This is a genomic window from Arthrobacter sp. SDTb3-6 (genome assembly GCF_013376095.1).
In the GTDB taxonomy this organism is placed as follows: domain Bacteria; phylum Actinomycetota; class Actinomycetes; order Actinomycetales; family Micrococcaceae; genus Specibacter.
Genome location: NZ_JAAMFN010000015.1, coordinates 1 through 57671 on the forward strand (window position 1 = coordinate 1; position 57671 = coordinate 57671).

Here is a 57671-nt window from a genome sequence, read left to right on the forward strand (position 1 = left end):
GGGGGCCCGCCGGCCGTGCGTTAAGCTGGCAGCTGGCAACCAATTGCAAAGGAACCCGGAGTGACTGACACCAGCAATCCAGGCGGCGGTGAGGGGCCCGCCGCGGCCCGCCCCCGCAACGGGAAACAGGCCACCACCATTTACGACATCGCGGAGCTGGCCGGCGTCAACCCCTCCACCGTCTCACGTGCGCTGAGCACACCCGGGCGGGTGAGCGCCAAGACCCAAAAAAGGATCGAAGACGCCGCGGCGGAGCTGAACTACCAGGTCAATGTGTTTGCCCGCGCACTGCCGACGGGCCGCACCCGAACCATCGGCCTAATTGTTTCCGACATCACCAACCCCGCCTTTTTTGACGTCATCCGGGGCGCCGGGACCGCCGCCTCGGACCATGACTACACCTTGATGCTGGCCGAATCCGCCGAGTCCGCCGAGCTGGAATTGACCGCCGCGCGGCGCCTGCTTGCCACGGTGGACGGGCTCATCCTGGCCAGCCCCCGCCTGGCCGACTCCGAAATCCAGCAGCTGGCCGCGCAAAAGCCCGTGGTGGTGGTCAACCGCAACGTCGAGGACGTGGCGTCGGTGGTTGCCGACACCGATGCGGGCGTGGCCGACGCCATCCGGCACCTGGCCACGCTGGGCCACCGGCACATCGCCTACGTTGCCGGCCCCGACCGGTCCTGGATGTCCAAACGGCGTTGGGAAAGCATCAAGGCCCGCAGCGACTGGTCCGGCATCGAGGCGACGGTCGTTGCCTCCGGCGTGCCCACGGTCGACGGCGGCCGGCGCTCGGCCGCCGCGGTCCGGGAAGGGTCCGCCACGGCCGTGTTTTGCTACAACGACCTCATGGCGATCGGCCTGATGCGGGAGCTGCAGGCGGCCGGGGTCAGGATTCCCGAAGAGTTGAGCATCCTGGGCTTTGACAACATCTTTGGCTCCGATTTCACCACGCCGCCGCTCTCCACCATCAAGTCCCCGCTGCACGAGTACGGTGCCGGCGCGCTCCGATACGTGCTGGATGCGCTGGACAAGGGAGCCTCGGACCGGGCGATGCCTTCGCTGAAGACCGAGCTGGTGCTCCGCGGATCGACCGGCCCGGCGCCTGCCTGACCCGGCCGCTGCCCGGCCCGGGCCGTTGGGACACCAAAAAGCCCGAGGGGAATGACAGGATGCCACGCTTTACCGCCGGCCTGATGTCCGTCACCTTCCGGTCCCTTCCCCTCCACGACGTCGCCACCCTGGCGGCCCGGGCCGGGCTGGGGAAGGTCTCCTGGAGCGGCGACGTCCACGTCCAGCCGGGCAACTTTCGCCAGGCCGCCCTGGCCGCGGCACTTTGCGCCGGTGCCGGCCTGGACGTGGAAAGCTACGGCTCCTACTGGCGCGCGGACGGTGCGCCTTTCGGGGACATCGCCGCCACGGCGGCACGCCTGGGCGCGCCGCGGATCCGCGTCTGGGCCGGCGCCTCGGGATCCGCGGGGAGCAGCGCGGACCACCGTGCCCGGATTGCCGGCAACATTGCCCGGGCGGCCGACCTTGCCGCGGGGGAGGGGATCACGCTCCACCTCGAATTCCATCCCAACACCCTCACCGACACTGCCGAATCCACGGTGCGCCTCCTGGCCGACATTGCGGCGGCGCGGGACAACCCTTCGCTGCCCGTCCGCAGCTACTGGCAGCCACGGCCCGGCATCGACGGGCCGCTTGCCCTGGCCGAGCTGCGGCAGCTGGGCGGCACGGTTGGGGCCCTCCACGTCTTTTCCTGGGACGCCCGGGCCAACCGCCTGCCGCTGAAAGTCCACGCAGGAGCCTGGCGGGAGCGCCTGGAGACCCTGGCGCAAGGCAGTGCGGGAAGCATTGACCTGATGCTGGAATTTGTGGCCGGCGACAGCCCGGACCAGCTGCTCCGCGACGCCAGTGAACTGCATTCCTGGATCGAGGGGCTCCGGGCACGCCCGGAGTGACGCCGCACGGTGGGAAGGGGCCGGGCCCCCAGGTGGCCCCGACGCCCCCATCGATAGGGCCAATCGATAGGGCCGGTTGTAACGGCTGGCTGCGCCGTTTGAACCCCACGGCAATGTTTGGCAACCGGTTGACAAAATGCCGTGGGGACGTGGATTATTGATGTATGTCACACTCCCCCTCTTCCACCGCCACAGCCGCCGCAGGCACGTCCGCCGCCAGGCCTTCCCCGGCAGCCGATCCGGACCGGCTGCTCCCCGCCGACCCGGGAACGCGCAGCATTGCCCGCGGGCTCCTCGCCCGGGTCGAGGAGCTGCCCATCATCTCCCCGCACGGCCACGTTGACGCAGCCATGCTGGAACTGGACACCCCGTTCCCGGACCCGGCAACGCTGCTGGTCAGCCCGGACCACTACGTCACACGGCTGATCCATGCCAGCGGCGTGCCGCTCGAACGCCTGCGCATGGGCGGCACCACGTCCGTGGAACCCCGGGAAACCTGGCGCGAATTCGCCAAGGCCTGGCCCCTGTTTGACGGCACGGCCTCCGGTTACTGGATGCGCGACTCCTTCGAGCACGTCTTCGGCCTGTCCCGGCCGGTCAACGAGGAAAACGCGGACGCGCTCTTTGATGAACTGGACGCCAAGCTCAAGAGCCCGGCCTTCCGCCCGCGCCAGCTGTTCAAGGACTTCAGGATCGAGGTCCTGGCCACCACCGACGACCCCCTGGACGACCTCGCCGCGCACGCGGCCATCGCCAAGGACCCCACGTTCCCAGGCCGGGTGCTGCCAACATTCCGCCCCGACGCCTACATCAAGTTTGCCGCCGCCGGCTGGGCCGAGCGCGTGGAGAAGCTGATCGACGTCGCCGGCGACGGCCTGAGCGGCTACGAAGGCTACATCCGCGCCCTGGAAAACCGCCGCCAGTACTTTGTGGAGCACGGCGCCGTCTCCGCGGACCACGGCGTCCGCACTGCGCAGACGCTGCGCCTGGATTCCGCCACCGCGGCAGGGCTCTTCACGAAGGGCCTGCGCGGCAGTGCCACGCCCGCCGACGCGGACGCGTTCGAGGCCCACATGACCTACCAGATGGCCCGCATGTCCGTCGAGGACGGCCTGGTCATGACCATCCACCCCGGCGTGTTCCGCAACCACCACACCGAATCCTTCAAAAAGTTCGGCCCCGACACCGGCCATGACATCCCGTTTGCGGTCAGCTACACGGAGGCCCTGCGCCCCCTGTTGGAGGACTTCGGCACCGCCCCGGGCTTCCACCTGATCCCGTTCACGATCGACGAGACCGTCTTTTCCCGCGAAATTGCACCGCTGGCCGGCTTTTACCCGTCCGTGTTCATCGGCGCCCCGTGGTGGTTCCTGGACGCACCGGACGCCATGCTGCGCTTCCGATCGGCAGTGACCGAGACGGCCGGGTTCTCCCGCTCCTCGGGGTTCATCGACGACACCCGCGCCTTCTGTTCCATCCCCGCCCGGCACAACACCTCGCGCCGCATCGAGGCGGCCTTCCTGGCCCGCCTCGTCGCGGAAAGCCGTGTCAGCGAGGACCGTGCCCATGAAATCATCGTCGACATCGTTGACGCCGCACCCCGGAGGGCCTTCAAGCTGTGACTGAGCCGTTGAACCGAAGCACCGTGAAGGCCGCGCCGGCCGCGCCCGTGCGCATTGTCCACCTGGGCCTGGGCGCCTTCCACCGCGCCCACCAGGCCTGGTACACCCAGCATGCCGGCGACGGCGCGCAGTGGGGCATCGCCGCCTTCACCGGCCGCCGCCCCGACGCCGCCACAGCACTGGCCGCCCAGGACGGGCTGTACACGCTCATCGAACGCGGCGGGGCCGGCGACACCTTTGAGCTGATGACCAGCATCGTGCAGGCGCACGACGGCGCGGACGTCGCCACGCTGTGCCGGCTTGTCGCGGCCCCCTCCACCGCACTGGTCACGCTGACCATCACGGAGGCCGCCTACCACCTGGCTGCCGACGGCGCCCTGGACACGGCCAACACGGCCGTCCAGGACGACATCGAGGTGCTGCGGACCCAGGCGGCCCGCACCGCGTCCGACGCCGGCCACCTGCCCGCCGCCGCAACCGCGCCCGGGCGCCTGGTCCAGGCACTCGCGGCTCGGCGCAGCGCCGGGACCGGGCCCATCGCCGTCGTCTCCTGCGACAACCTCGCCAACAATGCCCGGGCGGCCCGGGCGGCCATCGGCGGGCTGGCCGACGCCGCAGACCCAGGCCTGGGTGCCTGGATCGGTGAAAACGTCAGTTTTGTGGGCACCTCGATCGACAGGATCACCCCGCGCACCACGGATGCCGAAGTCGCCCTCGTGGCAACCGAATGCGGCTGGGCCGACGCCTCGCCCGTGGTGACCGAGCCCTTCGCCGACTGGGTGCTGAGCGGGGACTTCCCCGCCGGGCATCCGGACTGGGCCAGTGCCGGCGCCGTCTTTGTGGACGAAATCGAGGACTTTGAAAACCGGAAGCTGTGGCTGCTCAACGGCGCCCACTCGCTCATGGCCTACGCCGGCCAGCTGCGCGGGCATGCCACGGTGGCGCAGGCCCTGGCGGACCCCGCCTGCGCCGCCTGGATCACCGAATTCTGGGATGAGGCCGGACGCAACCTGCCCGCCGAGGGGCTGGGCATTCCGGCCTACCGGGCCGCACTGCTGGAACGCTTCAGCAACGCCCGCATTGCCCACCACCTGGCCCAGATCGCCATGGACGGCTCCAGCAAGCTGCGCATGCGCGCCGTCCCCGTCCTGAAGGCCGAACTGGCCGCCGGACGCTCCGGCGCGGGGGCGGCCCGGATGATTGCCGCCTGGGTGTCGTACCTGCGCGATGCCCACCGGACCGGCACCACGGTCACGGATGCAGCCAGTGCCGCGCTGGCGGCCGCCCTGGAGCTGCCCGCCGGCGAGGACCTGCAGGCCCTCCTGGGCATCCTGGACGCACAGCTGGCAGCTGACGAAACCGCCGTGGCGGCCGTGGCTGCCCAGGTCGCAGGCATAGCGGCAGCGGCCCCCGTGGCCTAGCACCCCTCGACTGGCGATCGTGGCGCTTTCCCGGTGGGGGAGCGCCATGATGCTGCCGGACGGCCGGCGGGCCAAAACAAGACAAAACAAGACAAAACAAGAAAATTCGCCGAAATTAAAGAAAATTGTGGCAAGCGGTTGCCAAATGTTGTCGGAGCTGGTTAACTGGTTCGTAATACAGCTCACATGCCGGTTTGACAAGCGGCGGCCCACTTTCCGCCGAGGGGAAGTCCCCGCAGCGGTCCACCGAAGGGCCACGGGGGGCCGGCACCGTGAACGTGCCACCGAAGCGCATATTCGGTGGGAATGGGTAAAGGAGCCCAAAAATGACCATGACTGCAAAAACACCAACCGGCGGGGCATCCGCCACCGCCGCAAAGGGCATGGGCCCACTGTCAAGGCGGAGCATCATCGGCTACGGAGCCGGTGACGCCGCCAACAACCTGGCCTTCACCACGGCCACCATGTTCCTGCTGCTGTACTACACCGACGTGGCCGGCATCAGTGCCGCCGCCGCCGGAACCCTGCTCCTTGTGGTCCGCATCTTCGACGCCTTCTCCGACGTCCTCGCAGGACGTTTCGTGGACAAGACCTACCACAAGAAGCTTGGCAAGTTCCGCCCCTTCATCATGTTCGGCTCGATCCCGCTGCTGCTGCTCAGCGTCGCTGCGTTCTCGATCCCGCAGATCGGCCAGTCCGGCATGCTGCTCTGGGCCTATGTCAGCTACGCGCTTCTGGGCCTGGCCTACAGCTTCGTCAACATCCCTTACGGCTCCCTTGCCGGTGCCATGACCCAGCACGCGGGGGAACGCGCCAAGCTGGCCAGCGCCCGCACCATCGGGGCCGTGGCCGTCGGATCCTTCCTGGGCATCTTCATCGCCCCGCTGATGAAGGACGGCGCCAAGCTGCAGCCGCTGTTCACCACCATGACGCTCATCTTCGCCGTCATCGGCACCGCGCTCTACATGTTCACGGTGTTCAGCACCAAGGAGCGCGTGGTCCGCGAGGTCTCCAAGGTCTCCATGCGGCAGAGCTTTTCCACCCTCAAGGGCAACAAGCCCCTGCTGCTGCTGTGCATCAGCTCGTTCCTGTTCCTGACCGGCCAGCTCGCTGTCGGCACCGTGCAGATCTACTACTTCCGTGACGTGCTGCACTCCCTGGAGCTGTACGCCGTCATGTCGATCGTCAACATCTTCCTCACCTTCGGACTGGCGGCCCTGCTGCCCCGCCTGGTGGGCGTGTTCGGCAAGAAGAACATCTACCTGGCTGCCGGCGTCCTGATGGGACTCGGCGGGCTGATCGTCTTCCTCGCGCCGGCGAACACGGTGTGGCTCGCCTTCACCGGAGTCCTCGTCACCCAGATGGGCACCTTGCTGGTGAGCATGCTGGTGTGGGCCCTCGAAGCGGACACCGTGGAATACGGTGAGTGGAAGACCGGCGTCCGCACGGAAGGAATCACCTACGCATTGTTCTCCTTCACGCGCAAGACCGGACAGGCCGTCGGCGGGGCGCTGGCCGCCTTTGCCCTGGCCTGGGGCGGCTACACCGCCGGTGCGGGCCAGCAGAGCGCCCATGCCCTGTTGGGCATCCGCGCCGGTGCCGGACTGCTGCCCATGGTCTTCGCCATCCTGGCCATCCTCGTCATGGTCATCTACCCGCTGACGGACGCCAGGCACAAGGAAATCGTCCATGAGATCAGCCTCCGCCGCGCTGTCCGCATCTCCGAGGCCCGCAACGCTGCAGACGGCAGCCCGGCCGACGGCGGCACTGCCGGCGGCAACGCCGCCGAAACCGCCGAGAACTAAGCCGCAGCTGCCGCTCCCGGCACGCCGCCCGAACTGCCAACCCCAAGCAAAGCCCATCCCGGAAGGAACTCTTCGTGAAAATTGTTTCCGCAGAAGTATTTGTCACCAGCCCGAGCCGCAACTTCGTGACCCTGAAGGTCACGACGGATGAGGGCGTCACGGGCATCGGCGACGCCACCCTGAACGGGCGCGAACTGGCCGTGGCGGCCTACCTGAAGGAGCACGTGGCGCAGCTGCTCGTCGGCCGCGACCCGCACCGCATCGAGGACACCTGGCAGTTCCTTTACCGCAGCTCGTACTGGCGCCGCGGCCCGGTCACCATGGCCGCCATCGCCGCCGTCGACATGGCCTTGTGGGACATCAAGGGCAAGATCGCCGGGCTGCCGGTGTACCAGCTGCTCGGCGGTGCCTCACGCAACGGCCTGCGCGCGTACGGCCACGCCTCCGGCACCGACATCCCGCAGCTCTTCGACTCCATCCGCGAGCACCTTGAGCTGGGCTACAAGTCCGTGCGCGTCCAGACGGCGATCCCCGGCATCAAGGCAGTCTATGGCGTTGCCGCCCAGGCCCAGGCCTCGGGCGAACGCTACGACTACGAGCCGGCCGGCCGCGGCACCTATCCGCAGGAAGAGGACTGGGACACCCGCGCCTACCTGCGCCACCTGCCCACGGTCTTTGAGGCCGTCCGCAACGAGTTCGGCCCGGAACTGCCCCTGCTGCACGACGGCCACCACCGCATGACCCCCATCCAGGCGGCCAAGCTCGGCAAGGCACTGGAGCCGTACGACCTGTTCTGGCTCGAGGACTGCACCCCGGCCGAGAACCAGGAAGCGCTGCGCCTGGTCCGCTCACACACCACCACCCCGCTGGCCATCGGTGAAATCTTCAACACGGTCTACGACTTCCAGACCATCATCAAGGAACAGCTGATCGACTACGTACGTGCCGCCGCCACGCACTTTGGCGGCATCTCGCCGCTGAAGAAGGTCATGGACTTTGCCGCGCAGTACCAGATCAAGTCCGGTTTCCACGGCCCCACCGACATCTCCCCGATCGGCTTTGCCGCACAGCTGCACGTGGGCCTGGCCATCCACAACTACGGCATCCAGGAATACATGCAGCACTCGGATGCGACGAACCAGGTGTTCGAGCAGTCCATGACGTTCAAGGACGGCTACCTGCACCCCGGCGACAAGCCCGGCATCGGCGTGGAGCTCAACGAGGAAGCGGCGGCGGCCTTCCCGTACCAGCAGGCCTACCTGCCCTACAACCGCCTGATCGACGGCACGGTGCACGACTGGTGACGGACACAGCAACCACGGCAGCCGCCGGGCAACCAGCCGCTGCCGTCGGCGCGGTGCCGCACATTGTGGTCATGGGGGTCTCCGGCTGCGGCAAGACGACGATCGGCGCCCTGGTGGCACGCGGGCTCGGCCTGCCGTTCACGGACGGGGACTCCCTGCACCCGGTGGGGAACATCGCCAAGATGGCCGCAGGAACGCCGCTCGACGACGCCGACCGCGCACCCTGGCTGGAAACGGTCGGCCGGGAGCTGGCCGCCTCGCCCAACGGCCTCGTCGTGGCCTGCTCGGCACTCAAGCGCCAATACCGCGACGCCATCCGGGACCAGGCGCCCGGCACGGTCTTCCTGCACCTGGACGGCAGCCGCGAGGTGCTGGGATCCCGGCTCGAGGGCCGTTCCGGGCACTTCATGCCGGCGGCGCTTCTCGATTCGCAGCTGGCCACACTGGAGCCGCTGGATGACGACGAGACCGCCGTCGTGATGGACATTTCGGCGCCGGTCCCCGCCCTGGTGGGGGACGCCGTCGAACGCCTCCGGCACACCATCCCGGGCCACACGGCCTAGGCCACGGAACAAACGCAAGCATCAGGAGAAGCAATGACGTACGCAGTGGACTTGCGGGCCGCCCCGTTCAACCTCGACGACGCCGGCGTGGCCTGGGTGGAGTCGACCATTGGGTCGATGACGCTGGAGGAAAAGATCGGCCAGCTGTTCATCAACCACAACAACAGCTACGCCCCGGAATACCTCGAGGAGGTGCTTCAGACCTTCCACGTGGGCGGCATGCGGTACCGTCCGGGCCCGTCCGCCGCAGTCCAGGCGCACATCCGCCACGCACAGTCCAAGACGAAAATTCCCCTGCTGATTGCCTCCAACCCGGAAATGGGCGGCGCCGGCAGCTGCGACGACGGCACCTTCGTCTCCACGCACCTGCAGGCCGGCTCCCACCCGGACAAGTCCATTGCCCGGCAGATGGGCCAGGTGGCAGGGGTGGAAACCGCGGCGCTGGGCTGCAACTGGGCGTTCGCACCCATCGTGGACATCCACTACAACTGGCGCAACACCGTCATCTCCACCCGCTCCTTCGGCAACACGCCCGAGGTGGTGGTGGAACGCGCCAAGGAATACTTTGACGGCATCAGCGAATCGCCCACTGCCTGCGCCATGAAGCACTTCCCGGGCGACGGCATCGACGAGCGCGACCAGCACGTGGTGACCTCCTGGAACACCCTCGGCTGGGAGGAATGGAACAAGAGCTACGGGCAGGTGTACCGGGACATGATTGCGCACGGCGTGCAGTCGGTCATGGCCGGGCACATCGGGGCGCCGGAACTGACCCGCCACTTCCGCCCCGGCACGGCGGACGCGGAGCTGCGCCCGGCAACGCTGGCTCCCGAACTGCTGGGGGACCTGCTGCGCGGGGAACTCGGCTTCAACGGCGTGATCCTCACCGACGCCTCCCAAATGATCGGCATGACCCAGGCCATGAAGCGCCGGGACCTGGTGCCGGCCGCCATCGCGGCCGGCTGCGACATGTTCCTGTTCTTCCGCAACCCTGCGGAGGATTTTGGCTACATGCTGGACGGCTACCGCAACGGCACCATCACCGAGGACCGCCTGCAGGACGCGCTGCGCCGCATCCTGGCACTCAAGGCGTCCCTGGGCCTGCACCTGGCGGACCGGGACGCCCTGGTCCCGCCGGTGGAGGCCCTGGCCGTGATCGGATGCCCCGGACACCTGGCCATTGCCGCCGGGATTGCGGACAAGACCGTCACGCTGGTCAAGGACACGGCCCGGAACCTGCCCATCGCCCCGGCCACGCACAAGAGGATCCGCCTCTACGGCGTGTCCGGTGGATCGGACTTCACCATGGCGGACCCGCTGGGCTACCTGGACGTGGTGGCCGCGGAACTGGAGCGGGCCGGCTTTGAGGTCCACGTCTTCAAGACCGCCGAACAGCGCAAGGCGGCAGGGGAGGAGGGCGTGAACTTCATGTCCGTCATCTCCGAAGAGGCCGCCGGGGACTACGCGGAGAAGTACGACGCCGCGTTCGTGTTCGCCAACGTCAAGGGATTCGCCCAGGAAGCAGCCATCCGGATCAAGTGGTCAACCCCCATGGCCGCGGAAATCCCGTGGTACACCACCGAGGTGCCCACGGTGTTCGTCTCGCTGAACCAGCCCAACCACCTCATCGACGTGCCCATGGTCAAGACGGCCATCCACGCCCATGCCGGGACCCGCGAAGCCATCCGGGCCACGATTGAAAAGATCCAGGGGCTCTCGGAATTCCAGGGCACGTTCAACGGGAACGTGTTCTGCGATTCCTTCGACACCCGCCTCTGATACAGCACCGGTTGGCCCGGCCGGGCCCCGGCAGCCCCGGCGCGGGCACGGGGGCCCGGTTTTGGTATATAAGGGAGTATGGACATGCCGTTGCAGAACACTCAAGGCCAGGCGGGCCCCCGTGCCGCCACCCGCGTCATCGTCATGGGTGTCTCCGGTTCCGGAAAAAGCACCATTGGCGCCCTCGTGGCCGATGCCATGGACATCCCCTTCCTGGACGGCGACTCGCTGCACCCCCTGGCCAACATCCACAAAATGGCTGCCGGGACACCGCTGAACGACGAGGACCGCCTGCCCTGGCTGGAAATCGTCGGCAACGAGCTGGCCAACACCAAGGCAGCGGGGATTGTCATCGCGTGCTCGGCGCTCAAGCGCAGCTACCGCGACATCATCCGCACCAAGGCCCCGGACACCATCTTCCTGCACCTGGACGGCTCCCTCGAAGTGCTCAGCTCACGGCTGGAGGGACGCTCCGGGCACTTCATGCCGCCGGCACTCCTGGAATCCCAGCTGGCCACCCTGGAACCGCTGGGCGCGGACGAACGCGGTGTGGTCATCGACATCGCCGCGGGCATCAACGAACTTCTGGCAGAGGCGGTGGCCGGCATTAGGCGCGTGGCCGGAAAGTAGTCCCTCATGACGGACGACGCCGACGGCCGGCACCGCGCCGACGAGGAGCTGAGCGTCGGCCAGCTCGCCGAACGCGGCGGCGTCACCGTCTCGGCCCTGCATTTCTATGAGCGGCAGGGCCTGATTTCGAGCACGCGCACGCCGGGCAACCAGCGGCGCTACCGTCGCTCCGTGTTGCGGCGCGTCGCCGTGATCCGGGCCGCCCAGCGCGCAGGGATCCCGCTGGCCCTCGTGGCCGACTCCTTTTCCGAACTCCCCTCCGACGGCGTGCCCACCCAGGCCGACTGGCAGCGGCTGTCGGAACATTGGCGCGGCGAACTGGACACGCGCATCGCCGCCCTGGAGAAGCTGCGCGGCAGCCTGGGCGGCTGCATCGGCTGCGGCTGCCTGTCGCTGGCCGAGTGCGGCTTCGTGAACCCCAACGACCAGGTGGCCGGCACCCGGCCCGGCGCCCGTGCCTTTGACCGCATCGACCCGACTGGGCAGCAGTTGATGCGGTTTCGGCCGGTGTGAAAGCGCTTTCCCCTGCAACCATTGCGACCCAGATGGGGGCCTGCGGATTTGACCTCAACCTTTGTTGAGGTTCTAGTGTTGCTGGTGGCCCGCCGCGGCGGCGGGTGTGCCTTGGAAGGGACATCTCACATGAGAGTGCATGCGGCCACGGACCCCACCTGGGCCTTGACGGCCGATTTCAAGGCTGCGTTCGGCGGCCATCCGGCCGGCGTGGCCGTCATCACCGCGGACTCCGGCACCGGGCCGGTCGGCGTGACGGCCTCCTCCGTGGCCTCCGTCTCCGCGCAGCCTCCCATCCTCGCGTTCTCGCTCGCGTCGCGGTCCGGCTCTGCCGCCGCCCTTGCCGATGCCGATTCGATCGTGGTGCACCTGCTCACGGCAGCCGACCTGTCCCTGGCCCGCACCTTCGCCAGCCCCACCTCGGAGCGTTTTGCCGGCTCGACGGCGTGGACCCGGCTGCCGACGGGCGAACCGCTGCTCGGGCACGCAGGCTTCGCCCTGCGCTGTGAGATCCTCAGCCGCACGCCGGCAGGCGCCTCATTGCTCGTGGCAGCCTCCGTCGTGGGGATCATCGCCCCGGATGCCCCGTCCCAGGGTGCACCGCTCGTCTACCATGAGCGCGCCTACCACGCCCTTGACGGCAGCACCGTCCTGCCCGGCGCCTGACCCGGCACGATGCCGCCCCGTAGCTCGGGTGCGCGGTGGCGTGAAGGCCGCTCATGTAGACTAAAAATCCTATGGAAAGTAAATCTAGGGGCCGGCACAACGGTTCGCAGGGTATCCGCCGATGCCCCGCCGCGAACGTTGCACAAGCCGGCAAACCCCGCACCAGAGCCCGCCATGACGCCACCTCCACGCCGGCCGGCCCCAGCGCCGACCACCCTCCGCCGGCGGCCAACCCCCACAGCTGCAACGCTGAAACCGGGGGCATCTAAATGGAGTGGATCCTCCTGGCAGCAGGGCTGCTGCTCATACTCGGCACCGGATTCTTCGTGGCCGTTGAATTTTCCCTCGTGGCACTTGACCAGACCACGGTCCAGCGCGCCGTCGACAACGGCGATGCGGCCGCCGCGCCGCTGCTGCGCTGCCTGAAGTCCCTCTCCACCCAGCTTTCGAGCTGCCAGCTCGGCATCACCCTCACGACCCTGCTGACAGGCTTCCTGATTGAGCCCTCGCTGGGGGCGTTGCTGGACGTGCCGCTGGCAGCCGTGGGAGTTCCGGCGGCAGCGGCGGCGCCCGCAGCCCTCGCCGTCGCCATGGTGATTGCCACACTTCTGTCGATGCTCATCGGCGAACTGGTGCCCAAGAACATGGCGATCGCCAAGTCCTTCGAGATCGGCAAGGCCGTGGCCCGCCCGCAGCTCGTGTTCACCGCCGTCTTCAAGCCCGCCGTGCTGCTGCTCAACGGCGTGGCCAACAAGGTGCTGCACGTGTTCGGCATGGAAGCCAAGGAGGAGATTTCCGGCGCCAGGTCACCTGCCGAGCTGGCCTCCCTGGTGCGCCGCTCGGCCGCCATGGGCACGCTGGATGAAGGCACCGCCCGCTTTGTGGCCCGCACGCTCAGCTTTGGCGAACGGACGGCCGCCGATGTCATGACCCCGCGCATGCGCGTTGAAACCATCGAATCCGAGCAGTCCGTGGCGGACATCATCGCTGCCGCCCGGCGCACCGGCTTCTCACGCTTCCCCGTCATTGGCGACTCCCCGGACAACATCCTGGGCGTGGTCCACCTGAAAAAGGCGGTCTCCATCCCCTTCCGCAAGCGCCCCGACATCGAGGCCGGCGCCATCATGACCGAGGTCCTGCGCGTGCCCGAAACTGTCCACCTGGATGCCCTGATCCTGGAACTGCGCGAAGGCAACCTGCAGATGGCGGTGGTCCAGGACGAATACGGCGGCACCGCCGGCGTCACGACCCTCGAGGACCTGGTGGAGGAGATCGTCGGGGAGGTCTCCGACGAACACGACCGCACCAAGCCCGGCATCCTGCAGGGGGCGGACGGCAACTGGTTTTTCCCGGGCCTCATGCGCCCCGACGAGGTGTCCGAACGCATCGGTGCCCTCAACGTGCCGGACGAGGCAGGCTATGAAACCGTCGGCGGTTTCATGATGGCCGAACTCGGGCGCATCGCCGTGGTGGGTGACACCGTCCCGGTCGAAGGCGGCACCCTCGTGGTGGACCGGCTCGAGCGCCACCGCATTGACCGGATCTGCTTCATCCCGGCGCCGGCCCCCGCAACGGGGGAACCCGGCGTCGTGCCCCACGGGAAACCGGCGGGCGGTGGTGGACAATGAGCGGCTGGGCCGGACTGGTGTGGCTTGTGGTGCTGCTGCTGGGCAACGCCTTCTTCGTCGCCGCCGAATTCGCCATCATGTCGGCACGCCGCAGCCAGGTGGAACCGCTCGCCGAGACCGGGTCCAAGCGGGCCAAGATCACGCTGGGCGCCATGGAGAACGTCTCGCTCATGCTGGCCTGTTCGCAGCTGGGCATCACCGTTTGCTCGCTGCTGATCCTCAACGTGGCGGAGCCGTCCATCCACCACATGTTGTCGGCTCCGCTGCATGCCATCGGCGTCGCGGACAGCATCTCCGCGCCGGTGGCCTTTGTGGTGGCCCTGCTGCTCGTGACCTTCCTGCACGTGACGTTTGGCGAGATGGTGCCCAAGAACATGAGCGTCTCCGCCGCGGACAAGGCGGCACTGCTGCTCGCCCCGCCGCTGGTGCTCATCGGCAAGGGCGTGCGGCCGGTGATCGTGGCCCTGAACTGGAGTGCCAACCACATTGTGCGCCTGTTCCGGATTGAGCCCCAGGACGAGGTTTCCTCCTCCTTCACCCTGGAGGAGGTCCAGTCCATCGTGGCCGAGTCCACGCGCAGCGGCCTGGTGGATGACCAGACCGGGCTGATCAACGGTGCGTTGGAGTTCTCCACGCAACGCGCGGGGGACATCATGGTGCCGCTGGGGCAGGTGGTGACCCTGCCGCCGTCGGCCACCCCCGTGGACTTTGAGCACAAGGTCGGCAAGACCGGTTTCTCCCGCTTTGTCTTCGCGGACGAGGCCGGGACCCTGCTGGGGTACCTGCACCTGAAGGACGTGCTGCCCATTCCGGTGGAGCGCTACGAGCTGCCGATCGGGGAGGCGCGGGTGCGCTCCCTCGTCAACCTGTCCGCGGACGAGGAGATCGAGGATGCGCTGGCCATCATGCAGCGCACCGGATCCCACGTGGCACGCGTCATTTCCGCGGAGGGGCGGACGGTGGGGGTGTTGTTCCTGGAGGACGTCATCGAACAGCTCGTGGGCGAGATCCGCGACGCCACGCAGACACAGGTCCAGGAGCGCCGGAAGGCTTGATGCGAACGATTCCCAATTAGGCTATGCTGTGGGAAGACTTATTGGTAATTATTCTCATTAGCTTTCCTTGGAGGACCTTCGCATGCACCTGCGCCGCACAGCACTGACCCTGGGACTGGCCGTGGCCGCCTCCCTGGCCCTGGGCGCCTGTGGCGGAGGTACCACGGCAGCCACAGGCACCCAGGGCTCCCAAGGCGGGGGCAGGATCGCCGTCGTGGCCTCCACCGACGTGTACGGGAGCATCGCCGAGGCGATCGGCGGCGACGACGTGGCGGTGCACTCAATCATCAACAGTGCCGCCGCGGACCCGCACTCCTACGAGGCCACCGCGCAGGACAAGCTGGCGGTCTCCAAGGCTGCCGTCGGGATTGAAAACGGCGGCGGTTACGACGACTTCTTCGGCCGGCTCGCCAGCGGCGTCCTGGACCCGGCCAAGGTGGTCAACGTCAGTGAGCTTTCCGGCCTGGACAAGGGTGCGGACTTCAACGAACACGTATGGTACTCGCTGCCCACCATGGCCAAGCTGGCCGATGAACTCGCCGAACGGTTCAGCTCGCTGGACACCGTCCGTGCCGCCACATTCAAGGCCAACGCCTCGGCCTTCAAGGGGCGGCTGGACGGGCTGGAGGGCAAGCTGGCGGCCTTGAAGTCGGCACACCCCGGCGCCACGGCCGCCATCACCGAACCGGTGCCGGTGTACCTGCTCCAGGCCGCCGGGCTGGCCAACAAGACCCCGGCAGCATTCAGCACGGCCATTGAAAACGGCTCCGACGTCCCCACCACGGTGCTGCGCGATACAGTGGCGCTCATGGCTTCCGGAACCGTGGACCTGCTGGCCTACAACGAACAAACGGAAGGCCCGCAGACCCTGGAAGTGAAAAAGGCGGCGCAGGCCGCCGGCGTCCCCGTGGTGGACTTCTCCGAGACACTGCCGGCCGGCGACTCCTACCTGGAGTGGATGGCCGCCAACACCGCGCACCTCACCGGGGCCCTGGACCATGCGAAGGCAACGGCCCCGTGAGTGCGCCCGGCCACGAGCTGCCGGCCGCCCTGCCGTCCGGGCGGCCCGCCGTCCGCCTGCGCGATGCCCGGCTGGCCTTCGGCGACCGGGTGCTGTGGGACGGCCTGGACCTGGACGTCGCCCCCGGTGAATTCCTGGCCGTGCTGGGCGCGAACGGCAGCGGCAAGACGAGCTTTCTGAAGGTCCTGCTGGGCCTTTCCCCCCTCAGCTCCGGGTCCCTGGCGGTCGACGGCGAACCCGCCCGCCGCGGCCACCGCGGCATTGGCTACGTCCCCCAGCAAAAGCACTTCGCACCGGACACTCCGCTGCGTGCCCGGGACCTGGTGGGCCTGGGCGTGGACGGACACCGGTGGGGGATCCGGTTGCGCGGGCGGGCCTACCGGCGCCGCGTGGACGAACTGTTGGGGCAGGTGGGGGCCACACCGTACGCCCGCGTCCCCGTGGGGCTGCTTTCCGGCGGCGAGCAGCAGCGGCTGCGCATCGCCCAGGCCCTGGCCCCCAATCCGAGGGTCCTGCTGTGCGACGAGCCGCTGCTCTCCCTGGACCTCAACCACCAAAAGGCCGTCAGCGCACTGGTGGGCCACCAGGCCAAGGCCAACGGGACCGCCGTCGTCTTTGTCACCCATGAGATCAACCCGATCCTGGAACACGTGGACCGGGTGCTGTATCTGGCCGGCGGCCGTTTCACCATCGGCACCCCGGAGCAGGTCATGACCACCAAAGTCCTCTCGACGCTGTATGGCACCCATGTCGAGGTGCTCCACAGCAACGGCCGGATTGTGGTGGTGGGCATGCCCGAGGCGGTCATTGACGGGCACATGCCGGAAGGGGGAGCGGCATGAGCTGGGCCGACTTCACCAACGCGGTGTTCAACTTCACCGACTATGCCGAACTCATCCCGTTGTTCCGGGACTCGCTGCTGGCCGGGGCCATCCTGGGCCTGGTGGGCGGGCTCATCGGCACCTTCGTCATGATGCGCGACCTCGCCTTTGCCGTCCACGGCATCGCCGAGCTGTCCTTTGCCGGGGCCGCCTTCGCGCTGCTGGTCGGTGCCGACGTCATCGCCGGCTCGCTGGTGGGTTCCGTGCTGGCCGCACTGCTGCTGGGCGCCATGGGCGTGCGCGCGCGGGGCAGGAACTCCGTGATCGGGGTCATCATGCCGTTCGGGCTGGGGCTGGGCATCTTGTTCCTGTCCCTGTACCAGGGCCGGGCGGCCAACAAGTTCGGCCTGCTGACCGGGCAGATCGTCTCGGTGGACTCCACCCAGCTCTCCGCCCTGGCCGTCACGGCGCTGGTGGTCATCGCCGGGCTGGTGGTCATCTGGCGGCCCCTGACCTTTGCCAGCGCGGATCCGGACATTGCCGCCGCCCGGGGGGTCCCGGTGCGCACCCTGTCGGTGGCCTTCATGTTCCTGCTGGGCATCTCGGTGGCGCTGTCCATCCAGGTGGTGGGCGCGCTGCTGGTGCTGGCCCTGCTCATCACGCCGGCCGCCGCGGCGCTGCAGGTGACGGCGGCGCCGCGCATGGTGGTGCTGCTCAGCGTTGCCTTTGCCATCGTTGCCACGGTGGGGGGAATCCTGCTGGCGCTGGGCGGACGGATTCCGATTTCGCCCTACGTGACCACATTGTCGTTCGTGATCTACCTGGTGTGCCGCGTGGCCGGGGCGGTGCGCAGGCGCCGGGGCTGGACGGCACGGGCCACGCTCCCGGCGCGCGCCTAGAGGCCCCGCCGCCGCGCTGCGGAAGTGGCGCCACGGGACGCTGGTCCGGCCCGGGGCCAGGGGCTAGCGTGGGGGCATGGACTGGAATGTTCCGGCCGCGGGCTGGACCGGCTGGTTGGACTCCGCGGACTACGGGCTGGCGCGGTTTGTGCTCCAGCGCGGCATTGCGGCCATTTTCGTCATTGCCTTTGTTTCCGGCGCACTCCAGTTCCCGGCGTTGCTGGGCGAACACGGGTTGCTACCCGTCCCGCGCTACCTCTCACGCGTGGTGCGCACGCCCGGGCCCACACTGTTCCGGTGGCGGTATTCGGACCGGCTGCTGCGCGCCGTGGCCTGGACCGGGGCCGTGCTGGGACTGTGCGTGGTGGCCGGGCTGCCGCAGCGCGGGCCCGCCTGGGTGCCGATGCTGGTGTTTGCGGCGATGTGGCTGCTGTATATGTCGATCGTCAACGTGGGCCAGGTCTTTTACGGCTTTGGCTGGGAAATCCTGCTCCTGGAGGCCGGCTTCCTGGCCGCGTTTCTCGGCTCGGAGCAGACCGCGACGCCGGCCGTCACCTTGTTTGCCTTCCGCTGGCTCGTGTTCCGGCTGGAGTTTGGCGCGGGCCTGATCAAGATGCGCGGCGACCCCGTCTGGCGGGACCTGACGGCCCTGTACTACCACCACGAGACCCAGCCCATGCCGAACCCGCTGAGCTGGTGGTTCCACCACCTGCCCAAGCCGCTGCACCGGGCCGAGGTGCTGGGAAACCACTTCGCCCAGCTGGTGGTGCCGTTCTTTGTGTTTGCCCCGCAGCCCGTGGCCACGGTGGCCGCCGCGGTCATCATTGCCACCCAGTGCTGGCTGGTCCTCTCCGGCAACTTCGCCTGGCTCAACGTCATCACGATTGTGGCCGCCTTCTCGGCCGTCGCCACGCCGGCCACGGCGCAGGGCGGGCCGGGAATGCCCGCCTGGTTCGCCGTCGTCGTGCTCGCCATGGGGCTCCTGATGCTGGTGCTCAGCTGGCAGCCGCTGCGGAACCTGTTCTCCCGGAACCAGGTGATGAACGGCAGCTTCAACCGGTGGCGGCTGGCCAATGCCTACGGCGCGTTCGGCTCCATCACCCGCCAGCGGTATGAGGTGGTGGTGGAGGGCACGGCCGGGGACCCGGTGGCCGGGCCGTGGCAGGAGTACGGGTTCCGGGGCAAGCCGGGGGAGCCGGGGCGGATGCCGCGGCAGTTCGCGCCCTACCACCTGCGGCTCGACTGGCTGATGTGGTTCCTGGCACTGGGATCGCCCGGGCTGAACTGGTTTGTGCCGTTCCTGAACAAGCTGCTCGACGCCGACCCCGCCACCTTGAAGCTCCTGCGCCGTGACCCGTTTGGCGGGCAGCGGCCGGCCTGGGTGCGGGCCCGCGTGTTCAGCTACCGCTACAGCACCTGGCGGGAGTGGCGCGGCACCGGCGACTGGTGGGTGCGTGAGCCGCTCGGGGACTTTGTGCCGCCCATGGCCCGCGGCTAGGAAGGGTCAGCCCGCGGCACACTCCGGGCACAGCCCGTAAATCTCCACGGTGTGCTGGACCTGGGTGAAGCCGTTTTCCCTGGCAATCCGGGCGGCCCAGCTTTCCACGGCCGGGGCTTCCACCTCAACGGTCTTCCCGCAGTTGCGGCACAGCAGGTGGTGGTGGTGGCTGGTGGCCGAGCAACGCCGGTAGACGGCCTCGCCCTCGCCGTTGCGCAGGGTGTCGACCAGGCCTTCCTCGGCCATGGACGCCAGGATCCGGTACGTGGTGGCCAGCGAGACCCGGACGTCCTTGTCCGCCAGCAGGCGGTGCAGTTCCTGGGTGCTGACAAAGTCGTCCAGGCCGTCCAGGGCGGCGCTGATGGCCAGGCGCTGCTTGGTGACACGCTGTTCCTTGACCGGCGTTTCAGGGACAGGCGCCCCGGAATCAGGCCCTCCAGACATGCGTACAACCTGCTTTCACGTGGCTTCATTCCAATTAACCAGCCTAGCGCACGGGCCAACTGCGGGCGGTGGCGGGAAGTACGGATCACGCCGTGCCTGCCGCGGGGGCCCGGGCGGGCATAGGCTGGCACCATGTTGCTGACCAAATACTCCCACGCCTGTGTCCGGATCGAAAAGGAAGACGGGGCGCTCGTGATTGATCCCGGCACCCTCTCCGAAACCGGCGAGGTGCTGGCCGGTGCGGACGCCATCCTCATCACGCACGAACACGCCGACCACTTCGACCAGGAGGCCGTGCTGGCCGCGCTCGCAGCCACACCTTCCCTGCCCGTCCACGCCCCGGCCGTGGTGGCCGATGCCCTGCGCGCCGCCGCCCCGGGGACTGCCGGGCAGGTCCACACCACCGCGGCGGGCGGCACCTTCACCACCGCCGGCTTCTCCGTCCGCTGCCTGGGCGGCCAGCACGCCCTGATCCACCCGTCCATCCCCGTGGTCGCCAATGTGGGCTACCTGGTGGACGACGCCGTCTACCACCCGGGCGATTCCCTGATTGTTCCCCCGGGCGTCCAGGTCCAAACGCTGCTGGTGCCCGTCCACGCCCCGTGGTCGAAGGTCGCCGAGGTGGTGGACTTTGTCGTGTCCGTGCGGGCGCCCAAGGCCTTCCAGATCCACGACGCCCTGCTCAACGAGTCGGGGCTGGCCTTCACGGAGTCGCACATTGCCCGGTTGGGCGCGCAGCACGGGACCGATTTCCGGCACCTGGCAGCCGGCGACTCCGTGGAGGTCTAGGCTGCCTGCCTGCCTGCGTGGCGGCGTGCCATAGTGTCCGGGGCAGGTGAAATTTTACCCGCCCTCGCCAGCATGGCACGCCGCCGGCCGCGCCTTGTTAGCCCGTCCACACCCCGGTCTCGAAAAAGCGCTGGAGCGAGGCCAGGTGCGGCCCCGGGTCGAGGCCCTTGCCGGCCAGCCACGCCGGGTTGTTGTAGCTGCCCGTGTACCGTTCGCCGCCGTCGCACATGAGTGTGACAATGCTGCCCTGCTCCCCGGCGGCCACAATCCCGGCCACCAGCTGCCACACGCCCCACAGGTTGGTGCCGGTGGAGGGGCCCGCATGGAGCCCGGCAAGGTCGCCGAAATGCTGCATGGCTGCCACCGAGGCGGCGTCGGGGACTTCAAACATGGCGTCGATGACGCCGGGCACGAAGCTTGGCTCCACGCGCGGGCGGCCGATCCCTTCGATGCGGGAGGACCTGCCCGTCACCACGGACAGCTCGCCGGACTGCCACGCCGGGTAAAACGCCGAACCCTCCGGGTCCACCACGGCCAGCTGCGTGGCATGCCCGTGGTAGCGGATGTACCGGCCGATCGTGGCCGAGGTGCCGCCCGTGCCCGCCCCGACCGCCACCCACTGCGGCTCCGGGAAGCGTTCGTGGGAGAGCTGGCTGAAAATCGACTCGGCAATGTTGTTGTTGCCGCGCCAGTCCGTGGCCCGCTCGGCATAGGTGAACTGGTCCATGTAGTGGCCGCCGCATGCCGCGGCCACCTCCGCGGCCGCCGAATAGACCTGGTCCGCCTGGTCCACAAAGTGGCAGCGCCCGCCAAAGCTTTCGATCAAGGCGATCTTTTCCGGGCTGGTGCCCCGCGTCATGACCGCCGTGAAATCCAGCCCGAGCAGCTGCGCAAAGTAGGCCTCGGACACCGCCGTGCTGCCGGAGCTGGCCTCCACCACCGTGGTGCCCTCATGGATCCAGCCGTTGACCAGCGCGAACAAAAACAGGGAGCGGGCCAGGCGGTGCTTGAGGCTGCCCGTGCGGTGGCAGGATTCGTCCTTCACATACAGGTCCACGCCCCACCCCGGCGGCAGCTCGACCTTGTACAGGTGCGTATCCGCGCTGCGGTTGTTTTCCGCCTGCACCTTTGCCATCGCCTGGTGCGTCCAGGACCATTGCTCCGCTTGCCGTGTTGTCATCCAGCCAGCTTAACGTGCACGCGGTTCGGTGGTTTGCGCCCGGCCCGGGGCTAGATTTGAGGTAAAACCACCACAAAGGAGCTGCACATGACCGTCTTGATGGACGTTGCCGAACTTCAGGAACGCCGGGCGGCCGGCCTGCGGACCGTCCTGCTCGACGTCCGCTGGGCGCTGGGCGACCCGGACGGCCGCGCGCACTATGCGGCCGGCCACATCCCCGGTGCCGTCTTCGTGGACCTGGAAACCGAGCTGGCCGGGCACGGGGAGCCGCGCGACGGCCGCCACCCCCTGCCCGCCGAGCCCGACTTCGCCGAAACCGTCCGCCGCTGGGGCCTCCGCACCGGGGACACCGTGGTGGCCTACGACGACGCCGGGGCAGCCGCCGCTGCCCGCGCCTGGTGGCTCCTGGGTTACGCAGGCATCGACAATGTCCACCTGCTCGACGGCGGGCTGGCGGCCTGGCGCGCCGCCCGCCTTCCGCTCGCCCAGGGCGAGGAGACGGCGGAGCCGGGGGACGCCGTCGTACATTACGGGGCAAGGGCCACGGTGGACACGGAAGGGGCCGCCCGGTGGCCGGGCATCCTCCTGGACGCCCGGGCGGGGGAGCGGTACCGGGGCGAGACGGAGCCGGTCGACCCGCGGGCCGGGCACATTCCGGGGGCAGTCAGCGCACCCACGGCCGGAAACCTGGCGCAGGATGCCACGTTCCTGCCGGCGGAGGAACTGCGGGCGAGGTTTGCGGCGCTGGGCGTGCGGGAGGGTTCGGAGGTGGCCGTGTATTGCGGTTCCGGAGTGACGGCGGCCCACGAAATTGCGGCCCTGGAAATTGCCGGGTTCCCTGCTGCCCTGTATCCCGGGTCGTGGTCGGCGTGGTCCAACCGCCCGGAACGGCCCGTGGAGACCGGTGCCGGTGGCGATAGGGTTGAACCATGACGCAAGCAAAAGCATACGCAGCAACGTCCGCCACCTCCGGACTGAACCCCAGCACCATTGAGCGCCGGGAGCCGGGGGCGCACGACGTGGAAATCGCCATCGACTTTTGCGGGCTGTGCCACTCCGACGTGCACACCGTCCGCTCCGAATGGCGGCCGGCCCGCTACCCGCTGGTCCCGGGCCACGAAATCGTCGGCAGGGTCACGCGGGTGGGCGCCGACGTGGTGGGCTTTGCCGTGGGGGACCTGGCGGGCGTGGGCTGCATGGTGGACTCCTGCCGCGAATGCGACTCGTGCCTTGAAGGCTTTGAGCAGTACTGCGAAAAAGGCAACACCGGCACCTACGGCGTGGTGGACCGCCGCAACGGCGGCGGCGTGACGCAGGGCGGCTACTCGTCGTCGATCGTGGTGGATGAGAACTACGTGCTGAACGTGCCCGCCGGGCTGGACCCGGCCGGCGTCGCGCCCCTGCTGTGCGCCGGCATCACCACCTACTCCCCGCTGCGCTACCTGGACGTGCAGGACGGCGACGCGGTCGGCGTGGTGGGCCTCGGCGGGCTGGGGCACATGGCCGTCAAGATCGCCAAGGCGCTCGGGGCCTCGGTCACTGTCTTCACCACCTCACCGGGCAAGGCAGCCGCGGCGTTTGAGCTCGGTGCCGACACCGTGGTGGTGTCCTCCGATCCGGCACAGATGGCCGCTGCGAAGGGAACGCTGAACGCGATCATCGACACCGTGGCGGCCGTCCACGACCTCAACCCGTACCTGCAGACCCTGGCGCGCGACGGCGCCCTCATCCAGCTGGGGCTGCCGCCGGCACAAATGCCGCCCGTGGATCCGGGCCTGCTGATCCGCAAGCGCCTGGCCTACGGCGGTTCCCTGATCGGCGGGATTGCCGAAACCCAGGAAATGCTGGACTTCTGCGCCGAACACGGGATTGTTTCCGACATTGAAATGGTTGCCGCACCGGAGCTGGACGCCGCCTACGACCGCATGGTGGCCGGGGACGTCAAGTACCGCTTTGTCCTGGACAACTCGACCCTTTAGGAGCATTTCTTGAGCACGCTGTTTACGAAAATCATCAACGGCGACATCCCCGGGAGGTTCGTCTGGAAGGACGAGACCTGCGTGTCCTTCCTGACGATCGGGCCCCTGACGGACGGCCACGTCCTGGTGGTGCCGCGCGAGGAAGTCGACAAGTGGACCGACGCGTCGCCGGAACTGGTGGGGCACCTGATGGGCGTTTCCCAGACCATCGGGCAGGCGCAGCTTGCGGCGTTTGGTGCACCGCGGGCCGGGCTGATTGTTGCCGGCTTTGAGGTGGAGCACCTGCACGTGCACGTCTTCCCCGCCTACGGGCTGGACAATTTCAACTTCAAGGCAGTGGACAACAACCCGGACCCTGCCGTCCTTGAGGCCAATGCTGAAAAGCTCCGCGGTGCGCTGCGCGACGCCGGGCACGGGCAGTTCGTCCCCGAGGACTGACGCGCACGCCGTGGCGGGGCCCAGCAGGGAGGCCGTGACGGGCGTGGCGTCGATGTGCCAGGCCGGCGCCGCAGCCCTGGCCGGCGCCCTGGCACTCGAGACCCCGCGCAGTGATGGCGGCTGGACCCTGGTGGCCATCGACGGGGTGGACGGGAGCGGGAAAACGACCTTCGCCGCGGCCTATGCCACCGCCCTGGAGGTGCTTGGGCGCCCGGTGGTTGTCATCCACGCTGACGACTTCCTCAACCTCCGGGCCGTGCGCCACCGCCGAGGGCGTGATTCGCCGGAAGGCTTCTGGCTCGACACCTACGACTACGCGGCCTTGGAACGGGACGTCCTGGCGCCGTTCGGGCCTCGGGGCGACGGCTTGTACCGCAGCGCAGCAACGGACCGCCGCCTGGACCTGGCCCTTGATCCGCCCCGGCTGCAGGCCCGCCCGGGCACTGTGTGCATTGTCGAGGGCATGTTCCTGCATCGAAGGGAACTTGCCGGCCGATGGGACTACTCCGTGTTTCTGGACGTGCCGTTCGCCGAGACGGCCCGCCGGATGGCGCTTCGCGACGGCACGCCGGCTGATCCCGGCCACCCCGGCATGCGCCGCTACGTCGGGGGCCAGAGGCTGTATTTTGCCGAGGCAGCCCCATGGCTGCGAGCCGACCGTGTGGTGGACAATACCGATCCGGCGGAGCCGTTGGTGACGCCGCAGGCGGCCGGGCACCTGCGAGGGCGGCACATCCGGGGAATCGCCGGTGCTGCTGCCCGCCTGGGCTAGGATTTCGTCAATACACTTCGTCGCAGGGGGCCGCACGGTGGACATGGCTGGACTTGGCGGCAGGCGCAACCTTCACGGCGGGAAGGCCCGGTGAGGCCGGGGGAACCGGATCCCGTCAAGGGCCTGCGCCGGTCCCCGTCCGGGAGGGTGCCGCAATGGGTGCCGGATGAGGAAGCAGCCCGGCCCGCCGCCCGGTCCGGGCTCCCTGCGGCTGGCCGCCCCGCGTCCGGCCCGGTGCGAAAGAAGCCACGGCGGCACCATGGCAGGTTCCGGCGCATCCTGCCCGCAGCATGTTCCGTCCTGGCCCTGGCCATGATTGTCAGCTATTACGCTTTTCCGGGCCTCGTGGGCCAGGCCACGGCAGCGATTGCCGGGGAACAGTTCCACGCCCCGCAGTCCGGCGTCGGCCCCGCTTCGAGCTGGACTGCCGGCTACCCGCCGCGGGGCGTCGAGGCCCACAAGGCGCCGCTGGGCAGGCCCGCAGCGGTGGCGCAGACGAGCGAATCGTATGCCTTCATCGGCGGGGATTCCCGCAGCGGCCTCATTGCCTACGATCCCTGCCGCCCAATCCATTTCGTAACCCGCCCCGACAACGCCCCTGAGGGCGGTCGTGAACTCATCACCCGTGCCGTCGCGGCCGCATCGCAGGCGACCGGGCTGGTGTTCATTGACGACGGCGGCACCACGGAGGGCTATTCCACGAACCGGGGCCCATATCAGCCCGGGCGCTACGGCAAACGCTGGGCACCCGTGTTGTTTGTGTGGGCGACGGCGGCGGAGCAGCCCAAGTTTGTTCAAGTACCGGTTCCCGGCGAGACCAACGTGGCCGGATTGGGTGGCAGCCAGGCAATCGTGGGCGACACGGGAAGCGAAGTCTTCGTCACCGGCACCGTCCAGCTTAACGCGGGGGCCCTGGGCGAGACGATGTCACGCCCAGGCGGCCCGGCCCTGGTGCAGGCCGTGATCGAACACGAGATCGGCCATGTGCTGGGGCTGGGCCATGTGAAGGACCCCTCGCAGCTGATGTACGACCGTGCCCGGCCGGGCGTCACCACGTATGCCGCCGGGGACCTCACCGGCCTGGCCAGGCTCGGCCAGGGAAAGTGCTTCCCCAACCATTGACGCGACGGACCCAAAAATGCGGAAGCCCTGGGGAAAGTTGCCCCGGTTGCAACCGGGCGTTGGGGAAAGTTGCCCCGGTTGCAACCGGGCGTTGGGGAATGTTGCCCCGGTTGCAACCGGGCGTTGGGGAATGTTGCCCCGGTTGCAACCGGGCGTTGGGGAATGTTGCCCCGGTTGCAACCGGGCGTTGGTTATTCGGCCAAGGCCTTCGACAGTGCCACGCGGACCCGCTTTTCCGAGACCGAATACGCCGTGCCCAGCTCCACGGCGAACAGGCTGACGCGCAGTTCCTCCAACATCCAGCGCACGTGCTCCAGCCCAGCCGTTGACCGCTGGCCGGGCAGCAGGGCGGCCACGGCGTCGTCGTACTCGTCTTCCAGCCGCTGCACGGCGGCCATCGACTGACCGTCCCGGGCCACATTCGAGGGCAGCTTCTCCAGCCGGCGCTCAATCGCGGCCAGGTAGCGCGGCAGCTGGCTGAGCTGGGCGAAGCCGGTCTTGGCCACAAAACCGGGATAGACCAGCAGTTCCAGCTGCTGCCTGATGTCGTTGAGGGCACTGATCAGCGGCAGGCTGTTGCTGGCCCGCAGCGCCTTGTCGATCCGCAGCTTCGACGCCAGCACGCGTTCGACGACGGCCGTCACCGTGAACACCGTGTCAATGAGCTCGGCCCGGACCGTTTCATACAGGGCATCAAACGCGTTCCGGTCCCAGGGCAGGGCCGCGGGTGTGAGCTTGTCGATGGTGGCCAGCGTGCAGTCGGCGATCAGCTCCGCCACCGAGCCGTGCGGGTTTTGGCTGAACGTGAGCTTTTCGGTGTTGCTCAGGTGCTCGAGCACGTACCGGTCGGGGGAGGGCACCCGCAGGGCGAGGAGCCTGATGACGCCGCCACGCATGGCGGATTCCTGCGCATCACGGCGCTGGAACACGCGCAGTCCGGCCGTGGCGCCCTCGTCCACCAGGGCCGGGTAACCCGTCACGGTGTGCCCGGAGACCAGCCGCTTCACCTCGCGCGGCAGCGTGCCCACGCTCCACTCGGTGAGCCCGGTGCGCTCGGCAATGCCCTCTGGTCCGCGGGTGTCACCGGTCGAGCTTGTCGAGACACCTGGTCTCGACGGGTCCGGTCCCCGGGTGCCGCCCGACCCCCGGGGCGTGACGGTCTTCGGCGTGGCCCCGAGTTGTTCGGCAATGGCCCGGCGCGTGGCGCCGGCCAGTCGTGACTGCAGCGCCGGGAGGTCCTGGCCATCTTCGAGGATGCGGCCGTTCTTGTCCACCACGGAGAACGTCATGCGCAGGTGGGAGGGCACGGCGTCCCAGTTCCACGACCCCGGCGGGATGATGTGCCCCTTGATCCTGCGCAGGGCCAGTTCCAGCGACGGCTCCAGCGCGTCCACGGCAGGGTCGAAGTCGGCGGCCAGGGCCGCGGCCGCCTGCCGTCCCACGTCCGGGGCGGGGATGAAGTTCTTGCGCACGGCCTTGGGCAGCGACTTGATCAGCGCCGTCACCAGCTCCGCGCGCAGCCCGGGGATCTGCCACCGGAACGGGGCCTCGTGCAGCTGGTTCAAAAACAACAGCGGCACCTGCACGGTCACGCCGTCGGACGGGTTGGGTGCGGAACCCGGCGCGGTCGGGTGGAACTCGTAGGAGAGCGGCAGCTCAAACTCGCCCTCGGTCCAGGTCTTCGGGAACGCGGCCCCGTCGAGCTCGGGCTCCTCGGCCATGACCACGTGCGCGTCGAAGTCCAGCAGCGAAGGGTTCTTGTGCCGGGCGTCCTTCCACCACTTGTCAAAGTGCCGCTCGGAGACCACGCCGGGCCCCACCCGCTCGTCGTAAAACTCAAAGAGTGCCTCGTCGTCCACGCGCAGGTCGCGGCGCCGCATGCGGGTTTCCAGCTCCTCCACTTCGGCGAGCAGGGCCTGGTTGCGGTGGAAGAACTTGTGGTTGGTGTGCCAGTCTCCCTCCACCAGGGCGTGCCGGATGAACAGCTCCCGGCTCAATTCCGGGTCGATACGTCCGTAGTGGACGCGGCGGTCGGGCACGATCGGCACGCCGTACAGGGTGACCTTCTCATGTGCCATGACCGAGCCCATCTTCTTGGACCAGTGCGGCTCGGAGTAGCTGCGCTTCACCAGGTCCGGGGCCACCTCCTCGGCCCACAGGGGATCGAACTTGGCGGCCACGCGGGCCCACAGCCGCGACGTTTCCACGAGTTCGGCGGCCATGACCCAGTCCGGCGACTTCTTGAACAGCGCCGAGCCCGGGAACACCATGAACTTGGTCCCGCGCGCGCCGGCATACTCGCGCTTGCGCGCATCATAGAGGCCGATGTGGCTGAGCAGCCCCGTCAGCAGGGACATGTGGATGGCGTCGTGGTTGGCCACCGGGTCAATGCCGCTGCCGGAGACCTTGATGCCCAGCGGCTTGCCCATCTGCTTGAGCTGGGTGAACAAATCCTGCCATTCACGCACGCGCAGGTAGTTGATGAACTCGGCCTTGCACAACCTGCGGAACGCACTGGAGGACAGCTCCGCCTGCTTCTCCTTGATGTAGCGCCACAGGTTCAAAAAGCCCGTGAAATCGGAATTCGCATCCACAAAGCGCTTGTGCTTTTCGGCGGCGAGCTGCTGCTTGTTTGTGCCGTCCCCCTGGGGGCGCTCACGCGGGTCCTGGATGGTCAGCGCGGCTGCGAGCACCATGACCTCCGCGGCCACGCCGCGTTTCGCGGCTTCCACGATCATCCGTCCCAGCCGCGGATCCACCGGAAGCTGGGAGAGCTGGCGTCCGACGCCGGTGATCCCGCCTTGGGCGTTCACCGCGCCCAGCTCGCGCAGCAGGGTCACGCCGTCGGTGATGGCCCGGGAGTCCGGTGGCTGCACAAACGGGAACTTCTCCACGTCCCTGGGTCCCTTTGCCACGCCCATGGCAGCCATCTGGAGGATGACGGCGGCCAGGTTGGTGCGCAGGATCTCGGGGTCCGTGAACTCGCTGCGGGCGTCGAAATCCTCCTCCGAGTACAGCCGGATGCAGATGCCGTCGGACACGCGGCCGCAGCGGCCCGAACGTTGGTTCGCACTTGCCTGGGACACGCGCTCGATGGGCAGGCGCTGCACCTTGGTCCGATGCGAATACCGGGAGATGCGGGCCGTGCCGGGGTCAATCACATACTTGATGCCCGGCACCGTCAGCGACGTCTCGGCCACATTGGTCGCCAGGACAATGCGCCGGCGCGTGCCCGGGGTGAACACGGCGTGCTGCTCGGCCAGCGACAGCCGGGCAAACAGGGGCAGGATCTCGGCGTCGCGCAGCCGCGGGTTGGTCTTGATGCGGCCCCGCAGGGCCTCGGCCGCGTCGCGGATTTCGCGCTCGCCGGAGAAGAAGATCAGGATGTCCCCGGGTGCTTCGCGGGAGAGCTCCTCCACGGCGTCGCCCACGGCATCGAGCGGGTCCCGGTCCTCCTCACGGTTGCCGCCGTCTTCCCGGTTCCCGCCGTGTCGGTTCCGGTCCGCGCCCGCGCCAAGTTCGTCGTCGTCCTCCCCCTTGGCGGGGCCGGAGAGCGGGCGGTAGCGGATTTCCACGGGGAAGGTGCGTCCGGAGACCTCCATGATGGGCGCCGGGCCCCCGGGGGAGGCGAAGTGCTCGGCGAAGCGTTCCGGGTCGATCGTGGCCGAGGTGATGATGACCTTCAAGTCCGGGCGCTGGGGCAGGATCTGGCGAAGGTAGCCGAGGATGAAGTCGATGTTCAGGGAACGCTCGTGGGCCTCGTCGATGATGAGGACGGAGTATTTGCGCAGCAGTTTGTCGCGCTGGATTTCCGCCAGCAGGATGCCGTCGGTCATCAACTTGATCTTGGTCTGCGGGCCCACGTGGCCGGTGAAGCGGACCTGGAAGCCCACTTCCTCGCCGATCTTGACGTCGAGTTCGCTGGCGATGCGCTCGGCCACGGTGCGGGCGGCGAGGCGGCGCGGCTGCGTGTGCCCGATCAGGCCCTTCTCCGCCAGCCCCAGCTCCACGCACATTTTCGGGATCTGGGTGGTCTTTCCGGAGCCCGTCTCGCCGGCGATGATGGTGACCTGGTTGGCGGCGATGGCGGCCATGAGGTCCTCGCGGCGTTCCGAGACGGGAAGCGCGGCGGGGTAGGTGATGGTGAAAGTCATGGTGCCACCCAGTTTATGCCGATATTGGCGCGGTGGGCTTCGGGGTGCTTTGGTGCCAAAGCAGGCCGGCGGGCGGTGAACTGCCCCAGGCTGCGCAGGCGCCTGCCGCCACGGTGGGCCCCGGGGCCCTCACCAGGGCACCTCCTGCTTGGCGGGCGTGGCCGGGGCTCTGGCCTGCGCCGCAGCCGGGGTGGGCGTGAGAGGCTGGGGGAATGGCCCAGGAAAACAAATTCCCCCGCTCGACGGCGCTGGCGAACCTTGCGCCCGCCGGCCGGAGCTTCGTGCTGCGGCGGGCGCAGGAGTCCGACGTCGGCCCGATCGTCGGGCTGTTGGCCGCGGACCAGCTGCGGGCGGCCGTTGACTCCGCCGCACCCGAACGCCGGGGCCCCTATTTGGCCGCGTTCCACGCCATCGATGCCGACCCCGCCCATTTGCTGTGCGTGGTGGACGACGACGCCGGCACTGTGGTTGCCACCATGCAGCTGTCCCTTCTGCCGGGCCTGGCCCGCGGCGGCTCCGCCCGCCTGCAGATTGAGGCGGTCCGGGTTGCCGGCCGGCTGCGCGGCAACGGACTGGGCTCAGCCATGATCGGGTGGGCCGTTGCCGAAGGGCGCCGCCGCGGGGCCGTCCTGGTCCAGTTGACGTCGGATCTTTCCCGGACGGACGCCCACCGCTTTTATGAGCGGCTGGGCTTCGTCCACTCCCACGCCGGATTCAAGCTGGTCCTTTAGCCGTTGCGCCGTTCCGCCGCCGGGTTGCTGCTGCCGGGCTCGGGCGTGCCTGGGCCGCCGGGCCGGGGCCGGGGGTGCTTTTGCGAGGGTTCCGCTGCCCGGCTGCTGCGCGCCGGGCCACTCATGAATTGCTGCGGGTCCTGCCACGCGGGGTGGAAAAATACTGCTGCCTGTTCCCTCCACAGGGGGTGCCCGGCCGATGGTTGTTGACATTTCGGGTTGCTCCCCGTTCCTGCCCGGGCAGTCCATTTTAGGCTTGAGGCAGCAGGGAAGTTGGTGGTTTTCGAACACGGTTTCCATATCTTGGGGGCCGCTGGGGGACCCGGGTGCACAGGCAGAGGGGGTGGAGGCGGTGGCGGTGCCGGAATGGAATGCCACGGTCAGTGCCGGCGTGTCTGCAGGCACTGTGCCCGAGGTGGCGGGCCCGGACCCACTCGGACGATTGGTCGCCACCGTGGCAGGTGCAGCAACGGGCCCTGACGGCTTGCCGTCCGCTCCTGCTGCCGGCGGGGCCATGGGTCCCATGGACGCGGCCGATCCTGCTTCATTGGTGGTCGAAGCCGCCACGGCCCTGGCCGGCGTGTGTGGCGGATTCTTTGACCCTGCGGTGTTGGCCCAGCTGGATGCAGCCTTGGCCCTTGAACTGGCCGCCCAGGCCCGTGACCGGGCCGTGGAAGCCGGTGAGCTGTTGGATGCGGGCGTGCGGGAGGGGCGGGCCGCGGCGTTCCTGGAGCGGCTGGCGTGCCGCGCCGCAGCATGCAGGGCCGCCGCGACCCGGGCCGGGAAGCTTGCCGGGGAGGCCGCCTCGGTCGTTGCTGCGTTCGGTGGTTCCGTGGGTGCCGGGGGATACGACCCGGACGTCGTGGACCGGGTTTCCGGCGCGGTCCTGGTGAATGTCATAACCGGGCTGGAAGAAGCCAAAAATGCCTTGACAGCGGTGCAGATGCAGGCCGAGGTGCTCTTCACGGCCCAGCAGCGCCTGGTCCAGGCCCGCACAGGGGTGCCGAAAGCCAAGCTCGGCCGGGACGTGGGGGTGCAGGTCGGGCTCGCCCGGCATGAATCCGCCCACCGCGGGCGCCAGCTGGCCGAGCTTGCCGCCGTCGTGGTGCGCGAGCTCCCACACACCATGGACGCCGTCACGGCCGGGATCATCGGGGAGGACCGGGCGAGGATAGTGGCATCCGAGACGGTATTCCTCTCTGCCGAACACCGCGCCGACGTCGACGCGCTGATCTGCGCAGACCAGGAGAAACTGGCAGGCATGGGCTCCCGGCAAATCGCCACTGCGGCCAGGGCCGAGGCCTACCGGCTCGAGCCCGAAGTTTTCGCCCAGCGCCGGGAGAAAGCGGTTGCGGACCGCTACGTGTCCCTGCGCCCGGCTGCGGATGGGATGACTCTGCTCAGCGCCCTGATCCCACTGAAGCACGGGGTCACTGTCATCAACGCCCTCACCCAGGTAGCCGACGCGGCCAAGGCCGCAGGCGACGGCCGGGGCCGCGGACAGCTCATGGCCGACGCCCTCATCCACCGCCTGACGCGGCACGTGCCGTGTGACGAGGGCCAGGGCGGTGTGGGCGACCATCGCGGCCCAACACCGGAAAATGCCGGGTCGCGGCATGGCAGTGTACTGGAACCGGGTGCGCTGGGACCGGGTGCACTGGGACCGGGTGTACTGGGTGGCGTGGCGGCACCTCCGCACACCCCGGGCTTGTGCACCACCGTCACCGAACCGGACATCATGATTGAGCTCGTCATGACCGACCGGTCCCTCTTTGACGGTGCGGGCGACCCCGCCATCATCACCGGCCACGGACCGATCCCCGCGCCCGAAGCCGGCACCATGGTGCTGGGGACGGCGTCGGGGAAATCCGGCTTCTCGCCCAAACTGTGGCTGCGCCGTCTTTTCACCCATCCTGAGAGCGGAGCCCTGCTCAGTATGGACTCCCGGGCCCGCTTCTTTCCCGAGGGAATGAAGGAGTTCCTGCGCCTGCAGTACCAGCGCTGCGCCAGCCCTTACTGCGATGCACCGATTCGCAACTACGACCACATCAAGTCCTGGGCCGCAGGCGGCACCACCAGCATTCCCAACGGACAAGGCCTCTGCGCCGCCTGCAACCAGGCCAAGGAAGCCCCCGGCTGGACCGTAGCGCCCACCATCGGACCGCCGGCCGGCGAGGGACCACTGCCCGGTAAAGCCCCGCCCGGCTCAGCCCCGCCCGGTACGACCACCACCACGCCCACGGGGCACAGCTACACGGCCGTCGCGCCAGCCCTGCCGGGCACCAGCCGCCGCAAACGGCGCAGAAGGCGCAGAAGGCGAAGCTGAAACCGCCGCGGCAGGTGCCCACGGGCCGTACGCACCGGATACGGCAGGACTTTCAGCCAGGGTGTGTCCTTGTACTGGTTCGTGCGCGATGGGAGGAGGATTGTGGCATGTCCGCCGACCGCACCATGCGCATCCACAGCCCCGAATTCAAGTCAATGGCGGAGAGGGTCCTGCAGGTCACCGCGCTCACGTCGAGGCTGAATGCCCTGCCCTTTGGTGACGAAGCGGGCAAGGCTGCACTGCTCGGGCAGATCCTGGGCCGGCCGCTGCCGTCAGGGGTGACGGTCTATCCGCCGTTCTACACGGACCACGGGCTCAATCTGCACCTCGCCGAACGGGTCTTCATCAACCAGGGCTGCACTTTCCTGGACTATGCGGGCATCCGGCTCGGCGAGGGCGTGATGATCGGCCCCAAGGCCACGCTGATCACCAGCGGCCATCCGGTCAATCCGGCAGAACGCAGGCTGTACCTCACCGGCGCCCCCATCGACGTGGCGGAAAACGTGTGGATCGGTGCGGGTGCAACGATCCTGCCCGGTGTCAGCATTGGACGCGATGCCGTCATCGCCGCCGGATCGGTTGTGGCCGACGACGTGCCGGCGGCGAGCCTGGTGACCGGACCAAAGGCCGGGGTGCGACGGCGCTGGTGACGGCTGCCATGGCTGCCCAAGCCCGCCAAGCCGGGGCAGCGCGGCCAGGGGACGATGGCCTGGCCGGGCAGGGGCCGGCGTCAGTTGCCGGCAGGGGCGAGGAGTGCCAGGATCGCGCGGGTGCTGCCGGTCTCCCCGAGCCTCGGAAAGATCCGGGTGAGGCTGTTGTTGTGCGCATCGGCACTCATGTCCGTCATGGCGTCGACCGCCAGTGTGACATTGAGGCCGAGCTCGTGGGCCTGGCGTGCGGTGGATTCGACGCCGATGCTGGTGGCCACGCCGGCCACGACCACCTGGGTGACACCCAGGCCGGCGAGGTGTTCGGCCAGCCCCGTGTTGGTAAAGGACCCCCACGTCCGCTTGACCACCACATGGTCCCCGGGCTGATGGTTCAGCCCGGCCACCAGCTCCGTGGCGTTGTCCGAGTGTGTTCCGGTCGCAGCCCGGGGCGGCTGCTCATTGCGGCCCGGGGCGCGGCCGTCCACGCGGACCAGGACCACGGGCAGTCCGCGGCTGCGGAATCCGGCAGCCAGGTCTGCAGCGTTTTGCACCACGGGGTCCATTGGATGCGCCGTGGGAAGGGCGGCCACTGAATTTTGCAGGTCGACAACAATGAGTGCGGTCCGTGGATCGAGGGTGGTTACTGCCATGAGATGCTCCTCTGAGGGGCGGATGGGGGACGGCGAAGTTGCTCGGAGATGGACGCGAGGCTACACGTCCGCGCGGCGGCTGGCGCGCACCACCTCGTCGTGGACCGCGACGGGCCCGCCGCCGTGGCCCTCGGATTGGCGCGGGCGGGACTCTGCCACCAGGACCTGCCACAACCCCGGATCCAGTGCCGACACCACCTCGCCGGCGTCGAAAAGCACTTCCGCCCGGTGCGGGCGGCGCGCGCCGGAATCCATGTCCGACGGTGCGTGCCCCACCACCAGCAGCGTGCCACCCGGCGCGACGGCGGCAGCCAGCCGGGCAAACAGGGGCCCGCGATCCGCGCGGGGCAGCTGCATGAACTGGGCAGACACGAGGTCGAAGGCCCCCTCAGGGGGAGTCCACGCGAGCAGGTCCAGCTGCCGCCACGCGAGCGAGCCGGGCAGTTCCAGCCCGGCCGCGTGCCCGGCAGCCCGTTCCAACGCAACACTGGAAATGTCGACGCCGGTCACCTGCCACCCGCGCCCGGCCAGCCAGACGGCATCGGCGCCCTCCCCGCAGCCCACGTCCAGCGCAGTCCCGGCTGGCAGTGCAGACACCTCGGCAACCAGCTGCGGGTTCGGGTTCCCGCTCCAAATGTGCCCGTGGCTGCCGTACCGGTCATTCCAGTACGCCTCGTCAAATTGCCGAATCAAAGGCTTCTCCTCAAGCTAGCGCGGTGCCCTAAATAACCCGGTGCCCTAAATAACCCGGTGCCCTGGGTCAGGGAAGCTCGGGCAACGCCTGGTGGGTGCTGACGGCCAGCCGGTTCCAGACGTTGATGGCGGAGATTGCCATCAGCAGCTCCGTGACCTCGGCGTCGGTGAAGGCGGCCTTGACGCCCGCCCAGATGGCGTCGGAAACCCCGCCCTTGCTGATCAATGTCACGGCTTCGGTCAGTGCCAGCGCGGCCTGTTCGCGGTCCGAGTACAGGCCCGGGGCCTCGTGCCAGCCTGCGAGCACGTCCAGGCGGCGGTTGTCGACGCCTGCGGCCCGGGCCTCACGGCCATGCATGTCCAGGCAGAACGCGCAGCTGTTGAGCTGTGAGGCACGGATCTTGACCAGCGCCAGCAGGTCCTCGCCGAGGGTGCCGGAGTGGATGTACTTTTCCATGGCGTACATGGGCTGGTAGGCCTTGGGATCGATTTCGTTGATGTTCAATCGCTGCGTGGACATGTACCCTGCTTCCTTCGTGACTGCTGTCTCATCTGGTTTCGGCACTTGGGGCCGTCCTTCCCAGCTTCCACCCCGCCCCGGGGTTCCGCAAGCCGGGCAGGAAGGCACTGGCACGGTTGGCCACGCCCGGTTCTCCAGCCTCGGGCCCGCCGCTGCCGTCCCAGCGACGGCAACAAAAAATCCGGGGCCCGCACGCGGCTGTTTGGCTGCGTGCGGACCCCGGACGGTGGTGCCCTCGATAGGATTCGAACCTACGACCTGTTGCTCCGGAGGCAACCGCTCTATCCCCTGAGCTACGAGGGCGCGGCAACCGTGGCTGCCGAAGGGAACGAGAAAGAGCTTAGCAGGTGCCGGGCGCTGAATCGAACGCCGTGCCCGCGCGCCGTCCGCCGCCTCCATGGCGGCCGCCTGTCGACGGCCCGGGGCGGGTCCCGCGTCCAGCCACTGGAACCGCCTGCGCCGCCGCCGGCCGGGCCGGTAACATTGGGGCAATGGTGAATACATGGTGAGGAATGTCCCGCGTTCCCTGTGGTTGTTTGCGGCGGGCATCATCCTTACCGCGTTGACGCTGCGCGGGGCCGTGACGGTGGTCCCGCCCCTGATTTCCACCATCACGCACGACCTCCCGATGGGCACCGCCACGATCGGCGTCCTGGGCCTGCTCCCCACGGCGGCGTTTGGCCTCTTCGGCTTCCTCACCCCGTACGTGATCCGCTGGGCGTCGCAGGAACGGCTCATCGTGCTCTCGATCGTTGCCGGAATCGTCGGCCAGATCGCGCGGGTCTTTGCCCCCAACACCTTCCTGTTCCTGGGTTTTTCCGTCGTCGCCTTCGGCGGCCTCGGCGCCGGCAACGTCCTCCTGCCGCCCCTGGTGAAGAAGCACTTCCCCGGCAGGGTCGGCTTGATGACGGCCCTCTACGTGACCTCCATTTCACTCGGCACCGCCCTTCCCGCCCAGATCTCGGTGCCCCTGGCCGACGCCGCCGGTTGGCAGTTTTCCCTCTCCTCCTGGGCCGTGGTCAGCATGATCGCCGTGGTCCCCTGGCTGCTGGCCGCGATTCCCACCCGCACGACGCCGGCACCCGGCACGGCGCCCGGCCCACCGGGCGCCGTGGCACCGCCGGCAGCGGTGCGGTTGGCGGTCCCTACGCGCCCCTCACCTGACGCGGCCGGCCCGAGGATGAAGCTGTCGCGTTCGCCCACAGCCTGGGGGCTGACGTTCATGTTCGGCTGCACCTCGCTGAACACGTATGCGCTGTTCGCCTGGCTGCCGGAAATCCTGACGGAGGCCGGTCTGGACCGAGGCCACGCCGGTTCCATGCTCGCGTTGTTTGCCGCGCTCGGCCTGCCCATGAGCCTGGGCATACCGCTGGTCGCCGCCCGGATGCGCAACCCGTTCCCGCTGGTGCTGGCCATGCTGGGCTGCTTCGTGGCCGGCTACCTGGGGCTGCTGCTCGCCCCGGCGAACGGCACCTGGCTGTGGGTGTCGCTGGCGGGGCTGGGCCCGGGCACGTTCCCGCTGGCGCTGCTGCTGATCAACCACCGCACCCGCACACAGCACGGCGCCGGCGCGCTGTCCGGTTTCGGCCAGGGCATGGGCTACGGGCTGGCCTGTGTGGGCCCGCTCTTCTTCGGGCTGCTGAGGCAGTGGACCGGCTCCTGGACGGGGCCCTTCGTGTTCCTCTTCGCCACACTGGTCCTCCTGGGCGCCGGCGCCTTCATCATTTGCCGGCCCAGGATGCTGGAGGACGACTTCGCCAGGTGACTGCCGGCCCTGCCCCTCAGCCGGCCCGGGCGGCGAGGATGGGCGCCATGCTTTCGCGCATGTAGTCGGCCACGACGCTTTGGGAGACGGCCACGTCCAGGACGAACAGGCCGCGGGCGCCGGCGTCGAGCCACTCCCGGAGACGGCCGATGTCCGCCAGGGAGCGCATCTTGGTGCCGTGGGCGCCGAAGGCCCCGGCCAGCGCGGCGAAGTCCACTTCCTCGATCTGCATGGCGGTGTCGTCCAGGCCGCGCACCGCATACTGGTGCAGTTCGGCGCCGTAGGCCGCGTCGTTGAACACCACCATGACACCGCTGGCAATGGTCCGCACGGCCGTGTCGAGGTCGGCCAGGCCCATGAGCGCGCCCCCGTCCCCCGAGACCAGGACGGTAAGCCGCTCCGGGCGGGCGGCTGCCGCGCCGACGGCGGACGGCAGTCCCAGCCCGATGGTTTGGAACGCCGTGCCCACCATCATCAATGCCTGCGGGTCCGGGACCGCGCAGTACATGGGCGCCCAGCCGATGAAGTGCCCGCCGTCCTGGACGATCGTACGCTCCTCTGGCAGCACGGCGTCGAGCAGCGTGGCCACCGCCCGGGGGTTGAGCCGGCCGTCCGGGGCGAATTCCCCGGCGGGCGGTTCGGCGAACAGGGAGCGGTCGGCCACCTCCGGGAAGCCGTCCCGCCAGCCGTGCCCGGACAGCCGGGGCAGGGCATCCAGCAGCGCGGCGGCCAATGCGGCCGCGTCCGCGTGGACAAACTCGGTGGCAGCGGGGGCGGCTGCTTCGGGGCGGTCGTCGACCTGGATGACGGTGGCGCCGTCGGCGAACAAGGTGCCGTAGCGGGTCTGGAAGGTGTTCAGGCCCGCCCCGACCACCAGCACCACGTCGGCGCGGCGCATGATGTCGGCCGCCGGAACGCCGGCAAAGCCGCCGGCGATGCCCAGGTCCCAGGGGGAGCCGAAGAGGTTGCGGGCCATGGCGGATGTTGCAAAGAATGCCCCCAAACCGTCGCCCAGGCGGCGCAGGGCCCGGCCGGCCGCGGCCTCCACGGCGCCGCGTCCGCCGATGATCAGGGGCCTTTCGGCGCCGGACAGCTGCCGGGCAATCCGGTGCGTGGCGGCACCGTCCACGGCAGGGGGAACCCGCTGTTCCACCGGGGCGGGCGCCTGCTGGGGGCCGGCGTCGAGCGCCGCGATGTCATAGGGGATGGCCAGCACCACGGGGCGGCTGTCGCGGACGGCCAGCGCCCAGGCCCGTTCGGTGGCCGACGCGGCGGTTTCGCAGGTCACCGCCAGCGTTTCAACGCCGAGCCCGGCGGCCACCATGTCCTGGTTGACGTCCCACGGCCGCGCGCCCCCGGCGGGGACGCCGCCGGCAACCAGCACCAGGGGAATGCGGGCCTTGGCGGCCTCGGCCAGCGGGGTCAGTGCGTTGGTGAAGCCGGCCCCGTACGTGACGGACGCGACGGCCACCCTGCCCGAGGCGCGGTAGTAGGCGTCGGCCATGGCAACCGTGCCGGCCTCGTGGCGGGCGCTGATGTAGCGCATCCCGCGGCGGGTGACATTGCTGGTGAAAAAGGCGTTGCCGTTGCCCATGAGCCCAAATACGGTGTCGGCATGCCGGGCGCAAACATCGGCAACAAGGTCGGATACGGTGGGCTGCTCGGTCACTGGAGGCTCAAATCTACTCGGGCGGGCCGCGTGGCACGCACAACGGATGTGGTGCACCCAACAGTGGAACGCCCCGGCCCGGCACGCAAGCGTCGGCGAAACCACCAGCCAGCCTGTACAGATTGGGGTATCGATCGCCTGGTAAACCATACAATTTGTATAGCCTCGGCGGGTCAGGACTCCGCGGCCGCCTTCAACAGGGGCAGGTGCCGGTTTTCAATGTGGCTCTCCAGCGCAATCACGCTTGAGGTGCGGGCGACGCCTGGTGCCTGCGACAACGCATCCAGCACGCGCTGCAGGTCAGTGGTGGAGCGGCCCACGATCTTCACCAGCAGGTCGCTGGGACCGGACACCGTGTGCATCTCGAGGATTTCCGGAATCTGGCCGATGGCGTCAAAGACCACGCCGTGGCCCATGCCCTGGGCGATTTCGATGGAGCAAAACGCAATGATGGGAAAGCCGAAGGCCGCCGGGCTGAGGCGCGGAACAATCCCGGTGATGACACCGCCGGAGTGCAGCCGGTCCAGGCGGCCCTGCACCGTGGCCCGGGCCACCTTGAGCCGCCGCGAGCATTCAAGCACGCCGATCCCGGGCTCGTCCGTGAACATCTCGATGATGGCGGCATCCAGCCGGTCGACTTTCATGCCTCCATTATCGCGGCCCCCGTCGGCGCCGGTGCCACACTGTGGGCGGATTGGGGGAGCGCGGCGCGGGAACCGTACACTTGGAACCGTGACTCCTGAAGAACTTTCCGCCGCCATTACCTCCTGCCTTAAAGACGCCGTCGACGCCGGTGAACTCACCGTTCCGGCGGACGCGCTGCCCAGGGAAGTCCGCGTGGAGCGGCCCAAGAGTCGCGAGCACGGTGATTGGGCCACGAGCATCGCGCTGCAGCTGGCCAAGCCGGCCGGTGTCCCGCCGCGCAAGATCGCGGAGGTCCTTCAAGGCCGCCTGGCCGCCATCCCCGGCGTTTCCAAGGTGGACATCGCCGGACCGGGCTTCCTGAACGTCACTGTCGATGCCGCGGCCGCCGGCGGGCTGGCGAAGGCGATTGTGGAGGCCGGCGCAAGCTACGGCACCAACACCGGCATGGCCGGCACCCGGATCAACCTGGAGTTCGTCTCCGCCAACCCCACCGGTCCCATCCACCTCGGTGGCACCCGCTGGGCCGCCGTTGGCGACTCCCTGGCCCGCATCTTCCAGTCGCAGGGCGCCGACGTCACGCGCGAGTACTACTTCAACGACCACGGCAACCAGATCGACAGGTTTGCCCGCTCCCTGCTGGCCAGCGCCAAGGGCGAGCCCGCGCCGGAGGACGGCTACGGCGGGGCCTACATCGAGGACATCGCCAAGGAGGTCATGTCGAACACCCCGGACATCCTCAGCTGCGCGGACCCGCAGGAGGAATTCCGGGCCCAGGGCGTGGAGCTGATGTTTGCCTCCATCCGCGCATCGCTGCACGAATTCGGTGTCGACTTTGACGTCTACTTCCACGAAAACTCGCTGTTCGAGGACGGCGCCGTGGAAAAGCTGCTGGAGCAGCTCAAGGCCTCCGGCAACCTGTACGCCAAGGACGGCGCCTGGTGGCTGAACTCCACCGGGTTCGGCGACGACAAGGACCGCGTCGTCATCAAGTCCGACGGCCACGCCGCCTACATCGCCGGGGACATCGCCTACTTCAAGGACAAGCGCGACCGCGGCTTTGACCTGTGCATCTACATGCTCGGCGCCGACCACCACGGCTACGTGGCAAGGCTCAAGGCCGCCGCGGCAGCCATGGGCGACGACGCCAACCGGGTCGAGGTGCTCATCGGCCAGATGGTCAACCTGGTCAAGGACGGTGTCCCGCTGCGCATGTCCAAGCGCGCCGGCACCGTGGTCACGATGGAGGACCTGGTGGACATCGTGGGCACGGATGCGGCCCGCTATTCGCTGGCCCGCTTCTCCAGCGATTCCAACATCGACATCGACCTGGACGTGCTGACCAAGAAGTCCAACGAAAACCCGGTGTTCTACGTCCAGTACGCCCACGCCCGCACGTGCGCCGTGGGCCGCAATGCCGCAGCCGCCGGCGTCGAACGCACTGCCTTTGACGCTGCGGCCTTGAGCCATCCCACCGAGTCGGAGCTGCTCGCCGTCCTGGGCCAGTACCCGGGCGTGCTGACGCAGGCCGCCGCTTTCCGCGAGCCGCACCGCGTAGCCCGCCACCTGGAGGTCATCGCCGGCGCCTACCACCGTTGGTACGACGCCTGCCGGGTCACCCCCATGGGCGACGACGCCGTCACGGACGTGAACCGCACCCGCCTGTGGCTCAACGACGCCGTGGGCCAGGTCCTGGCCAACGGGCTGTCCCTGTTGGGCGTCTCCGCCCCGGAACGGATGTAGGAACATGGCCCAGACCCAAATTGCCGGAGCGGAGCTGGCGCCCGCCTGGCTGCCCGCCGCCGGGGACCTGAATGAGCTGGTGCCCGCCATGTGGGCGGACGATGTCGAACGCGCCGGACACGGCGAACTCACCATCAGCGGTGTGCCCGTGGGCGCGCTCAAGGAGCAGTTCGGCACCCCGCTGTTCGTCATGAGCGAGGGCGACTTCCGCCACCGCGCCCGCACGTTCAAGGACGCCTTTGATGCGGCCTTTGCGGACATTTGCGGCGGCGTGGACGTCTATTACGCGGGGAAGTCCTTCCTGTGCACCGAGGTGGCACGCTGGGTGGAGTCCGAGGGGCTGCGCCTGGACACCTGCTCCGGCGGCGAACTGGCCGTGGCAACGCGCGCCGGGCTGCGCGGGGACAAGCTGGGGCTGCACGGCAACAACAAGTCCAACGCGGAAATCAACCGGGCCCTGGAGCTGGGGCTGGGCCGGATCGTGGTGGACAGCCTGCACGAGCTGCACCGCGTTGCAGGGCTCGCCGCCGCGAAAGGCGCCACCGCCAACGTGATGCTGCGGGTGACCCCCGGCGTGCACGCCCACACGCACGAATCCATCGCCACGGCCCACGAGGACCAAAAGTTTGGGCTGTCCCTCATCTCCGAGGACCCGGACGCGCCCGGCCTGCCCGCCGCGGAAGCCGCCGCCAAGCTGGCCGTAGAAGCGGAAAGCATCAACTTCCTGGGCTTCCATGCCCACATCGGTTCACAAATCTTTGAGGCCGAGGGCTTTGAGATCGCAGCGCGCCGCCTGCTGGCGTTCACGCACCGGATTCAGCAGACGTACGGCGTCACGCTCCCCGAACTTGACCTGGGCGGCGGCTACGGCATCGCCTACACCGCCGTGGACACCCCGCGCCCGGCAGCCGAAATCGCCCGGGCGATGGCCGCCGTCGTACGGGCGACGTGCGCGGAACTGGACATGGCCGCGCCCCGGATCTCCATTGAGCCCGGCCGCGCGATCGTGGGCACCTCCACGTTCACGCTGTATGAGACGGGCACGCTGAAAACCGTGCAGGTCGAGGTCGACGGCACGGACGGTGTGACGGCCCCGCGTCGTTATGTGTCGGTGGACGGCGGCATGAGCGACAACGCCCGTCCGGTGCTCTACGAAGCGGATTATTCGGCAGTTTTGGCCAATCGCCATGCCGCGGCCGCCCCGGCGCTGTCCCGAGTGGTGGGCAAACATTGCGAGAGCGGCGACATTGTTGTTAGAGATGTATATCTGCCCAATGACGTGGCGGCCGGGGATTTGCTTGCCGTTCCCGGAACGGGCGCGTACTGCTGGGCACTGGCCAGCAACTACAACTACGTGCCCCGGCCGCCCGTTGTGGCCGTCAAGGACGGCGCCGCACGCTTGATTGTGCGGGGCGAAACAGAAGACGATTTGCTGGCACGCGATTTAGGGGCCTAGAAACCATTGACCGAGCGCAACACCATGGACGCGGCCGTATTTTCACCGCCGGCGTCCGCTGAGACTAAAACCTTGAAGGTGGCCCTCCTGGGTGCCGGAAACGTGGGTGCCCAGGTGGCCCGCATCCTGCTGGAGGACGCTGACGCCCTGGCCGCCCGCACCGGGGCCCGGCTGGAACTGTCGGGCATCGCGGTGCGCAACATTGACGCCCCCCGCGACGTGGATCTGCCCCGGGAGCTGTTCACCACGGACGCCTCCACGCTGGTGCGCGGCGCCGACGTCGTCATTGAGCTGATGGGCGGCCTGGAACCGGCCCGCACCCTGATCCTGGAGGCCATTGAACACGGCGCCACCGTGGTCACCGGCAACAAGGCGCTGCTGGCCGTGGACGGGCCCAGCCTGTACGAGAAGGCCGACGCCGCCGGACTGGAACTCTCCTACGAGGCCGCCGTGGCAGGGGCCATCCCGATCCTGCGCCCCATCCGGGATTCGCTCGCCGGGGACAAGATCACCCGCGTCATGGGCATTGTCAACGGCACCACGAACTTCATCCTGGACCAGATGGACACCACCGGCGCCTCCTTCGAGGACGCGCTGGCCGAGGCCACCCGTCTGGGCTATGCGGAGGCCGACCCGACGGCGGACATCGAGGGACACGACGCCGCCGCCAAGGGTGCCATCCTGGCCTCCCTGTCCTTCCACACGCCCTTCAGCCTGGAGGACGTCCACTGCCAGGGCATCACGCAGGTGACGGCGGCGGACATCGCCGCGGCCAAGGACGCCGGCTTTGTCATCAAGCTGCTCGCCATCGCACAGAAGCTGCCCGTGCCGGCCGGGAATGACAACGGGGGCGTCCAGGCGGGCGTCAGCGTCCGTGTGCACCCCACGCTCCTGCCGCGCGACCATCCCCTGGCCGCCGTCCACGGTGCGTTCAACGCGGTGTTCATCGAGGCCGAGTCCGCCGGGGAGCTCATGTTCTACGGCCAGGGCGCCGGGGGCACCCCCACGGCGTCGGCCGTGCTCGGCGACGTGGTTTCCGCTGCCCGCCGGCTGGTGCTGGGCGGGCCGGGACGGACCGAAACCACCACCGGCGTGCTGCCGGTGCTGGGCATTGAGGCCGTCACCACCCAGTACTACATCGGCCTGGACGCGGCGGACCAGCCCGGCGTGCTGGCCAAGATTTCCGCGCTCTTTGCCGAGCACGGCGTCTCCATTGAGGCGATGCGCCAGACGGTGCACCGGGAACGTGGTCCGCACGACGACGGCGCTCCCGGCTCGGCCGAGCTGCGCATCGTCACGCACCGCGCCAGCGAGGCTGCCCTGGCAGCAACCGTCCAGGCCATCAAGGGCCTGGACATCATAAATTCAGTTACGAGTGTCTTGAGGGTGGAGGGAGTCTAATGGCTCACCAGTGGCGCGGGGTAGTCCGCGAATATGCAGAACGCCTGCCGGTAACGGCGGAAACCAAGGTCATTACGCTGGGCGAGGGCGGCACGCCCCTGGTGTACGCCCAGAAGCTTTCCGAGCTCACCGGCTCGAAGGTGTACCTGAAGGTGGAGGGCATGAACCCCACCGGCTCCTTCAAGGACCGCGGCATGACCATGGCCATGACGGCGGCAGTCGCCGCCGGGGCCAAGGCCGTGGTGTGCGCCTCCACCGGCAACACCTCCGCCTCCGCCGCCGCGTATGCCAAGCAGGCCGGGCTCACCTGCGCCGTGCTGGTGCCCGAAGGCAAAATCTCCATGGGCAAGCTCAGCCAGGCCGTGGCCCACGGCGCCACCATCCTGCAGGTGGACGGCAACTTCGACAACTGCCTGGACGTGGCGCGCAAGCTGGCCGACTCCTACCCGGTGTTCCTGGTCAACTCCGTCAACCCGGCCCGTATCGAGGGCCAGAAGACCGGCGCCTTTGAAGTCGTCGACTCCCTCGGCGACGCCCCGGACTACCATGTGCTGCCCGTCGGCAACGCCGGCAACATCAGCGCCTACTGGCGCGGCTACAAGGAATACTCGGCCCCCTACGAGTCGGCCGCCGCCGGCACGCTCCCCGCCGTGTCCACGCACACCCCCATCATGTGGGGCTTCCAGGCCGCCGGCGCCGCCCCGTTCGTGGCCGGCCACCCCATCACGGAGCCGGACACCATCGCCACGGCCATCCGCATCGGCAACCCGGCGTCCTGGGACCTGGCCATCGCCGCCCGCGATGAGTCCGGCGGCCTGATCGACTCGGTCACCGACGAGGAAATCCTCGCCGCCCACCGCTGGCTCTCCGCCAAGGAAGGCGTGTTCGTGGAGCCCGCGTCCGCAGCGGGCGTCGCGGGCCTCATCAAGAAGCATGCCGCCGGGGAAGTCCCCGCGGGCAAGACGATTGTCATCACGGTCACGGGCCACGGCCTGAAGGACCCCGACTGGGCCCTGAAGAACGTTGACGGCAGCGCCGTTGAGCCCACCCGGGTGGAGTACGACGTCGTCACCGTCGCCAAAGCCCTCGGCCTCGCCGACTAGTCCCGCCCGCCGAGACGTCCTTGACCACCATGACAGGCACCGCCATGACACTCACGCCCTCCGCCGCCACGGCACTTGCCCCGGGCTTCACCGCCACGGTGCAGGTGCCTGGCACCAGCGCCAACCTCGGCCCCGGATTCGACTCCCTGGGCCTGGCTGTTTCCCTGTACGACACCCTGGAGGTCACCACCCTGGCGGAGGACGTCCTGGAATTTGACCTGCACGGGGAGGGCGTGGACGAACTGCCCCGGGACGCGGGCCACCTGGTGGTCAAGGCCATGGACCTGGCCCTGGCCCGCCTGGGGTACCGCCGCGGCGGCTTGAGGATTTGTGCCCACAACGTGCTGCCGCACGGGCGCGGGTTGGGCTCCTCGGCTTCGGCCATTGTGGCCGCCATCGCCGCCGCCAACGCCCTGGTGGCACCGGCCGACCGGCAGGACCGGCAGTGGGTGCTGCAGCTGGCTTCGGAAATGGAGGGGCACCCGGACAACGTTGCACCGGCCATCTTCGGTGCCGTCGCCATCTCCTGGCAGGCGGACGGGGAATACGCCACCACGCGGCTCACGCCGTCGGACGCAGTGGTCCCGGTGGTGGCAATTCCCAACTTTGAGGTCAAGACCGAGCTGGCCCGCGGGCTCCTGCCGGCCACGGTGCCGCACGCCGACGCTGCCGCCAACTCGGGCCGTGCGGCGCTGCTGATGCATGCGCTCAAGGACGCGCCGGAACTGCTGGCCGCCGGCACCCGCGACTACCTGCACCAGGGCTACCGTGCCGCCGCCATGCCGGAAAGCGCGGAGCTCGTCACGGCACTGCGTTTGGCGGGGCACGCCGCGTTCATTTCCGGGGCCGGGCCCACAGTCATGACGTTGGCAAACGGTGGGGCCGAGGCCGACGCAGTGGTGGAATTCATCCGCAGGCGCAATCCGGCGGCCACGGATTTGGCAACCGGCGGCGTGTCGTGGCGCGTGCTGCGGCTGGCCGTTGACCTTGAAGGTGCTAAAGTGGAAGTGCATCCGGGTTCATAAGCGGCCCAAGATTGATGCCACCCCTTCACCGTGACGTTCCATCTGGGCCGGCCGGTAGATCGAATCAACAATTGGCAGCCGCCTCGTTTATTCACGAATTGGTCTTTTTACAGGTTGATTCAGGGGTGAACACCCCCAATCCCGCACTTCCAAAAGATTTCGCAAGTGCGAATTGGAACCTCAGCTGTTTTTCTTAGCCCCGGCCTGTGCGGCAGCGGCAGGACGGCTGACACTAATCATCGCGGCCTCGCTCCAAGGGGCTCGCTTTTCGAGGGGGAAGGATCCTTCGTGACAGAAACCATGACTCCAGCTGCCGTCAACCAGGCAGCTGAGTTGGACGACACCGCCAAATCCACAGCAACGGCCAAGCCGGCCGGCCTGGCGGGCCTGAAGCTGGCCCAGCTGCAGGCACTCGCCGGCCAGCTCGGCATTACCGGCGGGTCCCGGATGCGCAAGGGAGACCTGGTTGCCGCCATTTCGGCCCACCAGCGCGGTTCGTCCGTGGCTGACCGCCCGGTGCGCACGGCCAAGGACGACGGCGCAGCCGCCGCACCCGCCAAGCGGGCACCCCGCAGCAGCAAGGACAGCTCCGCTGCCGCAGCCGAAGCTCCCGCAGCCCCGGCCGAGTCCGCCCCGGAAGAGCGCCCGGCCCGCGGCCGCCGCAGCCGCCGGGCAGCCAGCAGCGACGGCATCATCACCACCGGTGACGCCACAGTGCAGACCGCCGCCGTGGAAGCCCCGGCGGCCCCCGCCGCGGAAGGCGCGCACGGCGACCAGGCACAGGCAGCCGAACAGGGCGCCGACGGCGAGGTCCGCCGCCAGCCCCGTACCCGCAACCGCCGCGCACAAGGCGGCGGACGCGACGCGGCCACCCCACAGGACGCCTCCGCGGAACCGAAGACGGAAACGGCTGCACCCCAGGCCGACGCCGGCCAGGGCGCGCAGCACCAAGGCGAGCACGCTGCTGCCGGCGAGAACGGCGAGGGTTCCGAGCGTCACGAGAAGAACGACCGCAACAACCGCCGCAACCAGCGCAACCAGCGCAACAACGACCGCCAGGGCACCGGACAGCCGTCCACTGAGCGTTCGTCCAACACTGAGCGTTCGTCCAACGGCGGCAACGATGACGAAGACGGATCGCGCAACAACCGCAACCGCCGCAACCGCCGCGACCGCAACGATTCCTCCGACCGCAACGACCGGGGCGGAAACAGCCGCAACGACCGCAACGACCGCTTCCGCGACCGCAACGAGCGCCGCCGCGGACGCAACGCCGGTCCGGACTTTGACGACACCGAGGTGACCGAGGACGACGTCCTGCTGCCCGTGGCCGGCATCCTGGACATCCTGGACAACTACGCCTTTGTCCGGACCTCCGGCTACCTGCCCGGCTCCAACGACGTCTACGTCTCCCTCTCGCAGGTGAAGAAGTACAACCTGCGCAAGGGCGACGCCGTCGTCGGCGCCATCCGCGCCCCCCGTGACGGCGAGGACCGCAGCCAGGGCCAGAGCGCCCGCCAGAAGTTCAACGCCCTGGTGCGCGTCACCAGCGTCAACGGCAAGAACCCGGACGAGCTCAAGGACCGCGTTGAATTTGCCAAGCTGGTCCCGCTGTACCCGTCCGAGCGCCTGCGCCTGGAGACGGACCCCAAGAAGATCGGCCCGCGCGTCATTGACCTGGTGGCCCCGATCGGCAAGGGCCAGCGCGGCCTGATCGTCTCCCCGCCCAAGGCTGGAAAGACGCTGATCCTGCAGTCGATCGCGAACGCCATCACCACCAACAACCCTGAGGTCCACCTCATGATGGTGCTGGTTGACGAACGCCCAGAAGAAGTCACCGACATGCAGCGCACCGTCAAGGGTGAGGTCATCGCCTCCACCTTCGACCGCCCCGCAGACGACCACACGCAGGTGGCTGAACTCTCCATCGAGCGTGCCAAGCGCCTCGTGGAGATGGGCATGGATGTGGTGGTCCTGTTGGATTCCATGACCCGCCTGGGCCGTGCCTACAACAACTCCGCACCGTCCTCCGGACGCATCCTCTCCGGTGGTGTGGATTCCGCTGCACTGTACCCGCCGAAGCGCTTCTTCGGTGCGGCCCGCAACATCGAAAACGGCGGCTCGCTGACCATCCTGGCAACGGCCCTGGTGGAAACCGGGTCCAAGGCCGACGAGGTCATCTTCGAAGAGTTCAAGGGCACGGGCAACATGGAACTGCGCCTGTCGCGCCAGCTGGCCGACAAGCGCATCTTCCCGGCTGTTGACGTCAACGCCTCGGGTACCCGACGCGAAGAAAACCTGCTCTCCCCGGAAGAGGTCAAGATCATGTGGCGCCTGCGCCGCGTCCTCTCCGGCCTGGAAATGCAGCAGTCGCTTGAACTGCTGACCTCCAAGATCCGTGAGACGCAGTCCAACGTCGAGTTCCTCATGCAGATCCAGAAGACCACCCTGGGATCCAAGGCCGAGCACGACAAGTAGCTGAGTACAAGGGGCGGGACCGGACATTCGTGTCCGGCCCGCCCCTTCGCGTTGCGCGGCCGTCAAGCCTGTCGGGACGCGGTGGTCGAGCCTGTCGAGAGCCTGGGCGCCGTGGTCCGGTCCGGCGGCGGAGCGGCATTCCCTCGGTCGCTATCCGACTGACGGCCGCGGGCGGCCTTACAGTCTCCTTTACGCGACCTACGGAAACACCGCTCCACCACCTGCGCGGCAGGCCCACCAGCTGGCCCAAGGGCACTTCGTGTCCATGGGCCCAGCGCGCCGGGTGCCCGTCCGGACAATTCAGCAAGGGCGACGGAGAGGCCAAGGCGGGGGAGCCGATGTTTTTGTAGTCCGGCGTAAAGGAGACCCGAAGGCCGCCCGCGGCCGAAGGGGCGGATAGCCGGACGGGAAAACGTCGGGCCGCCGCCGGACCGGGCCACGGGGACCGGGCCACGGGCGGCCGGGCCAGGGCGGCCGGGTACGGACAGCAGAAGTAATTAGACTTGACTTACGTCGAGAGAGGTTTTGAAATGTTTGAATCCATCCACGGGCTGCTTGATGAGCATGCCGAACTGCAGCAGCGGCTCAGCGACCCCGCCGTCCATGCCGACCAGTCGCTGGCGCGCAGGTTGGGACGCCGGTACGCGGAGTTGAGCGGCGTGGTGGAGGGATACCACCAGGTGGAACAGCTCACCGGCGATCTTGAGGCGGCCAGGGAAATGGCGGCCGAAGACCCGGACTTTGCTGCCGAGGTGCCCGATCTTGAGAGCCAGCTCGCCTCAGCGCAGGAAAAGTTGCGCCGGCTGCTGATCCCGCGCGACCCCGACGATGCCCGGGACGTGATCCTGGAGGTCAAGGCCGGGGAGGGTGGCGACGAGGCCGCCCTGTTCGCGGCGGACCTGGTCCGGATGTACACGCGGTATGCGGATTCACGCGGGTGGAAGACGGAAGTCATCTCCTCCACGGAGTCCGACCTCGGCGGATACAAGGACATTTCCATTGCCGTCAAGGGCCGCTCCAATGATCCCGCCGAGGGCGTGTATGCACGCCTGAAGTTTGAAGGCGGCGTCCATCGCGTGCAGCGGGTGCCGGCCACGGAATCCCAGGGACGCATCCACACCTCTGCCGCCGGGGTCCTGGTGCTGCCGGAGGTCGATGAACCCGAAGAGGTGGACATCAACCAGAACGACCTCAAGATTGATGTTTACCGTTCTTCAGGCCCTGGCGGGCAGTCCGTGAACACCACCGACTCCGCAGTGCGCATCACGCACCTTCCCACGGGGATCGTGGTGGCCATGCAGAACGAGAAGTCGCAGCTGCAAAACCGCGAGGCCGGCATGCGCGTGCTCCGTGCGCGCATCCTGGCCCACCAGCAGGCCATCATCGACGCCGAGAACTCGGCCGTGCGCAAGTCGCAGATCCGCACCATGGACCGCTCTGAGCGCATCCGCACCTACAACTACCCGGAAAACCGGATCGCCGACCACCGCACCGGCTACAAGGCCTATAACCTGGACGCCGTCATGAACGGCGACCTTGAAGCCGTGGTGCAGTCGGCCATCGAGATGGATGAGCAGCACCGGCTGGACGCCCTGGGTGACTGACGGGGCCCATCGGGATTCCGCCCCGTCGGCCCGTGCCGCATCGCCGTCAGGTGCCGCGTCGCTGTCGGACGCCGTGAAGCGTGCGACGGCGGTCCTGGCGGCGGCCGGTGTGCCGTCACCGTCCGTGGACGCGCAGCTCCTGGCCGCGCACCTGCTTGGCGTGGGCCGCGGCGAACTGGCCGCCATGTTATTTGGCACAGCTGTGGCACCGGAGGGCTACGAGGCACTCGTGGCCCGGCGCGCCGCCCGCGAGCCGTTGCAGCACATCACCGGGACCGCCTATTTCCGCCACCTTGAACTGGCGGTGGGCAAGGGCGTCTTTGTGCCGCGGCCGGAGACGGAATCGGTGGTGCAGCTGGCCATCGACGTCTTAACACGACTGCGCCAGGAACGTGGCGTGGACGGTACCTTGTCCGCCGTGGACCTTGGCACGGGGTCCGGGGCCATCGCCGCGTCGCTGGCCGGGGAGGTGCCCGGCTGCCGGGTGTACGCCGTTGAACTCAGCGACGAGGCGTATCCGTGGGCGGCAAGGAACCTGGCCGGGACCGGCGTCACGCTGGTTCACGGCGACCTGCGGGAGGCGTTCACCGAGCTGGACGGCACCGTGGACGTGGTGGTCTCCAACCCGCCCTACATTCCCGCCGGCGCCGTTCCCAGGGACCCGGAAGTGCAGCTCCACGACCCCCACATGGCGCTGTATGGAGGGGGAGCGGACGGCATGGAAATGCCCATGGCCGCCTCTTCCGCCGCCGCGCGCCTGCTGCGCCCTGGCGGGTACTTCGTCATGGAACACGCCGAAGTCCAGGCTGCGCAGATGGCGGAACTGCTGAAAGGCAGTGGCGCCTGGGAAGACATTGCAACGCACCCCGACCTGACGGGACGGGACCGGGCCACCAGCGCACGCCGCCCGGGGAGTGCCGGCTGAAGGAAGGGCCCATCGCCGTGGCCGGGGATGCGGCGTTCACGTACCGGGGTTTCCGGATGAAAGAATGGTCAATGTGAGTACCACTTCGTATAACTGCACCAATGATGAACAGCGGGCCGAGGGACTGGCGCACGCCCAAAAGGCCATTGCGGCCAAGCAGGTCATCGTGATGCCTACGGACACCGTCTACGGGATCGCGGCCGACGCGTTCTCGCCGCAGGCCGTCGCCACCCTGCTCGCCGCCAAGGGCCGCGGGCGGAACATGCCCCCGCCAGTGCTGATTCCACGGATCGGCACCATGGAAGGGCTCGCCACGGAAATTCCTGACGATGCCCGCAGGCTCGCGGAAAAGTACTGGCCCGGACCGCTGACGTTGATCTTCCACGCCCAGCCGTCCCTGACCTGGGACCTGGGTGACACCGTCGGCACCGTGGCACTGCGCGTGCCGGACGAGCAGCTGGCCCTGGACCTGCTGACCCTGACCGGACCGCTGGCCGTCTCCAGCGCCAACCGGACCGGGCAGCCCGCTGCGCAGACGGCCCAGGCGGCCCGTGAACAGCTTGCTGAATCCGTGGAAGTTTACCTGGAGGCCGGGTTTCGCCCCCTAGCAGGCACGGACGGTGTTCCGTCAACGATCATTGACGCCACCGGGCCACGGCTCCGCCTGGTCCGCGAAGGTGCCATCACGCTGGAGGAGATCCGGCGCATGGTGCCCAGTGCCCTGGGGCATGACGAGGAACCCCACATGTGGGAACCAAGTGGTTCGGACTCGCCCGTCAGCCTGGAAAAGGCGGCCCCGGAGCCCGCTGGCACCGCGCAGGTCGAGCACGCAGGGGCCCAATCACCGGAGGCGGCCTCGAACACCGAGCAGGCCTGATTCCGTGACGAATGTACAGCTCCGGCGGGTCCGCTTTCAGCCGGCCCGCCGGAGCTGTACGCTCGGTGCCTAGAGGTCCAGCTTTGCCATGGGCTGCCACTGCCGGTCCGCCAGGATGGGGCGCGAGGCGCGCCATCCTGCCCACAGCCTGGCGCTGCCGCGCAGCGTCTTTTCCACGGCCAGCAGCCGCACCAGTTCCTTGGCTGCCGTCAGGGCCGTCCCGACGGCAAACCCCATGGGGTTGAACTGCCCGTGGGCGCGCAGGTACTGGGCCACGAGCCCGCGGTTGCGCATCACATAGAAGCGGCTCAGGTTGGAGGAGTCGTTCAGGTGCCGGATGTACAGGTCAACGGTGCGTTGTTCACGGACCTTGTGCAGCACAAACTCGTTCACGTACATGACGGGACGCTCCTGCGCCACCAGCCAGCCGTAAATGGCGTCGTCCCAGGTGATGAAGAAGCGCGGGTCCGGCAGGCCCGCCGACGCCACTGCGTCACGGTGCACCAGCATGCCCTCAAAGCAGCCAACGTTGGTGGGGAACTCGTTGGTGTGGGCGAAAACGTCGCCGCGCACCGGCAGGTGGATGCCCAGAAAGCTGCTGAATGTGTGTTGCCAAAAGAACGGCTTGCCTGCGGGGTCGTAGCGGCGGCCCACCAGCGCGTCGTATTTGTCCATCCACGGCCCGAAGGCGCCGATGGCCCCGGGAACCGCGGTTACGTCGTCGTCCATCAGCCACATCCACTGGGCGCCTTCGGACAGTGCGCGCTCCACGCCGGCGGAAAAGCCGCCGGCGCCGCCCACATTCGTGCCCAGGGCCTGGTGGTGCAGGGCAACGGGGGACGGGAGGGCGGCCAGCCGCTCCCGTGCCGCGGCAATGACTGCGGCCGTGTTGTCGGTGCTGGCGTTGTCCACCACCACAACGGCGTCGGGGGCCGGGTCAAGGGCGGCCACGGACTCCATCAGCCCGGCGAGATAGTCCGCCCGGTTGAAGGTGGTGATCACGATGAAGAAGCGGTCGCGTCGCCCCACGGCTAGAATTTCTGGTCCTTCAACGGCCCGAACTTTGCCCCGCGCAGCCCCGCCGAATAGGCGCCGGCCCATTCGGCCAGCCCTTTCACGTCCCCGTGCTTTAGGTAGTAGAGCGGGTAGCCCACCGCGTCGGCCACGAACGACTTCAGCCGCCGGTGCCTGCGCGTGAGGTAGCCGCGGTTGCGGAAGAAGTAAAAGCGCTTGAACGGCGATTCCGGGACCAGCACGTGGAAGCGGCTGCCCATGAGTTCCTGGACCTCGCCCCAGCCGGCGGGGTGTGTCAGTGCCACGGTGGTGACGGTGCCGAACTTTACGTTGGCCCGGCGCAGCCGCAGCATGAAGTCGACCTCGTCGCCGCGAATGAACAGGCGCAGGTCCGGCAGGCCCACCTTGAAGAACACCTCGGAGCGGATCAGGGCGCCGTTGAAGAACTGGCCCACGTTTTCAATCAGGCCCAGCGGCTCCACATCGGCACGCTCGTGCGTCAGGCGCCCGTCCAGGCGGAACGGGAAGGACAGCTTGGTGGGTTCCCCGGGGGCGACGACCAGCGGCAGCACCACGTCCAAACCACGCTCCCGGGCCGCCTCCAGCAGCGTCGCCAGGCACGACGGGTCCTCCGGGTGGGCGTCGTCGTCCATGATCCACACCCACTCGGCGCCGGAGGCCAGGGCGCTGAGGATGGCGAAGGAAAAGCCGCCTGCCCCGCCCAGGTTGGCCTCGGACCTCAGATAGGTCACGGGGGCCGGCGCGTCCGCGGCAATCCGGTCCACCGGCTGCGTGCCTGAATCAACCAGGGAGATGGAATGCGGTGCGTGGCTCTGCCGCGAGAGGGCTTCCAGCAAAGTGCGTACGTCCCCCGGCCGGTCAAAGGTTACGGCAGCCACGGCTACGGTGTTTTGCAAGTCCTGGATCCTCTCGGCCGGCGGGGGCGCGCGGCGCGGGTTGGCGGTGTGGCATGGGTGAAGCGATTACTATCGTAATAGCCATTACTTTAGTACAGCGCGCCTCGAACGGACTGTAGGGTTATTTGGGCCCGAAGCGCATGCCAACCAATTACGGGCAGAAAACGGACTACGAACCACGTTGAATATGTCGAGCACCACAGCAGCAGGAAAACCCGGAGCCACGCACCCCGAAGGCGACGCCAAGCCGCGCCTGTGGCTGTGGTCGCAGGCCATCCTGGATTCCCTGTCCTGGGCCGCCGCCCTGCTGCTCGCCGTGCTGCTGCGCTACGAGCTGGACGTGCGGCTGATCAATCCCGGCGGGATGGCACTGCTGATCGCCGTGGCGGTGGCAACCCAGCTCGTTGCCGGCTGGTGGCTCTCGCTGTACCGCGGCCGCTACACGTTCGGCAGCATCCAGGAAGCCCGGGTATTGGTGGCCACCACCCTGATTGTGGCCGCCGTGACGTCAGTTTTCCTGTTCCTGACGGTGCAGGAGCTTCACATTGCCCGCTCCGTCAGCGCCATCGCCTTTCCCTTTGCCGCGCTGATCATGGCGGCCGTGCGCTACGCCAAGCGCCTGTACGTTGAGGGCAAGCCCACCTTCGGCGACGAGGCCCAAAAGACGCTGATCTATGGGGCGGGATTCCTGGGCAACTCGCTGGTCACCCGCATGGTCCAGGACCCGGAGTCGCCCTTTGTCCCGGTGGGCCTCATTGACGACGACACGGCCAAGAAGCACCTGCGCCTGAGTTCGGTGGGTGTCCTGGGCCGCGGCGACGAGCTGCCCGAGATCATCAAGCGCACCAGGTCCACCGTGGTGGTGCTGGCCATGGCCCACATCGACGCCGAACGCATCCGGGAAATTTCCGACTCCGTCGCCGGGCTGGGCGTGAAGGTCCTGGTGCTCCCGCCGCTGCAGGAAATGCTCACCTCCAACACCAACCGGGACAACGCCGGCGGCCTCACGGACTTCCGCGAGATCGACGTCGAGGACCTGATCGGCCGGCGCCCGGTGGACATCAAGGTGGACCAGATTGCCGGCTATGTCACCGGCAAGCGGGTCCTGGTCACCGGAGCGGGCGGCTCCATCGGCTCCGAACTCTGCCGCCAGCTGCACGGCTTCAACCCGGCCGAGCTGATCATGCTGGACCGTGACGAATCCGGCCTGCAGCACACGCAGCTCTCAATTTTTGGCCACGGCCTCCTCAACGACAACTCCACCGTGCTGGCGGACATCCGCGACGCGGACGCGCTCGACGAAATCTTCGCCAAGCGCCGCCCCGAAGTCGTGTTCCACGCCGCCGCCCTCAAGCACGCCCCCCTGCTGCAGATGTACCCGAAAGAGGGCTGGCAGACGAACGTCCTCGGCTCCCTGAACGTGCTCAGCGCCGCCCGCAACGTCGACGTGGAAACCTTCGTGAACGTCTCCACGGACAAGGCCGCCAGCCCCACCACCGCGTTGGGACACTCCAAGCGCGCCGCGGAAAAGCTGACGTCCTGGATGGCGGGGGAGACCGGCAAGCGCTATGTCTCCGTGCGCTTCGGCAACGTCATCGGCAGCCGGGGGTCCATGCTGCCGCTGTTCACGGACCAGATCAACAAGGGCGGACCGGTCACGGTCACCCACCCTGACGTCACCCGTTTCTTCATGACCATCCCCGAAGCCTGCCAGCTGGTCATCCAGGCCGGTGCCATCGGCCACGGCGGCGACGTCCTCATCCTGGACATGGGCGAACCCGTGCGCATCATGGACGTGGCCCGGCGCATGATCGCCATGTCCGGGAAAAAGATCGACATCCAGATCACCGGCCTGCGCCCGTCCGAGAAGCTCCACGAACAGCTCACCGGCGACGACGAGATCAACAAGCCCGACGGGCACCCCAAGATTTCCCACACCCACGCCCGACCCCTGGCCCCCGCGGACCTGGACCTCGAACTGTGGCTCCAGCGCTGCCGTGAGGAGTCCGGCGGCGACGCGCCCAGCATTGACGAGTCCGACGGCGACGTTGCGGCAGGCGCCTGATGGACACCTCCAGCTGGCTTGCGTCCGCCGCCGTGGCCGCCGTCGCCCTCGTGTTGGCCCTCGGCCTGCCCGCCGTCGCGCGCCCGCTCCTGGTGCGCGCCGGGGTGCTGGACGTGCCCAACGCGCGCAGCTCCCACCAGCGGCCCACCATCCGGGGCATGGGAATCACGACGGCCGTTGCCCTGCCGGCCGCACTGGCCCTCGCCCTGTTCCTCCCCCAGGGGAGCGTGAACGAGTCGCAGGCGCGCGCCACCCTGGTCGTGATCCTGCTGGTGACCCTCTGTGCCGCTGCCATTGGCTGGGTGGAGGACATCCGGGGCCTGGCCATCACCGTCCGTGCCGGGCTGCAGCTGCTGGTGGGGGCCCTGGCCACGGCAGCCGTGGCAATCATTGACCCGGCCGCGCAGCAGTTGTGGTGGATCCCGGCCGGCGCGGTGGCCGTGGCGGCCTACGTGAACGTCACCAACTTCATGGACGGCATGGACGGCATTTCCGGCACGCACGGGCTCCTGGTGGGCGGCTTCTATGCCTTCGGCGGTGCCGTGACGGGCCACCAGTGGCTGGTGTATGCCGGCGTGGCCATCGCCGCGGCGTTTGCCGGGTTCCTGCCATGGAACCTGGGCCGCAACAAGGTCTTCATGGGCGACGTGGGCAGCTACCTGCTGGGTGCGTCCATCTCCGTCACTGCCATGGCCGCCTTCCTGGCCCACGTTCCGGTGGAATACATTTTCTCGCCCGTGCTGGTCTACCTGGTGGATACCTTTGTCACGTTCCTGCGGCGGCTGCTGGCGGGGGAGCGTTGGTATGCCTCGCACCGCCAACACGTCTACCAGCGCCTGAACATTGTGGGCCTGAGCCATGTGCAGTCCACTGCGGTGGTGTGCGCAGCAACGGTGGTGGTCAGCGTGCTGGGCATTGTGGCCGCCCAGGGCAGCAGCCTGGTGCAGGTTGTGGCCACGGCCCTGTGCCTGGTGGCGGTGCTGCTGTACCTTCGCACGCCCACGCTTTTCCAGCGGCATTTCCGCCGGAAGGCCGGCGCCGATGCCCGGTAGCGGCGGCTGTGCGCCACGGCACCGGCCGTGGCCGGGTGCGGAGGGGCATTAGTTAGGTCATGTAACAGTTCTATCTCGTGTAGAATTGTTTTTGGCGAATTCCGCCCCCGCGTTTCATTGGCTTTCGTGCGATAAAAGTCTCTCCTGAAGAGAGTGGTAATGAAGGATAAAAGTGCCCCCCACGGCGCCGTTCGGGGACCCGTCAAGGTCGCCGGTCCTTCTGCCACCCCTTGGCTGAACATCCTCGTGAAGTGTTTGCTGGTGGCTGTGGCCGCCACGGTGGTGCTTGCCGTTGCGGCGC

Annotated in this window: 47 protein-coding genes, 1 tRNA gene and 1 pseudogene (1 of these 49 running past the window's edge); 38 read left to right on the forward strand and 11 right to left on the reverse strand. The window is 68.4% G+C overall.

The window, feature by feature from the left end; translation table 11 throughout:
• The first annotated feature begins 60 nt into the window (after positions 1-60).
• The 16 genes and pseudogenes from G6035_RS09070 (at position 61) to G6035_RS09150 (ending at position 19186) form a co-directional block, all read left to right on the forward strand.
• Entirely contained in the window at positions 61-1110 is a 1050-nt protein-coding gene (locus G6035_RS09070; protein WP_176616766.1) for a LacI family DNA-binding transcriptional regulator, read from the forward strand.
• Between the two features lie 59 nt (positions 1111-1169).
• A complete protein-coding gene (locus G6035_RS09075; protein ID WP_176616767.1) occupies positions 1170-1961 on the forward strand; it encodes a sugar phosphate isomerase/epimerase in 792 nt (263 codons plus the stop codon).
• A 164-nt stretch (positions 1962-2125) separates the two neighbouring features.
• Complete coding sequence (uxaC, locus tag G6035_RS09080) at positions 2126-3583, forward strand: glucuronate isomerase (RefSeq protein WP_176616768.1); 1458 nt, start codon at positions 2126-2128, stop codon at positions 3581-3583.
• A gap of 8 nt (positions 3584-3591) precedes the next feature.
• The gene (locus G6035_RS09085; protein ID WP_218063068.1) at positions 3592-5004 is read left to right on the forward strand and encodes a mannitol dehydrogenase family protein; all 1413 of its coding nucleotides are present in this window, start codon (positions 3592-3594) and stop codon (positions 5002-5004) included.
• 326 nt (positions 5005-5330) lie between these two features.
• Entirely contained in the window at positions 5331-6809 is a 1479-nt protein-coding gene (gene uidB / locus G6035_RS09090) for a glucuronide transporter (protein WP_256127867.1), read from the forward strand.
• Between the two features lie 74 nt (positions 6810-6883).
• Entirely contained in the window at positions 6884-8113 is a 1230-nt protein-coding gene (gene manD / locus G6035_RS09095; protein ID WP_176616770.1) for a D-mannonate dehydratase ManD, read from the forward strand.
• Between the two features lie 71 nt (positions 8114-8184).
• Positions 8185-10455: pseudogene (locus G6035_RS09105) on the forward strand (gluconokinase, GntK/IdnK-type).
• An 84-nt stretch (positions 10456-10539) separates the two neighbouring features.
• Positions 10540-11085 carry a gluconokinase gene (locus G6035_RS09110; protein ID WP_176616772.1) on the forward strand — a complete coding sequence of 182 codons (546 nt, stop codon included), beginning with the start codon at positions 10540-10542 and terminating at the stop codon, positions 11083-11085.
• Positions 11086-11091: 6 nt separating this feature from the next.
• A complete protein-coding gene (gene soxR, locus G6035_RS09115; protein WP_176616773.1) occupies positions 11092-11598 on the forward strand; it encodes a redox-sensitive transcriptional activator SoxR in 507 nt (168 codons plus the stop codon).
• Between the two features lie 129 nt (positions 11599-11727).
• Positions 11728-12264: a flavin reductase family protein gene (locus tag G6035_RS09120; RefSeq protein ID WP_176616774.1), complete on the forward strand. Its 537-nt coding sequence runs from the start codon at positions 11728-11730 to the stop codon at positions 12262-12264.
• A gap of 269 nt (positions 12265-12533) precedes the next feature.
• Entirely contained in the window at positions 12534-13892 is a 1359-nt protein-coding gene (locus G6035_RS09125; RefSeq protein ID WP_176616775.1) for a hemolysin family protein, read from the forward strand.
• Entirely contained in the window at positions 13889-14947 is a 1059-nt protein-coding gene (locus tag G6035_RS09130) for a hemolysin family protein (RefSeq protein WP_176616776.1), read from the forward strand. The genes G6035_RS09125 and G6035_RS09130 overlap by 4 nt, the downstream gene beginning before the upstream one ends.
• A gap of 82 nt (positions 14948-15029) precedes the next feature.
• Positions 15030-15968 carry a metal ABC transporter solute-binding protein, Zn/Mn family gene (locus G6035_RS09135; protein ID WP_176616777.1) on the forward strand — a complete coding sequence of 313 codons (939 nt, stop codon included), beginning with the start codon at positions 15030-15032 and terminating at the stop codon, positions 15966-15968.
• Positions 15965-16810 (forward strand): metal ABC transporter ATP-binding protein, encoded by an 846-nt coding sequence (locus G6035_RS09140; protein ID WP_371130936.1) that lies wholly within the window; start codon positions 15965-15967, stop codon positions 16808-16810. Before G6035_RS09135 ends, G6035_RS09140 begins: the two co-directional genes overlap by 4 nt.
• The gene (locus G6035_RS09145) at positions 16807-17688 is read left to right on the forward strand and encodes a metal ABC transporter permease (RefSeq protein ID WP_176616778.1); all 882 of its coding nucleotides are present in this window, start codon (positions 16807-16809) and stop codon (positions 17686-17688) included. The genes G6035_RS09140 and G6035_RS09145 overlap by 4 nt, the downstream gene beginning before the upstream one ends.
• A gap of 76 nt (positions 17689-17764) precedes the next feature.
• Complete coding sequence (locus G6035_RS09150) at positions 17765-19186, forward strand: lipase maturation factor family protein (protein WP_176616779.1); 1422 nt, start codon at positions 17765-17767, stop codon at positions 19184-19186.
• A 6-nt stretch (positions 19187-19192) separates the two neighbouring features.
• Here the strand turns inward: G6035_RS09150 and G6035_RS09155 are convergent, their stop codons facing one another.
• Positions 19193-19630 carry a Fur family transcriptional regulator gene (locus G6035_RS09155; RefSeq protein ID WP_176616780.1) on the reverse strand — a complete coding sequence of 146 codons (438 nt, stop codon included), beginning with the start codon at positions 19628-19630 and terminating at the stop codon, positions 19193-19195.
• 132 nt (positions 19631-19762) lie between these two features.
• On the opposite strand from G6035_RS09155, the gene G6035_RS09160 reads away from it, so the two are divergent.
• Positions 19763-20419 carry an MBL fold metallo-hydrolase gene (locus G6035_RS09160; RefSeq protein ID WP_176616781.1) on the forward strand — a complete coding sequence of 219 codons (657 nt, stop codon included), beginning with the start codon at positions 19763-19765 and terminating at the stop codon, positions 20417-20419.
• Positions 20420-20516: 97 nt separating this feature from the next.
• Here the strand turns inward: G6035_RS09160 and G6035_RS09165 are convergent, their stop codons facing one another.
• Positions 20517-21599: a PLP-dependent cysteine synthase family protein gene (locus tag G6035_RS09165; protein WP_176616782.1), complete on the reverse strand. Its 1083-nt coding sequence runs from the start codon at positions 21597-21599 to the stop codon at positions 20517-20519.
• Between the two features lie 87 nt (positions 21600-21686).
• Between G6035_RS09165 and G6035_RS09170 the strand changes: the two genes are divergently transcribed.
• The 5 genes from G6035_RS09170 (at position 21687) to G6035_RS20575 (ending at position 25910) form a co-directional block, all read left to right on the forward strand.
• Positions 21687-22532 carry a sulfurtransferase gene (locus tag G6035_RS09170; protein ID WP_176616783.1) on the forward strand — a complete coding sequence of 282 codons (846 nt, stop codon included), beginning with the start codon at positions 21687-21689 and terminating at the stop codon, positions 22530-22532.
• Complete coding sequence (locus tag G6035_RS09175; RefSeq protein WP_176616784.1) at positions 22529-23578, forward strand: NAD(P)-dependent alcohol dehydrogenase; 1050 nt, start codon at positions 22529-22531, stop codon at positions 23576-23578. Before G6035_RS09170 ends, G6035_RS09175 begins: the two co-directional genes overlap by 4 nt.
• Before the next feature lie 9 nt (positions 23579-23587).
• Positions 23588-24016 (forward strand): HIT family protein, encoded by a 429-nt coding sequence (locus tag G6035_RS09180; protein ID WP_176616785.1) that lies wholly within the window; start codon positions 23588-23590, stop codon positions 24014-24016.
• Between the two features lie 10 nt (positions 24017-24026).
• On the forward strand, positions 24027-24788 hold the full coding sequence (locus G6035_RS09185; RefSeq protein ID WP_176616786.1) for a uridine kinase: 762 nt from the start codon (positions 24027-24029) through the stop codon (positions 24786-24788).
• A gap of 234 nt (positions 24789-25022) precedes the next feature.
• A complete protein-coding gene (locus tag G6035_RS20575; protein WP_176616787.1) occupies positions 25023-25910 on the forward strand; it encodes a matrixin family metalloprotease in 888 nt (295 codons plus the stop codon).
• 191 nt (positions 25911-26101) lie between these two features.
• On the opposite strand, the gene hrpA is transcribed toward G6035_RS20575, so the two are convergent.
• The gene (gene hrpA, locus G6035_RS09195; protein WP_176616788.1) at positions 26102-30064 is read right to left on the reverse strand and encodes an ATP-dependent RNA helicase HrpA; all 3963 of its coding nucleotides are present in this window, start codon (positions 30062-30064) and stop codon (positions 26102-26104) included.
• 212 nt (positions 30065-30276) lie between these two features.
• On the opposite strand from hrpA, the gene G6035_RS09200 reads away from it, so the two are divergent.
• The 3 genes from G6035_RS09200 to G6035_RS09210 all read left to right on the forward strand — a co-directional run bounded on the left by G6035_RS09200 (position 30277) and on the right by G6035_RS09210 (position 33771).
• A complete protein-coding gene (locus G6035_RS09200; protein WP_176616789.1) occupies positions 30277-30795 on the forward strand; it encodes a GNAT family N-acetyltransferase in 519 nt (172 codons plus the stop codon).
• Between the two features lie 391 nt (positions 30796-31186).
• The gene (locus G6035_RS20580) at positions 31187-33121 is read left to right on the forward strand and encodes an HNH endonuclease (protein ID WP_176616790.1); all 1935 of its coding nucleotides are present in this window, start codon (positions 31187-31189) and stop codon (positions 33119-33121) included.
• Positions 33122-33228: 107 nt separating this feature from the next.
• A complete protein-coding gene (locus G6035_RS09210) occupies positions 33229-33771 on the forward strand; it encodes a sugar O-acetyltransferase (protein ID WP_176616791.1) in 543 nt (180 codons plus the stop codon).
• Between the two features lie 80 nt (positions 33772-33851).
• Here the strand turns inward: G6035_RS09210 and G6035_RS09215 are convergent, their stop codons facing one another.
• The 4 genes from G6035_RS09215 to G6035_RS09230 form a co-directional block, all read right to left on the reverse strand.
• A complete protein-coding gene (locus G6035_RS09215) occupies positions 33852-34421 on the reverse strand; it encodes a cysteine hydrolase family protein (protein WP_176616792.1) in 570 nt (189 codons plus the stop codon).
• Positions 34422-34481: 60 nt separating this feature from the next.
• Positions 34482-35114, reverse strand: coding sequence for a bifunctional 2-polyprenyl-6-hydroxyphenol methylase/3-demethylubiquinol 3-O-methyltransferase UbiG (locus G6035_RS09220; protein WP_176616793.1), 633 nt, complete (start codon positions 35112-35114; stop codon positions 34482-34484).
• Positions 35115-35181: 67 nt separating this feature from the next.
• Positions 35182-35634: a carboxymuconolactone decarboxylase family protein gene (locus G6035_RS09225; protein ID WP_176616794.1), complete on the reverse strand. Its 453-nt coding sequence runs from the start codon at positions 35632-35634 to the stop codon at positions 35182-35184.
• A gap of 227 nt (positions 35635-35861) precedes the next feature.
• A tRNA-Arg gene (locus G6035_RS09230) sits at positions 35862-35937 on the reverse strand.
• Between the two features lie 199 nt (positions 35938-36136).
• Here G6035_RS09230 and G6035_RS09235 point away from each other — a divergent pair.
• Complete coding sequence (locus G6035_RS09235) at positions 36137-37399, forward strand: CynX/NimT family MFS transporter (protein WP_176616795.1); 1263 nt, start codon at positions 36137-36139, stop codon at positions 37397-37399.
• 16 nt (positions 37400-37415) lie between these two features.
• On the opposite strand, the gene G6035_RS09240 is transcribed toward G6035_RS09235, so the two are convergent.
• Both G6035_RS09240 and G6035_RS09245 read right to left on the reverse strand, forming a co-directional pair.
• The gene (locus tag G6035_RS09240) at positions 37416-39068 is read right to left on the reverse strand and encodes a thiamine pyrophosphate-binding protein (RefSeq protein ID WP_371130937.1); all 1653 of its coding nucleotides are present in this window, start codon (positions 39066-39068) and stop codon (positions 37416-37418) included.
• Between the two features lie 173 nt (positions 39069-39241).
• A complete protein-coding gene (locus G6035_RS09245) occupies positions 39242-39712 on the reverse strand; it encodes an Lrp/AsnC family transcriptional regulator (RefSeq protein ID WP_176616797.1) in 471 nt (156 codons plus the stop codon).
• 88 nt (positions 39713-39800) lie between these two features.
• On the opposite strand from G6035_RS09245, the gene argS reads away from it, so the two are divergent.
• From argS to G6035_RS09290, 9 genes are all read left to right on the forward strand, one after another.
• Positions 39801-41453, forward strand: coding sequence for an arginine--tRNA ligase (argS, locus tag G6035_RS09250; RefSeq protein ID WP_176616798.1), 1653 nt, complete (start codon positions 39801-39803; stop codon positions 41451-41453).
• 4 nt (positions 41454-41457) lie between these two features.
• Entirely contained in the window at positions 41458-42909 is a 1452-nt protein-coding gene (gene lysA / locus G6035_RS09255; RefSeq protein ID WP_176616799.1) for a diaminopimelate decarboxylase, read from the forward strand.
• Positions 42910-42933: 24 nt separating this feature from the next.
• Positions 42934-44310 carry a homoserine dehydrogenase gene (locus G6035_RS09260; RefSeq protein ID WP_176616844.1) on the forward strand — a complete coding sequence of 459 codons (1377 nt, stop codon included), beginning with the start codon at positions 42934-42936 and terminating at the stop codon, positions 44308-44310.
• Entirely contained in the window at positions 44310-45413 is a 1104-nt protein-coding gene (gene thrC / locus G6035_RS09265; protein ID WP_176616800.1) for a threonine synthase, read from the forward strand. Before G6035_RS09260 ends, thrC begins: the two co-directional genes overlap by 1 nt.
• A gap of 44 nt (positions 45414-45457) precedes the next feature.
• Positions 45458-46438: a homoserine kinase gene (thrB, locus tag G6035_RS09270; protein ID WP_176616801.1), complete on the forward strand. Its 981-nt coding sequence runs from the start codon at positions 45458-45460 to the stop codon at positions 46436-46438.
• Between the two features lie 288 nt (positions 46439-46726).
• Positions 46727-48916 (forward strand): transcription termination factor Rho, encoded by a 2190-nt coding sequence (gene rho, locus G6035_RS09275; RefSeq protein ID WP_371130938.1) that lies wholly within the window; start codon positions 46727-46729, stop codon positions 48914-48916.
• A 530-nt stretch (positions 48917-49446) separates the two neighbouring features.
• Entirely contained in the window at positions 49447-50520 is a 1074-nt protein-coding gene (gene prfA / locus G6035_RS09280) for a peptide chain release factor 1 (protein ID WP_176616802.1), read from the forward strand.
• Positions 50513-51445, forward strand: coding sequence for a peptide chain release factor N(5)-glutamine methyltransferase (gene prmC, locus G6035_RS09285; RefSeq protein ID WP_371130939.1), 933 nt, complete (start codon positions 50513-50515; stop codon positions 51443-51445). Before prfA ends, prmC begins: the two co-directional genes overlap by 8 nt.
• Before the next feature lie 64 nt (positions 51446-51509).
• Entirely contained in the window at positions 51510-52322 is an 813-nt protein-coding gene (locus tag G6035_RS09290) for an L-threonylcarbamoyladenylate synthase (RefSeq protein ID WP_176616804.1), read from the forward strand.
• Between the two features lie 69 nt (positions 52323-52391).
• Here the strand turns inward: G6035_RS09290 and G6035_RS09295 are convergent, their stop codons facing one another.
• Both G6035_RS09295 and G6035_RS09300 read right to left on the reverse strand, forming a co-directional pair.
• A complete protein-coding gene (locus tag G6035_RS09295; RefSeq protein ID WP_176616805.1) occupies positions 52392-53351 on the reverse strand; it encodes a glycosyltransferase in 960 nt (319 codons plus the stop codon).
• A 2-nt stretch (positions 53352-53353) separates the two neighbouring features.
• Positions 53354-54253 carry a glycosyltransferase gene (locus tag G6035_RS09300; protein ID WP_176616806.1) on the reverse strand — a complete coding sequence of 300 codons (900 nt, stop codon included), beginning with the start codon at positions 54251-54253 and terminating at the stop codon, positions 53354-53356.
• Positions 54254-54440: 187 nt separating this feature from the next.
• On the opposite strand from G6035_RS09300, the gene G6035_RS09305 reads away from it, so the two are divergent.
• The 3 genes from G6035_RS09305 to G6035_RS09315 all read left to right on the forward strand — a co-directional run.
• Positions 54441-56318 (forward strand): nucleoside-diphosphate sugar epimerase/dehydratase, encoded by a 1878-nt coding sequence (locus G6035_RS09305; protein ID WP_176616807.1) that lies wholly within the window; start codon positions 54441-54443, stop codon positions 56316-56318.
• Positions 56318-57370 (forward strand): UDP-phosphate glycosyltransferase, encoded by a 1053-nt coding sequence (locus G6035_RS09310; RefSeq protein WP_176616808.1) that lies wholly within the window; start codon positions 56318-56320, stop codon positions 57368-57370. The genes G6035_RS09305 and G6035_RS09310 overlap by 1 nt, the downstream gene beginning before the upstream one ends.
• 159 nt (positions 57371-57529) lie before the next feature.
• Positions 57530-57671 carry the 5' portion of a hypothetical protein gene (locus G6035_RS09315; protein ID WP_176616809.1) on the forward strand. Its footprint extends 344 nt past the window's final position, so only the first 142 of its 486 coding nucleotides appear in the window; its start codon is at positions 57530-57532; its stop codon lies beyond the right edge, outside the window.

Coding starts and splice junctions, on each gene's coding strand:
- G6035_RS09075 (WP_176616767.1), top strand. CDS start 1,170: ATGCCACGCTTTACCGCCGGCCTGATGTCCGTCACCTTCCGGTCCCTT.
- uxaC (WP_176616768.1), top strand. CDS start 2,126: ATGTCACACTCCCCCTCTTCCACCGCCACAGCCGCCGCAGGCACGTCC.
- uidB (WP_256127867.1), top strand. CDS start 5,331: ATGACCATGACTGCAAAAACACCAACCGGCGGGGCATCCGCCACCGCC.
- G6035_RS09110 (WP_176616772.1), top strand. CDS start 10,540: ATGCCGTTGCAGAACACTCAAGGCCAGGCGGGCCCCCGTGCCGCCACC.
- soxR (WP_176616773.1), top strand. CDS start 11,092: ATGACGGACGACGCCGACGGCCGGCACCGCGCCGACGAGGAGCTGAGC.
- G6035_RS09120 (WP_176616774.1), top strand. CDS start 11,728: ATGAGAGTGCATGCGGCCACGGACCCCACCTGGGCCTTGACGGCCGAT.
- G6035_RS09125 (WP_176616775.1), top strand. CDS start 12,534: ATGGAGTGGATCCTCCTGGCAGCAGGGCTGCTGCTCATACTCGGCACC.
- G6035_RS09130 (WP_176616776.1), top strand. CDS start 13,889: ATGAGCGGCTGGGCCGGACTGGTGTGGCTTGTGGTGCTGCTGCTGGGC.
- G6035_RS09135 (WP_176616777.1), top strand. CDS start 15,030: ATGCACCTGCGCCGCACAGCACTGACCCTGGGACTGGCCGTGGCCGCC.
- G6035_RS09145 (WP_176616778.1), top strand. CDS start 16,807: ATGAGCTGGGCCGACTTCACCAACGCGGTGTTCAACTTCACCGACTAT.
- G6035_RS09150 (WP_176616779.1), top strand. CDS start 17,765: ATGGACTGGAATGTTCCGGCCGCGGGCTGGACCGGCTGGTTGGACTCC.
- G6035_RS09155 (WP_176616780.1), bottom strand. CDS start 19,630: ATGTCTGGAGGGCCTGATTCCGGGGCGCCTGTCCCTGAAACGCCGGTC.
- G6035_RS09160 (WP_176616781.1), top strand. CDS start 19,763: ATGTTGCTGACCAAATACTCCCACGCCTGTGTCCGGATCGAAAAGGAA.
- G6035_RS09165 (WP_176616782.1), bottom strand. CDS start 21,599: ATGACAACACGGCAAGCGGAGCAATGGTCCTGGACGCACCAGGCGATG.
- G6035_RS09170 (WP_176616783.1), top strand. CDS start 21,687: ATGACCGTCTTGATGGACGTTGCCGAACTTCAGGAACGCCGGGCGGCC.
- G6035_RS09175 (WP_176616784.1), top strand. CDS start 22,529: ATGACGCAAGCAAAAGCATACGCAGCAACGTCCGCCACCTCCGGACTG.
- hrpA (WP_176616788.1), bottom strand. CDS start 30,064: ATGACTTTCACCATCACCTACCCCGCCGCGCTTCCCGTCTCGGAACGC.
- G6035_RS09200 (WP_176616789.1), top strand. CDS start 30,277: ATGGCCCAGGAAAACAAATTCCCCCGCTCGACGGCGCTGGCGAACCTT.
- G6035_RS09210 (WP_176616791.1), top strand. CDS start 33,229: ATGTCCGCCGACCGCACCATGCGCATCCACAGCCCCGAATTCAAGTCA.
- G6035_RS09215 (WP_176616792.1), bottom strand. CDS start 34,421: ATGGCAGTAACCACCCTCGATCCACGGACCGCACTCATTGTTGTCGAC.
- G6035_RS09225 (WP_176616794.1), bottom strand. CDS start 35,634: ATGTCCACGCAGCGATTGAACATCAACGAAATCGATCCCAAGGCCTAC.
- G6035_RS09235 (WP_176616795.1), top strand. CDS start 36,137: ATGGTGAGGAATGTCCCGCGTTCCCTGTGGTTGTTTGCGGCGGGCATC.
- G6035_RS09245 (WP_176616797.1), bottom strand. CDS start 39,712: ATGAAAGTCGACCGGCTGGATGCCGCCATCATCGAGATGTTCACGGAC.
- lysA (WP_176616799.1), top strand. CDS start 41,458: ATGGCCCAGACCCAAATTGCCGGAGCGGAGCTGGCGCCCGCCTGGCTG.
- G6035_RS09260 (WP_176616844.1), top strand. CDS start 42,934: ATGGACGCGGCCGTATTTTCACCGCCGGCGTCCGCTGAGACTAAAACC.
- thrC (WP_176616800.1), top strand. CDS start 44,310: ATGGCTCACCAGTGGCGCGGGGTAGTCCGCGAATATGCAGAACGCCTG.
- thrB (WP_176616801.1), top strand. CDS start 45,458: ATGACACTCACGCCCTCCGCCGCCACGGCACTTGCCCCGGGCTTCACC.
- prfA (WP_176616802.1), top strand. CDS start 49,447: ATGTTTGAATCCATCCACGGGCTGCTTGATGAGCATGCCGAACTGCAG.
- G6035_RS09290 (WP_176616804.1), top strand. CDS start 51,510: ATGGTCAATGTGAGTACCACTTCGTATAACTGCACCAATGATGAACAG.
- G6035_RS09305 (WP_176616807.1), top strand. CDS start 54,441: ATGTCGAGCACCACAGCAGCAGGAAAACCCGGAGCCACGCACCCCGAA.
- G6035_RS09310 (WP_176616808.1), top strand. CDS start 56,318: ATGGACACCTCCAGCTGGCTTGCGTCCGCCGCCGTGGCCGCCGTCGCC.